The organism is Klebsiella grimontii (assembly GCF_042137965.1).
GTDB classification, from domain to species: Bacteria; Pseudomonadota; Gammaproteobacteria; order Enterobacterales; family Enterobacteriaceae; genus Klebsiella; species Klebsiella grimontii.
The window spans coordinates 1-56,234 of record NZ_CP169722.1 but is presented as its reverse complement, the minus strand read 5'-3'; the positions used below and the strand labels follow the sequence as shown (position 1 = coordinate 56,234).

Genomic DNA, 56,234 nt, shown 5'->3' with positions numbered 1-56,234 from the left:
GACGCTGCCAGTTATCCGGCCAGTGAGCTTTATCCCATTCGCCTGCTACCGGCGCGCCGGAAGCATGAATAGCGCGAATTCCGGCATCAAGCAGGGCTTCAACGGCGGCGTCTGCATGTGCTGCGGTACGGCTGTTGTGCGAGTTATCAATCATGGTAGTGATACCCGCATCAATCGCGCCCAGCGCCGTCAGGAGATTACCGACATAGATATCTGCGGGCCGGTAGTATTTCGCAAACGAGAAATGCGTGGCATTGCTATAGTCGTCCAGACAGGTGGCGTTGGGGTTGATGCGGCGCAGCTGGCCTTCCCATGCGTGACGATGAGAATCGACCATCCCCGGCATGGCAATCATATTTGTGGCATCAATAACGTGAACACCTTCGGCGTTCAGGTCCTTACCGATGGCGGTAATGGTTGAGCCTGTGACAAGGATATCGCCACGCTCAATGTTACCGACATTCTCATCCATGCTCAGTATGGTTGCTCTACGAATCAGTGTTGCTGGCGGATTTTCCGTCTGATTATTAACAATATTTCTGCTGTAATCGGTCATTTGAATTGTCTCTTTCAGGTTCAGAAGGAAAACAATACGCCTCCTGTTTAAGCTGAAAAAGATGACTAACGTGTTTTCATCATTCAGAATTTGCGAATAATGATAATTATCACCGTCACATGCTATTCAGGAGCGCAATCAGTGGATCGAATTCAGGCTATGCAGGTTTTTATAAGGGTGGCTGAGGCCGGAAGCTTTGTCCGGGCAGCGGAAATACTGTCCCTGCCTTCTTCTACTGTTACCAGCACCATCAAAAACCTGGAGAAATATCTGCAGGTGCGTCTGCTGAACCGGACCACAAGACGGGTCAGCCTTACTCCGGAAGGTATGCAGTATCTGGCGCAGTGCCGGGAAATTCTGGCCTTAATTGAACATACGGAAGCCAGTCTGGCCGATTCGAACAGGCGCCCCCGTGGCCGTTTACGCGTTGATATGCCCGGCGGTATAGCGCACTTCCTCGTGATGCCAAACCTGAAAGAGTTCTACAGCCGTTATCCTGATATTTACCTGATGATCGGCGTCAGCGACCGGCAGGTTGACCTGGTTCAGGAGGGCGTGGACTGCGTGATCAGAACCGGAGAGTTACTTAACTCCACGCTTGTAGCCCGTCCGCTCAGAAAATTTCGCTGGATCACCTGCGCCTCTCCCGATTATCTCAGGGAGTACGGTATTCCGCAGTCACCTGAAGATTTATCTCATCACCGGGCTATTCATTATTTTTCCGGACAAAGCCGGCGTACAGACGAATTGCGTTTTGTAAAGGGAAAAGAAACGCTGTCCGTACCCGTCAGGGGGCAGGCAGCCGTCAACGAGACGGGACTCTATATAAAAATGTGCCTAGAAGGGTTCGGACTGGCGCAGCTTGCTGAAAATGTTGTAGCAGAACACCTGCAGAAAGGAACGCTGGTTGAAGTCCTGGCAGACTGGCAGCCGTCGTCTGTTCCGGTCACACTGCTTTATCCCCATCAGCGATTTCTTTCCCCAGCTGTACGTGCATTTGCAGACTGGATAGATGAAATATTCAGTTGATACGTCTGTCACCGCTCCCCGTTGCACATCAAAAGTCGCCCGTATTCAGAGAGCCTGAAAGAACGGCAGACTTTGTTTCTGCGGATCCAGGCATCCCGGAGCAGCTACTTCCCGGAGAAAGGCTGTACCCAGTCCGGTTTATGGGGGACGCCGGCTAAGAGCGCCAGCCGCATCCGGGCCCGCTTTCAACTGAAGTGTCTGAGTAAAATACTTTCAAGGATGTGAAAAACGGTCCTGATGCGCTGCGGTACCAGGGTCTGATAGGGCCGGTAAAGATAAAGCTGCCAGGTTTCCAGTTTCAGTTCCGGCAGGACATTGACCAGCCTGCCGTCTTCAAGGTATTCCCTGCAGGCCAGATTACTCGACTGAATGACAGCTTTACCGGCTAACGCAGCCTGGATCTCAGACTGGGAGTCGGTGGTAAAAAACTCCAGGTGGCGCGGTACAAAAGTATCAACGCCATCGAGCATATATTCGAATACTTTTCCGGTTTCAGGATTCAGCAGGCCACTGAAAGGGTAGCGCTGGCGCAGATCGTCGAAATTTTTCGGCGCGCCCAGCTTCTCAATGAGCCCGGGTGATGTCATCAGCGCGTGATGAACCAGCGTAATGGGCCTGACGATAAAATTCGGGTTTGGCTCCCGCTCTATACGGATCCCCATGTCAATGCGGTTCTGAACAGTATCCAGCTTCATCATGTCTAACCGCCAGTCTATAAACAGCTCAGGATAAGGATCGAGGGAGGTAAGAAGCTCATATAACACCTGCTCGTGGCCGGGAAACCGGAATAGCGTGATCCTCACAACTCCCCTCATCTCATTGTCATCTCTGGCCGTCTGAAAAAGGGCCTCTGAGTCTTCAAGCAGCCGCATGGCTCGGGGCAAGAAAATCTCACCAAAGCTGGTCAGCACAATGGATCGGGTGTTGCGGTTAAAAAGCGGTTCCCCCAACTGATGTTCCAGCTCAGCAATCGTTCGTGTCACCACTGATGGAGAAATGGCCAGCCTGACTGCCGCTTCGCGAAAATTCATTGTTTCTGCAGCAGTAACAAAAAATCTCAGGGCATCGAGTTTATTCATAATAATTGTGTTTTTAGCAATTCTGATTTTCTAAATTAACAATTTTTCAGCAATAAACCCAGCCGTATACTTAGCATCTAAGAATAGTTAATGCCTTAAAGAAGGGTGAAATAATCATGAAAATGAGAAGGTTAGGTAGCCATGGGCTTCATGTCTCGGAAATTGGGCTGGGGTGCATGGGCATGGACCATGGCTATGGCTATTCAGTTGAAATCCGTGAGCGAACAAAGCTGATAGACAAGGCTGTAGAACTGGGCTGCAACCTTTTCGACACTGCCCCCATTTACGGTTTTGAAAACGAAGAACTGCTGGGTGTTGCGCTCAGCAAACACAGGGACAACGTCGTCATCGCGACTAAGTTTGGCGTGACCGGAATGGAAAATAGTGATGGACAGCTGGTGCCGGTATTAGACAGCCGTCCGGCGTCTGTCAGAGAGCAACTGGAAGGTTCTCTCAGGCGCCTGAAGACCGACCATATCGACCTGTTTTATCAGCATCGTGTCGATCCAAAAGTTGAGCCGGAAGTGGTGGCGGGATTAATGAAAGAGCTGATCGCGGAGGGAAAAATAAAGCACTGGGGCTTATCCAATGCGCCCGTCTCTTACATACGACGGGCTCATGCCATCTGCCCGGTCACCGCGGTTGAAGACCAGTATTCAATGATGTGGCGTAAACCTGAGCAGGATTTGTTCAAAGTCTGCGATGAACTTGATATTGGCTTTATGGCCTACAGCCCGCTGGGTAATGGATTCCTGAGTGGTCAGGTGACCGCTGATACAACCTACGGGGAAGGCGATTACCGGGGCATGATGGGGCGCTTTAAACCTGAAGTAATGGAAAATAACCAGGCGCTACTGGATTTGATTGCTCAAATAGCGGAAAAAAGCAACGCAACTTCAGCACAGATTGTTCTTGCCTGGGAGCTGGCTCAGAAGCCTTACATCGTACCGATCCCGGGAACAACAAAACTACACCGGCTGGAAGAGAATTTTCACGCCGCAAATGTTCAGCTCAGTGACGCCGAATTAAATGATATCAACGAAGCCTTATCCCGGCTTGAAATTGACGAAACATTCTTCTGAAAAAAGAGATTTAAATGAAAACAACTGTATTTGTTACCCACCCCAATATTAATCAGTCCCGGGTTAACTCAGCCCTGGCAAAAGGTGCAGCATCACTGACCGGCGTTGAGGTGCGTTATCTGTATGACCTGTATCCGGATGGCAAAATCGACGTGGTCGCTGAACAGGCTGCACTGGAGAAAACGGATCGTATCGTGCTGCAGTTCCCGATGCAGTGGTACAGCACGCCGCCACTTCTCAAACAGTGGCTTGACGATGTACTGACGTATGGCTGGTCACATGGTGGAGAAACACAGGCGCTGCGCGATAAGCAACTCATGCTGGCCGTTTCGCTTGGTGGTGCAGAGTCTGCCTATCAGCCTGATGGCGCTGCCGGACATACGGTAGGCGAGTACCTGCTGTCTTTTGAAACCATCTCCGGGTATCTGGGTATGAACTACATCAAGCCGTTTATTACAGGCGGAAGCGCGACGATAACTGACGAAGAAATCGCAGCTCAGGTCGAACAATATAAAACGGTATTAGCCTGATTACCTTCGTGCGACCATCAGTGTTTTAAAACGCCCTCAAATGTGCCGTTGCCGTTAACGGCACATTTTTTTACCTATGGGAAGGAGAGATTCTGTGTCTTTACAGCCAGTTGAACTGAATAAAGCATACCGATTATTACAGGTCGGCCCAACTACAATGATTTCCGCTAAACACAATGGTAATGCCAATGTAATGGCCGCCGCATGGGTGAGTCTGGTGGGGATCAATAAAGTCATGGCGTATATCAGCCCGCAGGCTTATACCCGAGGGTTAGTGGAAGAAAGTGGTCTGTTTGCCGTACAGATCCCCGTAGTCAGTCAGATGGAAACCGTTTTGTACGCAGGTGAGCACAGCTACCGTGACAGGCCTGACAAGAATCATAAAATACCGACTTTCTACCTGAAAGAGTTCGATATCCCGCTGGTAGAGGGCTGTGCTGGCTGGCTTGTATGTAAGGTAATACCCAACGCGGCGTATGAGCTGGAACATAATCTGTTTATGGGAGAAATTGCCGGTGCGTGGAGTGACGATCGGGTTTTTCGCAATGGACACTGGATATTTGATGAAGCACCTGACGAATTACGAACCATACATTATGTCGCCGGGGGGCAGTTTTATGCCATCGGCAAAGGAACCCGGTTTGACCATGGTCCGGGCAAAGACTAATACGCGAGTACTGCTTGTACTGATACAGTAAAATGCAGGGGCTGGTTGTTAAAATGCCTTCCTGTTCCCTCATGGCCAGCACGCGATGTCGCCTCTGAGTCAGCAGGGGAAGCCGCTTTTAGGCGCCCGCACCCTGCATTCTTATATGCTCCTGCTAGCACATAGCACTCATCAATGAACAATGGCATGTCACAGGGAAGGATCCGTGTCTTTAATCAGAAAGTGACAGTTTTGTTCTACCCACCGGTTGAGTTCATTCGCTGCCTGCCAGAGGGACGTTCCCAGTTCCGTGAGTGCATATTCGACTTTGGGCGGTACTTCACGAAAGACAGTGCGCGTAACAAGATGTCTGCTTTCAAGTTCCTTAAGATTCTGTGACAGCACCTTTTCTGATATACCCTGAATTTTTCTTCGCAAATCACCCGGCCTTGATGCACCGTCAGAAAGGGCATGAATGATGAGGAGTGTCCATTTGCTGATTAGAACCTCGAGAACTTCACGGGCAGGACATGCCTCCCGCAAAACATTACCGGGTTCTTTGTTGTCCAGGGTAAAACAGTCGTTAAATTTTTCCATACTTACCTTGAGGTGAGTACTTGATGATATGTTAGTCTAAATCTACTATAAATCCAGAAGCAAGAGATTTTGCAGATACCAAATGATGCTGGTGACTGGTGATGCAATTTCCAGTGTTGGCTTTATGACACTCTCAAAGGCCAAATTTCTAATCAACTATTATTTTATGATAAAGTCAGGATTCTTATGAAATTACTTACGAATAAATCATTGATAGCGTTTTTCTTAATTACTTCATTCAATGCATTCTCCGCTCAGGAATCATCTCCATGGATTGGAACAAAAGCGGGTGAGAAAGCGCCTCAGCAACTCAACATTCCAAAAGAACTGTCTAAAAATCTAGCCACTTTTGATGAACTGGATTTCAAAGTGTATTCGAAGCAGGATTGGGAAAACTTGCATAAAAGTCATGCTGCGAACATTTTGGTTCATTATCCAGATGGCCATACAACAGTCGGTATTCCTGCACATATTAAAGAACTTGAGTTCATGTGGACCTTCGCACCTGACAACAGGATCGAAGAGCACCCCGTGAGATTCGGAACGAGTGATGCTAAGTGGACAGCTGTAATCGGTGCTATTAAAGGCACATTTACTAAGCCAATGATACTCGCTGACGGTACCAAAATCGATCCTACGGGTAAGTCATACAACTTACCTATGGCAACTATTGGTCACTGGAATAAAGATGGGCAAATGGATGAGGAATACCTATTCTGGGACAATGCTGAGTTTATGAAGCAAATCGGGTTGTCAAAATAAAGATATACTTCCACATCCATCAGGTTATTTAACTCAGGTTTTTATGAAAAATCGTATTATTTCTGTTTCATTGTTATCATCTCTGTTATTTGTTTGTTCTGTACAGGCTAAAACTGTAAACTATAAACTTGATGAGTCGCATACCTCAGTGGTTATCAGCTGGAATCATTTAGGTTTCTCAAATCCGACCGCATCTATCCATCAGGTTGACGGTGTTGTTAAGTTCGATCCGAAAACAAAGGTTGTATCATTAGTTGATATCAACATTCCAACAACCAGTATCGACACCGGAGTTTCAGCACTGAATAAAGAGTTTGGTGAGGCTGATTATTTCGACACGACTCATTATCCTGTTGCACACTTCAAAAGTACGCAGATTACAATGAACGGCAATCAGTATGATGTATATGGTAATTTAACAATTAAATCGATAACTAAACCTATTATCTTGCATGCAATGCTTAATAAATCTGGGTTCCAGGGTATGGAGAAGAAAAATGCGGTAGGTTTCAATGCCACCGGTGTGATTAAGAGATCAGACTTTAAAATCGACAAATATGTACCTTATGTGAGTGATGAAATAAAAATCTCCATTTCATCTGAGGCGTATTCAGAGTAAAAAAGCAGACTGTTTCTTACGAGTGTAGAATCAATCTATTTTGTTGCGGTATGGATATCACTTCCTGAAATGGACAAGTAACGTGCTCGTAGTTATTTCTGATAATGAACAGGTTACCAGTTAGTCACTTTACAGGTTCTGCATGGTTTGCCTTTCATATTAACTGAAAGGCAAACCCGCATATACATTCTACTAACCACAGGGCTATATCATGACCAGCAATTTTCTAAACCTAGCAAATAATCGCCGTACTATTTATGCTTTGGGAAAAGATATTCGTATTCCTGAAGGAGAACTCATCAGTACAATTAAAGAGGCCGTCAAGCAGGCACCTTCGGCTTTCAACTCGCAAAGCTCACGAATCCTGATTTTGCTGGGAGAGCAGCATATACGTTTCTGGGAACTCACGCGCGAACAATTACGTAAAATCGTGCCTGCTGAAAATTTTTCAGGTACCTCCGACAAGATTGATGGTTTTGCAGCAGCTGCGGGTTCAGTCTTGTTTTTCGAAGATCAGGATGTTATTAAATCACTCCAGGAACAGTTTGCTGCTTATGCTGACAATTTCCCGGTGTGGTCTGAGCACAGTACCGGTATTGCACAGTATGCTGTCTGGCTGGCGCTGGCAGAAAAGGGAGTTGGTGCTAACCTGCAACATTACAACCCCCTGGTTGATGACGATGTTCGCAAGGAATGGAACGTTCCTTCGACATGGAAGTTGCGGGCACACATGAATTTCGGTGCCATTCTTTCACCCGCTGCAGAAAAGGCCTTTATGAGTGATGAAAAGCGATACATCGTTGCCAGGTAGGCCTGAAGATTTGCTTGTCATTACATTTAAAGCCAGCGACCGACCCGAGTTCCGGGGCGGTCGCTGAAGGTTACCCTCGCCTTAAGCGTCGCATCAGCGTAAAGCCCGCTTTTTGGGATTAAAGACGGTCCCTATAGCAGTAAAGTTATTCAGAACGACAGTTAAGAGCATTCGTAACACAAAACCGATCGCTCCCCTGCTGTGTCAGCAATTTCAGCCCGGCTGCTGTGCAGGTTCCAGGTGAGCGTTTCGTCCGGCAGCCATTCCGGTGCAGGCACCTGCAACCCCGATTGCTGCGGTCATCAGTAACGGCACCGTCCAGCCTCCGGACAGCTCCTGTACTTTACCCAGCAACAGTGGACCCATTGCCGCCATCAGATAACCGACACTCTGTGCCATGCCTGACAGAGCGGCAGCATCACCGGCGTTTTTCGTACGCAGCCCGATGAAGGTCAGACCCAGCATCATGCTGGCGCCCGAGCCGAAGCCGAGAAGCGCCCCCCACAGCATGGCCAGATTCGGCAAATACAGGATGCCGATAAAGGACACCGCAGTTAACAGACTGACGCCAGCAGCAGCAAATTTCTGATCGTTAAGACGACGCAGCGTGGCGGCCAGAATCAGGCCGGGAATGGCGGTGGTCAGCTGAAGGATGCCATGTACCTCACCAGCCTGAGATGAAGAGAGCCCGCTGTCCGTCAGAATAGCTGGCAGCCAGCCAACCGCAACATAAAACGGCATCGCATTCAGGCCCATAAACAGGGTGACCTGCCAGGCCAGAGGCGAGCGCCAGACCGCGACGGTCGGCGCTTTTTTCTTACCCGCTGCAGGCAGCTGATGCTTTTTCTTCAACTGGGGCAACCATAAAAGCAACGCAAGGAGCGGTGCAATAACCAACATGGCTAACGCGATGTTCCAGCCCCAGGTCTGCGTCAGAGGAATGACAATGGCTGAACCAATAGCACCCGCCGCGCCCATGGTGATGGAATACGCTCCCGTCACGGAAGCCACGTTTCCGGAAAAGTCACGTTTGATCAGGCCAGGCAGCAGGACATTGCCCAAGGCAATCCCGATACCAATTAACACTGTTCCGCCATAAAGCGTCCAGACGCTGTCTGTTGAGCGAAGCAGAATCCCCGCTGAAATCACGACCAGGGCACCAAAAAGGGTGCGTTCGAGGCCGTACTTGCGGGAAATCGATGCGCTCAGTGGAGAAAAGGCGGCAAAGGCCAGTAAAGGCAGCGAGTTAAGCAACCCAACGGCTGTGATACTTAGCCCAAAAGCATGGCGAATGGACTCTAAAACGGGTGCGATAGCGGTAAAAGGAACACGCAGATTAATGGCGATAAAAAGGATGCCGGTCACAAGTATGATTGAAGACCACTTGTTCGTAGTGTGGGACATAAGTTTTGCTTTCTCTGAAAAAAGAAAGACTTTAAAGGACGTATGAGTTACAGAATATAGATAACCTGACAACATATAGCTAAATCATGCCAGTTAATAAAAAATCTGTGACCTCGCCGGAAGAGTTTAATGCCGATGATTTCAGTCAGGCCGCTATCGCCCTGCATGTATCATCGTCAGGTGAGTATGCCGGGCAGAGTCCGCACGCTCATCGCAAGGGGCAACTTATTCTCTCTTTGCGCGGTGCAGTGCGCTGTGAGGTTGAGGATGCGTTGTGGCTTGTTCCACCGGGACATGCCGTCTGGGTTCCGGGAGAAATCCCCCACCGTTGCCGGATCACGAAGAATGCAGACACGTGCTTTTTATTCATCGAGCCCGGCAAGGCAGCGATGCCGAAAATCTGCTGTACCATAGCGATTACATCTCTGGTTCGCGAGCTTATTCTGTATCTTGCAGAGCAGGAACATGCTTATTCTCCTGACAGTAAAACCGCCAGGCTTGCAGCAGTGCTGCTGGAGCATATTCCGGATGTGCCGGTTGAAGCACTCCATCTTCCTGTATCAGATCATCCTAAAATCCGGATTATGGCTGAGGCACTTTTTAATGAGCCAGATGACCGGCGAACGTTAAAGGATTGGGCTGCTCATCTGGCCATCAGCGAACGATCTCTGGCCAGGCTGATAAAAGAGGCGACAGGAATGAGCTTTGGTCGCTGGCGTCAGCAGCTGCATTTAATGATTGCACTAAGCCATCTGTCTGAAGGTCAGCCCGTGCAGCGCGTAGCCGGTACGCTGGGATATGATTCGGTCAGTGCGTTTATTACGATGTTCAGAAAAGCGCTGGGTAAATCACCGACGCAATATTTTTCTTCCCTAGATTAGTACACAAGCACAGAAGGCGGATTTATTCAAAGAACACCAGCGTCAGCTTTTCGCTGTGAGTTCAAGTGATGGACGCAACACACTTATTGAACCGTTCTGCGGGTGATTCATAGTCTAGCGTTTTTCTCGGCCTTTCGTTGAGCTGTCTGGCAACACTGTTAAGTCTTTGCTGGCTGCGAACCGATAAGTCTGTTCCTTTTGGAAAATACTGTCTGAGCAATCTGTTCGTATTTTCATTTGAGCCACGTTGCACGTTATTACGTGAAGTTTCCCCGAACAGGAGCTTATCGATGTGCTTCGGCATCGTACCCGGCAGATAGGTGAGCAAATAGAGACGCTTACTAGGGAAATGACCATGACTAAAGATATCCGTTAAGCCTGAGTTCTTTTCGGCCATCCGGATAGTGCCAGACCTCTATGTATTCGACGCGTGTGAATTGTGCTGAGACGACAATAACGCTTTGTGCTGACATCATTTTGTTATTGCAAGATTAAAAAGTCACCTGTTTTCCCAAGTTTGAAATGTCACCTTAAGTGACAGGTTGCGTCTGAACACTATTCTGAAAACCAGAGTTCGCAACGGTTATCAGTTTTTTGATACGGGATACTCTTTCCGGATACTTCCATCTGATAATATTGAATCTCAACTTAAGAGGGATGCTTATGAATGGCATTGAGAAGTTATTTCTTGAACTTGATGATAAAGAAGCAATGGCGCTGGCACAGTTTATTAAACGTCTGACCTGGACTGAGATGAGGGCCTGTGCCATCAGCGATGATGAGACGTATCTTATGAAAGACGCGATCGATAAATTGCAGAAGGCCTTGAGCGAAGAAGGCTACGCACCGCGTTAAACCCCGGTCGTGATTACGGCCAGAGCTTTAGGCTAATCAGGCAGAGCAGGGGGCTAGCGTTTCAGACTAGCGCTGAACTCCTCCGGGTTAGCCAGAACCGGATTAATTGCTCTGAGCTGCTCCTGAATTCTGGCCTGTGCACGTCGTTTGGGCATCTTTTTACTTCGGTCACGTTTACCATCACGTTCAAGTTCATCCATTTTGCTCTGCGCCAGTTTAAGAACGGCCCCAAGGCGTTTGTTATCAACGATTTGCCCCTGATCGACACATTCCAGTTTGTCGAATACCTGATATTTGAGTGAACGGTAACCGTATTTGAATGCCAGTGTGCCGTCTGGATAATCGTAGACTGTGAGTTTTTCGCCCGCGATACGGGTGTTTTCTTCTGTAGGTTCAACCAGATATATCATCTTGTCATAGCGGAAAGTCAGCGTTTTAGACAGTTTACGCAGCTCCTGCCAGGCAAAGATATCATCCAGCTCTTCGTTGCTTTCAGCCGCGGGTCGGTGCAGATCTTTGGGGTATTTCGCTGATCTTGCGAAGCGACGATTGAAGTCAGTGATGAAGGTATCCAGCCAGGCGTTGGCTGCTTCAATACTGCTGATTCCCTCGAGACGCATCTCTTTGATAAGCCGATCCTGAAGTGTCTGATTTGCGCGCTCTACGCGGCCTTTAGCCTGCGGACTGTTGGCACAAATCAGCTCGATCCCCAGTTCAGAAAGCACACGACCAAACTGGGTGACGCCGGTTGTGGTTGAACCTCCATTATTGACCCTGAAAATGCCGTGCTTATCGCTGTAGAACGCAAGGGGCTTGCCGTGTTGCTCGAGATACTCGCGAGTGGCCATCATGTAATCAAAGGCTGATTCAGTCTCACCAAAGCGGAGGTGCATCAGGCGGCCAGTCGCGTCATCAATAAAGACGAGCAGGCAGCATTTCGGCGCACGGCCTTCAAACCAGTCGTGCGGAGAACCATCTATCTGAACAAGTTCTCCGAGGCAGTCACGCCGGTATCTGGGTTGATGAACGCGAGGCCTGCGACGTGAATAAGGAACCCAGAGTCCATCAGCTATCATCCATTTTCTGAGCGTTTCAACAGATACTGTGATGTTGTGACGTTCGCGTAATTTTTCTGCGGCTAGCGTTGGTCCAAAGTCGCTGTAATGATCGTGAAATAACGAAAGTACTCGCAGCTTCAGTGACTCAGGAAGCCTGTGATTACCTGGGCGTCCACGCTGAAGGTTTGCCAGTCCTGCAGCGCCAGACTCACGAAAGCGGTTCATTAACCGCTGTGTCTGACGTTCGGTCAAAGCAAGCTGATGAGCAGCATCACGACGGCGCATACGTTTTTCAACAACTGATTGAATGACGTTGATCCGGCTGAGTTCTTTATCTGACAAGGTCACAAGCATCCTGATGTCTCCATGGCCTGAGGATTAGATCCTTTATGCCAGAAAAAGTGACATCACTAAATGGGTTAAAAGTGACATTAGAATATGGGAGTTACATCATTAGTGCGCATAACAAAGATTATGTTAAATTAATTAAATAATCCAATAATAATCAAATATTTATACTTGCCACATCCCCACTCCAGTAACCAGTCATGGAAGCCTGAGGAACAGAGTCCGCTCATGAGTTTGCGATGCCTTAAATCCATGGTGAGCATAGAAACCCTTGGCTTCTTCAGTAAGCGCGTGAACCATTATCGCACGAACGCCAATATTCTCAGCTACGCGATAACAGCGTAGAACCGCATCGTGAAGTAAATCGGCGCCAACCCCTTTTCCGTGGAATGAAACATCTACCGCCAGGCGAGCGAGTATAATCACCGGTATAGGATCTGGCATGTTACGCCGAAGACTACCTGTCGCTTCCGTATGATTAACGCTACCAGTGGCCAGAGAGTAAAAACCAGCTACTTGCTTCGTACCCGTCTTGCAAACAACGAACGTTCGTGCAGCGCCAAGTGCTTGATTTTTTAAACTTCTCTGTTTTAGCCATTCATCGAGTACCGTTTCCCCACTGACGAACTCTGCCAGTTGATGGGTGCTGGATAACGGCTCGGGCGCAGTTATACATCCCACTGAGGTTTCCTTGCCAGTAGTTTATTAATGGCGAGCTCATCCTCGACTGGTGCATCGAGCATATCGATGAACTCTGCATACTGTTCGTCGTTAAAATTGAAAACACGACGATCAAGGATCACGTTCTCCGCAGCCTTGCAGGCCATCTCAAGAATGAAGTCGGTTCGCGATTTATGGAGGATTTCTGCAGCGGCATCGATGAGTGCCCTCTGAGACTCTTTAGCTCTTAAGTTGAGTTGAACATCTGATTTCATACACACCTCTCTTGTATAGCAATTGATATACAAGAATAACACAACACGAACGTATAGCAAATGATATACACACCAAAGTGCCGACAATACGATTCATGTTAAATATCAATAAGATGAGAGCAAATCTTTAAAGCGAAAAATAAATTTCTCTAAAAGTCAGTTTTAGCCTCCATAGCTTCTTCGGCCTCAAAAATTGTGAGGTAGTCTGGTTGTGGTGGCCAGCAACGACTGTTGGTCAATGGCAACTGAACAGAATTGAGAACATTGATATGATTGATAATGGAATAAGCAGCTCCACACCTCTGTGGCGTAAAATCCTCCAGGCCTGCCAGGATGAATTGCTCGATTCTCTGGGATATCCTTCGACATTGCGCCGTCGACTAAACAATGGGGCCTTGCCGGTAAAGCTGCCGCTAATTGAGGATACCATCTGGCTACGATCTGTTGTGTGCTGGCACACTTGGCTCAATTATGAAAAAAATTGTATTCGCTATCTTCGACCTGGCCATGATGGTGATTATGACTACCTAAAACTCCACATCCCGCAACTGACCGGGCTGGTCAGCTGCGAGATTACAGAAAATTATCTCTGTGATATTTCTGAAATCGGTGGGATGAGCAGTTCAAAGAATGGTGACAGGCAGTGCCACGGCCTGGAGGATTTTGCACTGCAGTTCTGCCGGGAACTAGCCATACCAGTGAGTAGTGATCATCTGGACAACAATCTGTCACATTTCCAACTACGGTTGAATGAGATGGAATTCAGCAAATTTTCCTGGATGCCGGCACGGATATACTGGAACAACCTGGGTGGTTCACATCATTTTGCTGCTGCCCGGTTCCAGGCTAGCCAGCTGGGTCAGCGGGTTCCTCTGACAGGACGACTAACCTCCTACTGGATTAATCCGCAAAGTGTGAGGCTGCTGACGTCTAAATGGGACCTGTTCCTGATATCGGATAACGTGGTTTATGGTGAATTTAAAGATGCGCTGGCGCGACTCAAATGCCCGTTTGGCGTATCCCATCCCCCTCGATGGGAAGATGGAGAAGAGCAGCGTTTCCGGATTATATGGCTGGAACGTAATCAAACGGTCCCGTCGCGCGTATCGCGAACCCTGGCGCAGGCGGGATTTCCATCAGTAGGCCAGCTGCTGCTCAAACCGGAGCCCTGAGCCTGCGCAAAAGTCACTTTTATCAGGCTCCCTGTAAAAGGGGCTTTCCTGTGCGATTACCCTCATCCACGGGGACGGGGGAATCTGTTTTGCTTTCCGTTGTGTTTATTATAACATGCCAGTCTATTGTACTAGTTGATGGGATCGTTTTTCGTGGAATATACCTCTATTACTGATGTCAGAGATCATATCGATCAGATAGACAGTGAGCTGGTCAAACTCATAGCTCTGCGTGCTCAATGCGTTAAAGCTGCAGCGGCGTTTAAAACAGATCAGGCATCCGTGCGTGCACCTGACAGAGTACAACAGGTCATCGACCGGGTTCGTGAAAGGGCATCGAATGAAGGCCTTCCGGAAGTCATCATTGAAAAAGTGTATCGCAGCATGATTAGTGCATTTATCGAGTACGAGCTGGAGCAACATAGCCGATTAGTTAAATGATCCCCGGTCTTCCCGTACCGCTCAATACAAGTTGACATTCTCCCCACCCTGAAGGACGGGGCTTAACGGCGCATCTGGTAAAGCTACAAACGAAAATGGCATTCAAGCGTTCAGGTCCGTGCCGTTCTGTTTCTGATATTCACTGATACTCAGATCGGACAAACGAATTTTATCCGAAACCTCCCTGAACTGCTCTTTCCAGCCATTTGTCAGATGTCTTTGTGACGCGATTTTGGAGGCAACGCTGAACGGCGTTCTCCCCTGTTTCTCGGAAAGCCAGAAAAGATGCTTACCAATATCATCATTCGGGACGCCATCGAGCGCATCCAGTAATGAAGTTTCCTCTTCAGCCACCCAGGCCTGGCGGGCATTCGGAAAGCGTGGGTCAGGTACAGGTGCCTATTTCTCTTTCTTCGGTTTCGACGATGCCGGTATCGCGGGCTTTTTCATGCCGAGGCGCGCTTTCATGGCGCCGATGGCCGCCACGGCCCGCACCAGGGTTTCACGCTCCTGGCGCGTGAGCAGGCTATCCTCACAAATCAGGGTGTTCAGATTATCGATCAGGGTGTCCAGCCGGGTTTCAGTGACTTTCATGGTTCAGCTCAGGTTCCTTGTGGGGATTATGGTCGGTCCCGGCTCTCATTCACCAGACCGGAGATCGTCAGCCAGGGTTGTGCGGCGCGTACTGGTCACGCTCAGATGAACGTGGCCTGCTGAAGATAACGGGCTCATGCTCTCTCTCCCGCACCGGCGTCATTCCACACCATCACCGTGGCCAGATGCTCCGCCACCTCCCGCCCCGTGTAACCGGCCAGGATTGCCAGCGCCCTGGCGCCCGCTTCACGGGACAGCGGACTGCGGAACCCGAATCCATCCGTCATCAGGAGCCACTGCAGACGTTCCGTCCAGCGCTCGCCGGGTTTGCGTACCGGCGAAAACACAATCTCCGTCAGTTGTTCGCGGTTGCAGTAAAGCTGTTGCAGTTCCAGGTCGTTCAGCAGGGTGTTCAGTTCGCGGCGGTCAGCGTCTTCCTGATTCATCAGCGGCCAGCGGATGCGGTGCCACTGCAGCTCATGCACCTGGTCGCCGGCGAAACCCGCGCGGGCCAGCAGGTCAGCCAGTGCGGCCTCCGTATCTTCCTCATAGCCGGCCGCCGTGAGCGGGAACGCCTCCGCACTGTCGCGCAGAACCTGCAGCAGGCGCGCCGGCGCCGACAGGTCGCGGAGCCCCTCACCAGGCTTGATAACGGCCTGCCTGATCTCCTCATTCAGGCCGCTGATCCCCTCCGCCTGCAGCGCGACGTCCAGCTGGCGGTACCACGTGTCGGTCCGGTCCGCCGGCGCGGTGACGTTCAGTGCGCCCTCCTCCGGCGTGGCGCTCTCATTGATCTGCACCCGAACCGCAATCCCCGCATCGTGGCAGGCCTGAAGCCAGATGGCGACCTGCAGGGGATCGCCCGTCAGGCGCGTCACCTGCCCGGCCGCGCACCACAGCTGCAGGCAGGTGGTGCCGTCGAGACGGATCACGTAGTCGCCCCGGCACGCCAGGTGCCAGCGACCGTCCAGCTCCACCGGCCGGTCGTCAGCCTCATCCGCCTGTCTGCGCGGAACCAGGGGCAGAGACCGGACCGCCGACGCGCGCTGCTGCGCCAGGACGCGCGCCTGTTCGTCAGCCAGAAGCGGGGCGGCCAGCGCGCGGCCGGCGTCCGTCAGCCCGACGGCCAGCTGCAGGTTCGGGGCGCGCAGGGTGCGCAACCAGCCCGCGGCTTCCATGCGGCGGCAGGAGGCGCGCAGGTTCGGCCCGTACACCGGGGCGTCCCCGCCCTGCTCCAGCACCCGCTCAATATCCCGCGTCGCCACCGGCCCCGGACCTTTCGCACCGAGGGCGGCGAGCACAATCAGCACCCGCCGCTGCAGGGGGGACGGGCGGCGGCTATTTTTACCCGTCACGCCATAGTCTCCCTGAGACCACGGATCAGCCCTTCAAGGCGCAGCCTGTCAGCGTCAATGCGCTCCATATCCGGCACGCCCGGGTATCCGCTCATTGCGAGGATAAACCAGAACCGGAGAATGTCTGAGGCCCTGTTCAGTTCCTGGACGTAGTACGTGCCGTCCTGGCGAAGGTCGCATTTCCTGATTTCTTCTTCTGTCTTTTGCGTCAGCAGCTCATAGCTGAGCGAAAACATCATTTCTTCATCCATCCGGCACGCTCTGTATGATAATATCCAGTTAAAAGAAAAATCATATCTCAAATGATTTAAAGCTATATCGTTTAACATTATACCAGATATGATTTTATTATTAATTATAAATATCATATCTAGTATGATTTTATTTTTATTTATTGATAATCATATCATTTGCCGGTTTCCCGCCGCGCAGATCCGATTTCTGGCTAAGTCGGATCTGGACTTGCTAATCATATGGAAGGGAGAAAGAGATACGGCAGGAAGGAGTACAGGGCAAAAGGCAGGTGGGAACTGAAGGTCCGTTTTGAGCGAGGAGCGGAAGTTGATTTCACCGCAAGCCTGGAAGCCTGAAAGTAAAAAGGCTGAACTGCAAGGGCATCAGCATGATGCCCGAGCGAAATGAGCGCTTGTGCGACCAGCCATAATCCATTATCCAGTATGCTCTCTGTCTCAGCAGCTGATCAGCCATCCGTTGAACGTGTTATTTCTTCCCATTGTTCTATTTCCTTACCTAATGCCTCGAGCTTTTGCCGCACTAAACTTAATGCATCACTGCCTAACAATAAATGCGTTGGAGGGTTCTGACTCTCAATCATTGCCAGCATGGCATGTGCGGCCTTAACGGGATCGCCGAGTTGCTTACCGCTTTTTTCTTCACGTGCCTGACGAATCGGATCAAATAAAGCGTCGTAGTCCGGGATGCTGCGAGCGCTGCGTACCATCGATCGTCCGGCCCAGTCGGTGCGAAACGAGCCAGGTGCCACGGCGGTTACGTGTATGTTGAACGGAGCCAGCTCTTTACTTAACGTTTCTGATATTCCTTCCAGCGCAAATTTGCTGCCGCAGTAATAGCTGATGCCGGGCAGGGTAATGAAACTGCCCATCGAGGTGATATTAATAATATGGCCATGACGACGCTGGCGCATGCCCGGTAGCATGGCTTTGATCATTGCCACTGCGCCAAACACATTGACTTCAAACTGGCGGCGCATCTCTGCGAGCGAGGATTCTTCCATTATGCCTTCATGACCGTAACCGGCATTGTTTACCAGCACATCAACCGGACCGACGGTAGACTCAATCTCCGCAACCACCTCATCAATATGCTCAAAGTCCGTGATATCGAGCAGACGGCCGAAAGCCCGCTGCGAATGAAGCGCCTCGAAATCGTGCTGTGCTTCGCGGCTGCGCACGGTACCGATGACCCGATGGCCTGTGGCGAGGGCTTCCTGCGCCAGTGCACGGCCAAAGCCACTGCTGACGCCGGTGATTAAAATCGTTTTTGCAGATGTCATAAAAGAACTCCCATGAACAATGAAGGTTGCATGGTATTCTACGTCCTGCCGCATTTTTAGGCCGTATCTTCTATTTTTCTTGCCTGATTTTATGAGGTGCTGTGATGCCCGGGATGATTACCTTAGTTAAAGCACTTGCGGTGCAGGAGGGATATAACCTTACCGCATTGCCTGATGTGCGAATATTGCGTGCCGATCGTCCACTTGCCAGAACGCCAGTGCTTTACGATCCGGGGATCGTGATTGTCTGCCAGGGGAGCAAACGCGGCTATTTTGGTCAGCAGACCTATTTATATGATGAACAGCACTACCTGGCGGTTTCGGTGCCGGTGCCGTTTGTGATGGAAACCGACGCGTCCGCTGAACATTCGTTGCTGGCGATTTATATGCATCTGGATTTTCATTTGGCCGCTGAACTGATGTTGCAGATTGAACAGCATGACGCCCGATATCCTCTCGCCGCGCCGCAAAGCATGATGTCGAGCCCAATGGACGACGCGGTAAAAACGGCCGTGCGGCACTTGCTCGAAGTCCTTAACAATCCGCTTGAAGCGGCGATCCTCGGTCCTGCACGGGTACGTGAGCTCTATTTCCGCGTATTAACAGGCGCACAGGGAAATGCCATGCGCGCCGCGCTGACCTTGCAAGGGCAATTTGGCAAAATCGGTAAAGTGCTACAGCGCATCCATGCTACCTACGCTGAGCCGTTAACGCTGACGCAACTGGCGATGGAAGCCGGAATGAGTGTGCCGACGTTTCACAGCCATTTTAAAGCGATAACCCGGATGCCGCCGATGCAGTATGTTAAATCGGTACGCCTGCACCAGGCGCGGATGTTGATGGTGCGTCAGCAAATAACTGCTGCTGCAGCGAGTTACGCCGTCGGTTATGAAAGTCCGTCGCAATTTAATCGCGAGTTTAAACGCCTGTTTGGTCTGCCACCCGCAGAGGAGATTAAACGTATGCAGCGATACTTCGCCGTTCCGCCTGTACAGCAAGCGTCGATATTTGTTTCATCGCATTAAGGCTTATTCGCCTGAATATACCAAGAAGTATGAAAGGTCCGCTTTTGGCACGGAGCGGACTTTGAGATAACCGATGTTTAGCCCAATCCCCCATAACCAGATCCGGCCACCGTTCAAACTCACCGGTATTGTTCATCGCCAGCATAGCGCCGACGGCATTTTTTTCATTTCCTGAATTTCAGTCGTGACACAAAAAATCTGTGTGCGGAATAGCCGTATACTGAGAACAGAATCATGAACACATTTAACGAACTGGATCGTGTAACAGCCGCCACCGAGATAGCGCTCATTCGCTGGCTGACGTATGGCTGTGTTATAGACTGGTTAGCTTATCAGGCTTGCTATTGCAGACTGGGTCGAATGGCGGTTGATCTTACTCGCCTGACGGTGGTATCCCAGATTGCGCTCAAGGAGATGGACCGGCTGGCCATTGATGGCCCGGTTGCTGCAGCGCTGAGATAAAAGGCTGAAGGTGTTATCCCCGACTTAGAGCCGGGGATAATAACGGCAACATTACTGCCTGGCAAAGCAGGCTTGGATATTTTGCTCGGATGAAAGGCCCGCTATAGCTGTATCTCAGAACTTCCGCTTTTATCTGACAGGGAAACGTTACTACGGTCAGCCGGAACGGTGATTTTAGTATTGGGATATGGCCCTCCCGGGATCAACAACTCCCGGGTGCTGCGATCGGCATCATTGCTGGATCGTGAGAACGAACCCGGTGAAGGTACATAGTGATTGTAATACGTTGCGCCTTCACATAACGGGCCGAATACCCACATGTGTGCCTTTGGCTTCAGCGCGGAAGGCCGTCCGTCGGCCCGAACGTCGACGTAGGTCCTCCCTGACGTCTTAATCGTTAATAACCCTTTCCTGACCATCTTTTTCACCAGGGGCGGCATATCCAGACCCGGTTTCTCCGATTGGATCAAAGCCTGAATGGCATGGTCGTATCGACGATTTATTACCACATCCGGGTGTAGCGGTTTCACCACGCCAGCGCGAATGAGCGCCAGCAACTCCTGATGACGTTCTTTTTGTGGGCCAGCAACCAGTCGGTTTATCACCGGCGCATAGCGGGTGTAAAAAAATGTCCTGGAGGCGTCTGACAGCCCGCTGTCGTCCATCATGATACGCAACTGATGGCGGCAGTTTCGCCATACTTCATTCGCCGCTTTTACCGGGCTGTGGGTCACGCCGGTAATGCTTTCGTTAAGATCTTCGGCCATTTCATTCACCAACCAGGTTGCATAGCTGTTTGGGTGTACTTCCCGGGGTAAGGATGCGGCCAGGAGGTATTCTTCATTAAATTCACCATACCGGGAAACAGCATTCTGCATAATACCGTTGATTTCAGTCCAGCTCTCCGCCTTCCGAAGCGCCTCCCTGAAACGTACAGCTTTATCCGCTCCGACGTCTTTCATGAGGTGAATGCTGTAGTACGCAGCCTGCATTTCAGCGCGGATAAGAGGAAGCACCTGATGTTCGAAGTCAATGCCGGTTGGCTGTTTGTCCTTCAGCCTCTGTACTCTGTCAGTGCGGAAAATGACAGCATCGCGGGTAATATTTCCCCCGAGAGTCAGCGACTCCGGTCGGCAGCGAAACGGTAAACCGCTTCTGGAGGTCAGGAAGATCTCAGGCTCTTTTCCTGACGGAATATATTCAGGTATGCCGCCAGAACGCGGGCTGAAATGACCACCTCGCCCTGTCGTCCAGTCCGCGATTGTATCGATGGCGGTAAGCCCCATGCCCTGCAGTAACACGGACGCCCCGTCCGCAATGTATTCTGGCCCCTCCCCCTCCTCCGCCCCCTGGCCGTGGCCGGTAGTCAGGTAGACAGCATCAACGTGAAGAATTTCTTCATTACTCAGGGAAATCATGAATTTCTGATCGGTAATCCGATCAATATCGACAGCTGCAGCAGGAATATGGCGGACCGTTACCTCCGGGCCGGCTTGCGACACTATATGATCATACGCCCACTGCAAATATTCGCCTAACCAGCTCCTTGGCAAAAAATCCCAGCTGCATAAGCGGCGATTTTCATGGGTATACCAAAAATCAGGCAAAGACTTATGCTGTCTACACCATTCAATAAACGTACAGACCGGCCGGGACTCTTCGCTTGCCGACAGCATCGTTTCATCCGGAAAGAGCGTGATCTGCCCGGCCACCGTATTTAACATTTTGTATTCAGGCAGTGAAGGGGAATGGACACCAGCACCGGGTTGTTGAGGGTCAATAATTGATATCACCAGAGGAATGTCATACTTAGTCGCGTAGTGTGTCAGGCGTTCCAGCACGACCAGCCCGCGAGGCCCTCCTCCAACAATCCCGATATGCAGAATAGCGTTATGTTGCTTTTTCATGGTTACCACCTTGAGGTCTCGGCAAAAAAACCAGGAGCAGTGAAGGCATTTCCGGAGGCGATTGCCTGCTGGCAAAGGTATTTACCCAGAGCCAGATCGAGCACGCCCAATCCAAACGGGCTGAAGATGGTCGGCTTATCCTGGTGTATCGGGAATCGGCCAGTCATGAGCCCGGCAAGCGTACCGTCGATAAACTTCCGATGCCGGACGCGTTGCTCTGCAAGATGAGGGGAAGTAGAGGCTTTTAGACAATGCTCAACGTCATCGCAGATATTATGTGACGCAAGGATCACATCTGGTGCGATATCCCTGAGTGAAATGTTAAGTACCTTCTGATGTGGTTTAAACGGCGTCTCCACATAAGGCGAACCGGCTGTGGTGGCAAAAACCACAATATCGCACGCCAGGGCGTCCTCCAGAGAGGTCGCGCCGCTATGCTGTCCCCCAGCGCGGAGGTGGTTTACCAGGTTGCGCGCTGAATCAGCATGCTGATCGTATACGGCAACGATGTTAACCATCCATTCCTGCTGGACAAAAAAATCGCTGATGGTTCTCGCGATCACGCCGGCGCCGACAAAACCGATTGAGGGGATTGTGCGTGACTGCCCGTTCATCCAGTACGCTCCAAGTACAGCAGACGCTGCCGTGCGGTAAGCACTGATAAGAGAGCTTTCCAGGCAGGCATAGGGATATCCTGTTGCCAGCGAATTAAGGATCAGAACGGCAGAGGCGCGCTGCAGGTTATGCTCAACATTTCCGGGAAAACTGGCAATCCATTTTATGCCGGCGGTTTCTTCCGGGTAGATAGCCGCAGGAAGGGCGATTATCCGGTTTGATGCGGAATCCTGGAACCGGAGAAAATAACTGTCCGGGTTTTCGGTATTCCCGTTGTCATGATGAAGATAGGTCTTCTTCACGATTTCCGTGACGACGGCGTGATGCTTACTCAGGTGTTCGGCAATAAACTCACCGCCGATGATGTGAAAGTCAGCCATGTTTATTCTCCTTCCAGACGGGTGACGGTTTCATCAAGCAGGCTGAAAACCCTGGAGGGGTCCTCGAGCACGGCTTTCATCCCGTCAAATCGTGCGTTGACCCATTCGTCGTTATAAATGGAATCCAGGTAACGCTCGCCTGTATCCGGTGAGATCACCACGCAGGTCGCATCGTTATTGAGTTGTCGGGCCATCGAGCAGAAACCAGCAAGCACAGTGCCGGTCGAGCCGCCGGCGAGCACACCATTTGTCCTGGCCAGCCAGCGGCACATACCCACCGCAGCGCGCTCATCAACCAGCAAACGATCGTGAAGGTGAGCGCTGTTAAAAATGGGCGGCATCTGGCTGGAGCCAAGGCCAGGGATAAACCGCTTGCCCGGAGGCTGGCCAAACGTCACCGAACCCAGGCTGTCAACGGCGATAATGCGGGTTTCCGGGGAATACTGATGAAAATAACGCGTACAGCCCATCAGGGTGCCGGTGGTTCCGGCGCCCACAAACAGATAATCAAGCCGTGGAAATGCACGGTGGATGGCTTTTGCCGTGGTCGCCGCGTGTGTTTCGGGGTTTGCCGGGCACGAATATTGATTCAACCAGATATACCGGTCATCTTCGTCTAATTTATCCCGAATGTAGTTTATTCTTGTACCGAGGTATCCCCCGTTATTATCTGTTTCAGTGACAGTGATTACTTTGGCGCCAAACGCTTCCATCATTTTGATATTATTGATGTTGGTGTTGGGATCAACGACGCAAACAAAAGGATAGCCTCGCTCCGCACAAATCAGACTTAGCGCAACCCCAAGATTACCCGAAGATGATTCAATTAATATGCTGTGGCTGTTGATTTGCCTTTTCTTTTCATAATAATCAACTAATCCAATCGCAGTTTTAAGTTTAATTGAACCAGCAGGGTTTAGTGATTCAAGTTTCATGTGTACATGATCGAATCCCAGCCCCCGAATATTGATAAAGTTAGCGTCGCCGACGCACTGAGAAATAGTATTCATAAGTCCCCTTACGCGGTTAGTGCGACGTGAGTGAAAGGTTTTTCATTGCGTAGTTCAGTCAATAGTTGTTCAAGTAAAATTTCCGCCCGAACCGCAACCATTGAAAATGATTGTGAATCACTGATGCCATGCGTTTTTTCAGATATGCCGTTCGCCAGTAAACACACTCCTTTTTCTGACTTAATATTTATCTGATATTCCTGGCTGACGACTATTCCTCCCTCTGAATTTCTTTCCAGCCACGGAATAAGCATGGCCAGTGAGGAAGGTAACGTCTCCTGGATGTACCCTGTACCTAAAACAATTCCATCAATATAAATATTATCTCTCTTTTTTGTATTTATATCCTGTATCGTAACGCTGTATCCGACACCCATTTTTTCAATGTCAACAATTTCACTGTATGTATGTAAAACTAGCCGTTGCTGGCCGGAAACTTCTCCTTCGTACAAATGCGAGTACAGCGCCTGGCTTTCATCGGCGTCCACCCCTGCGTAATTGACGGCACGGACATCACTCAAAACCTGCTCCCGGGTCTGTTCATCCAGGTGATAAAAGTAACGCGCCTGTTCAGGCAAAAACGCCAGATTTGGAAACTGACCTAACTGCCCTATCCGGAATCCGACGGATCGGTGAACAGAGTGGACCTGAATGTCCGGGCAGCGGCTCAGCAGATGGGATACGGCTTCGCCGGCACTTTGGCCAGAGCCGATAACAAGCCAGTGATGAGGTACGGGTCCCTCACCTTGTGTCATGTGCTGGAGATAAGAGGATGTATGGAAAACATTGCCGCCCATAACATTTTTAAAAACGTCCGGAATATTAGGTGTATTACCTGATGACAGAACGAGATGCTTTGTCGTGTATTCTTTTTCAGGTGTTTTGATTCGAAAGCCGGTTAAAACGCCGGATGAAACGACAGGCAATATTTCGGTTACCGGAGAATTATATTCAACAAACTCTTCGAGTTGCCCGGCAACCCATTTTATATAGTCAGACCATTCGGCACGACTCGCCGGCCTGCCGAGCAGACCAAATTTAAAAAGGCGATTTTTGTCTTTCAGATACATCGCAAACGAATAGGCGCTTTGTGGGTTGCGGGGTGTCACCAAATCCCGGAATAAGTGATGGTTGATATCTGTCCCCGGTAAAATAAAATTCCCATGCCAGGTGGTGTTGCTGTTTTTTTCGAAAAATCTCACGCGACCGGAAGAACGTATTGCGTTCAGTTCTTCACATTCATCAATAGCGCAAGCCAGTGCAATTCCGGCAGGGCCAAATCCAATGCAGGCAATATCAAGATCCCATTCTGTATGCGGCAGTTCTGATACATGAAGCATATGAATACCTCTCCTGTTTATTCGGAAATATTTACGGAATGACACTTTTGTTTATACAATAATGCTATGTTTCGTATTATTCGAAAGATAATGAGTTATTTGTATGCGTGCGTGTATATTTTCTCCGGAATCGAATGCTACCTTACCTCCTGGCGTGTCGAAACTTTCATTTATCAGTAAGTCAGTAATTCGTTCACGATTTAAACCATTCTGACTGAGTAAAGAGAGGGCTGAGATAGTCTCACTGGTATACAGTAATAATCCATGCTGGAAATGCGTCCTGCAGCTGAGCTGCATTTCCTGGTAGGTGCGCGATTTTTTTTCCCCTCCAGGGGGAAAACTGAATACAACTATTTCTCCGGGGGCCGGGATGTTGTGAAATAAGGCATCGGAATAGGCATCGTCCGTCAGGTATACCGGGATCTTCAGAGATGCAGAGCGAAGCGTTTTCAGAAATTCGTTGCTGGCTTTCAGGCGGCCGCAAAAGATCACCACCTCCGCGTCTTCCGGTAGTGTCACCCGCTCAACGGATTGTGTGACGAGCTGCGTTTCTATTTCTGCAGCCTGCTGACGGCCGTGCAAACTTTCATCGCAGAATAAAGCATAGCGATACACTGAACGATGAATAAGATGTTCAACGAGCTTACCCGCCAGCGTTCTGTCCGATGCACACACACGAAATGCCAGATCAGAGCGTTGAGTTAACGACGCACAGGTGGATGCAGGCAGGATCAACGGTATTGAATGTGCCTTATAAAGCGGAAGCGCTGCCGCCGCCGATTCAGATGCAAAGTGGCCCACCACAACATCGACGTTTTCGCGCACGAACGATTCTGCCGCATTCAGACCGCCGGCAACACTGGCATTATCATCATAAAAGACCCACTCTGCTGCGCGGGTTGCCGGATAAAGCTGCGCGCTCAGGTATATTCCCTGAAGAAATCCGCGGGCATGAATCGTTACTTCGGTGCGAAAAGCGGCCGTAAATCCTATACGCATATCCCCTCCGTTCGGGCAAACCGTCCCGGAGTAAAGAGCGTGGCCAGATCCCGGAATTGGTTCGGCTGGCTGACATCATTCAACCCGTCCAGGATCTGGTTTACGGCAATCATGGCAGCACCCGGGGCGAGCTTGAACCCCACGCCGTTAAACCCGGAAACGGTCATCACCCGCGGTTGCGATTGACTGAAACCGATAACCGGTCGACCATCGCGGGTCCACGAATCCCACGAAACAACCTGCTGCAGAAGCTGAAACCCCCGCGTATCGATCCCGGTATCGTCCAGCTTCTGGCGCAGCAGCGTTTCGCTGTCCTGACCGGTGCGGGGTAACCCATTCAGCGAGGAAGCGCTATGGCGCTCACTTCCGCCAATTTGAATGAGCGTTTTGCTCAGCGGCAAAACATAGGTGCTGGCGGGATACGAGATAACGGGCCTTTCAGGGGCACGATCAAGATACACGCGAGAAAAAGGGACAGTACGTGCGTAAATCCCTTCCAGAGAGCGCTCAAAAGGTCCTCCGGCGCCGCACGCATCCACCACAAACCGTGCCCGAATGACGGAAAGGTCGCCATGCAAATGGATATGGTCTGCAAAGAATTCCACCTTACTGATTTCCGTGCGCTCGAGTACGACGGCATGCTCTCGCACGTAACTGCACAGATCGGTGACGTACTTTCTGACCGCCGAAAAACCCCCCTCACAGTCTTTCAGCCTCAATACATCACCCGTCTCACTAAGCGGGACCAGCCCAGCCAGTATCTGTTTTCGTTCTTCTTCACTGAAAAGTGCTGATCCAGACAGCTGCGATCGAAAATGCTGGTACTGAGCTGAAGTGAGTTGTATTTCCACCCCTGTTTTCAGCCGGGATTCTTGCATGGCTCTTGTCACTACAGCGCTCCCGGGGACAAGCCTGGCCAGCGCCAGCAAAGCCAGATCCGGCTCATACTGACGAAAGATACCCCCGGACCAGGCGCTGGCTCCTGTCGATGCCGGCAACGCTTTTTCCAGCAGGATCACCTTTATCTGTCGCTCAGCCAGCATCGCCGCGATGGTGGCGCCGGTAGAACCGGCACCAATAACAGCAACATCAAATACAGTGTTCATGGTGCCGCTCCCCTGTCAGATTTCATACTCAACGGAGGTCGCTGATACCAGTTGCTGGAAAATTTCTTCCCGACTCAGGCCGGATGCCACCTGCAGCTTATGAGCCAGTACCGGAAAAATACTCTGTCCGGTAAAACTGAGTAACGCCACATACGGACGAATCGTGGCGCCCAGTGCGATACGGTCTCGGATAACATCCAGCACATCCTCGCAGATTTTAGCCAGCGCCTTCATCGAAAAATGGGTCGGAGAAGCCGCATGGTACCAGCGCTGCACGAATCGCCGGATAGCCTGCATATCCTGGGTCTGAAGATTAAGACTGTCGCTTTTCTCTGTCTCTTCCGCCAGACGTTCCTGGAGCTGCTCCGTCGTGGGTATAAAGGTCTGGTTACGCCAGGTCGTAAATTTGTCCAAATCGAATTCGGTTTCATGCTCTTCCGGGGCCAGAAGGGACAAATAAAACCGAACGCTGTCCTGATCGTAGTCTTTGACAATATCACGCGCCCAAATCGCGTAGTTGCGGCTGGTAGAAAGGGTCCCGCCCTTCAACGTCAGGAAATGGTTTGAGTAAAATTCCTGCTCAACACGATAACTTTCTATCGTTGAAAGCAGTACGGGATAGACAATCAGGTGACTGAAAGCACAGTCGTAGCCCAGAAAATGAATCATCTTACTCTGGTCGGACTGACAGAACTGCTCAAAGCGTTTTTCACCGTCCGGTGATCGATCCAGGAACTCCCGGAAAGCGGCAAGATACCCCGCCAGCCCCATAAACCAGGTATGAATACGTCGTGAGCCGTCGGCTTTTAAATCGAGGCCGCCGTCATGCGGGCGAGTGATCCCCCAGTCCTGCGGACCCAGGGCATACTCTTCCAGGAGGAACTGTGGCATAGGGTGTCGAAGGGATTTGGTACTGAACAGCTGTTTAAGAAAATTATGGTAGGCAGACAGCTGCAAAAATTCGCGTTCAACAGGAAGGAACGCCATGTCACCACCGCATAGCTTGCAGTAAAACAATTTCATTTTAGCGGCGTCAGGAGTATGCGCGCATCCTTCGCACTGGCTGGCGTCTGAGTTCACACCACAATGATTACACAGCCCACGACCAAATGCTTCGTAACCCCACTTATCGCAATGACTGCAGTAAGGTTCCTGAGTCGTTTTCGAGTAAATGGCGCCGGCATCACGGGCAGCATCATAAACCTGCGTCACCGCCTCCAGGAAATATCGGTTGTGTCGCGGCTGCATCCAGTTATCAACCTGAATACCAACCAGCGCCAGTGTTTCGCATATCTTTTGGGTATTCTCTTCTGCCAGTGCCTGGTGATTGCGATCCAGCTCGATACCCCGTCGCAACATATATGACTGATAGTCATCTGAGTATGAAACCAGTACACAATCGTGCCCCTGCTGCCGCTGAACGCGCGTAAAGACGTCAGCACCAAGAAAAGGGCCGGCAATGTGGCCAATATGCAAATCGCCGTTGGGTGTCGGTGGTGTAATCGTGACAAGAAAACGACTCATAATGTATCCCCTATTTCGGCGTGCTCTTTAAGAAAACCGTTGGCCGTATTTTCATCCCACCAGACAACGTAAAAATGAAAATCTTCGTCCGTGTCATTAATAACGTAGTGATCGGTGTGCTTCGGGATTGCAGCTATATCTCCCATCGTGAATGGAAATATTTCGTCACCCACTTTCAGTTTCGCATTCCCTTTTATACCAATGAAAAATTCCTGATCGATTTGCGTGTGGGATTGTGACTGAGTATGTGGACGAACCACGCACCACCCGGCGCCGATTGGGGTGGGATATCCTTCCCACGGCAGAAGACGTGAACCATCAAGATCATATTCGTGCACTAACGTATCCCACCGCATCGGGCGAAATATCTGAAAACCGGACATATTAGTTCCTCATGATTACTGAAAATAAATCACTGGGGCTTTTCTGAGTTAGAAAAAGTTAACTCAGGAATAAAATCTAATTAATGGAGGGGGTTTCGCAACTGATATAAATTAAACGATGGTTTAGGTTTACTAAACCATAAAGGAAACGCGAGCCTGTCAGAGGCTACCGACAGGCGGATCAGGCGGGGTATTCATTCTTGTCGGCGGCGGCAGTGGCCGAGATCCAGTCCCGGAACCGTCGGCTTATGCGTTGCAAAATCGCGGACTCGTCGTACACCAGGTAGTACGCGATCGGTGATTCGATGGCCACTCTCAGGGGATTAATGAGGGTTCCGTTTTTGAGTTCGTCCCGGACCAGCGCGCTGCGGATAAGTGCGATCCCCTTGCCTGCCAGCGCCGCTTCCAGAACGCCGTTTGAGTCGACAAAAACAGGGCCTTTATTCGTATCGGCACCCGGCAGACCCACAGCATTAAACCAGACTGCCCAGTCCATGCGATGCTCATCGTGTAGCAAGGTATATCGGGTAATATCAAGAGGTGAGGACAAGGGCTGCGTCTGAGGGATAAGACGCGGGCTACAGACGGGCCGCAGCCTGTCGTTCAGAAGACATTCAGATTCGAGACCAGGATAACGACCCAGGCCATGCCTTACCGCAAAATCTATCCCTTCTGACAATAAGTTTACCCGCCGGTTAGTGGTGCTGATTTGCACCTCCACCCCGGGGTTCTCCTTTTCAAATCCCGGGAGACGTGGCAGTAACCACTGGATCGCAAAACCACTGGTGCAGCTGATGGTTATCTTGTTCGGTTTACCTTCATTCATCAGCCGCTGTGTCGCTTCCTCTATCTGGCTGAACGCCGGTCGGATCGCGCGCAGATAGATGCGGGCTTCATCCGTCAGTTCCAGACTTCTGGGGCTACGGATAAAGAGCCGCATGCTGGTGATATCTTCGAGCTTGGCAATTTGCTGGCTGACCGCACTGGATGTCACGCACAGTTCTTCCGCCGCTTTTTTCATACTTAAATGTCTTGCTGTTGATTCAAAGCACATAAGTGCATGTAAAGGTGGAAGTTTCATAATCCGTCCGACTCTATGCATTAGTTTATCTTAATTATAAAAGAAAAACTTGTTTGTGTGTTTACTGACATACTCTTACAGTTTTTTTATGTTTAAGTTTTGTTAACTTGAGTCATATATACAACATTTTTCCTTTAATAAAAAGAGGTGTTGAAATGCGTATTGTAGACTATATCCGGCTAATACTGCTTGCCGCCATCTGGGGAGCCAGCTTTTTGTTTATGCGTATAGCGTCTCCGGAATTTGGGGCCATTAACACGGCATTCCTTCGTGTATTTTTTGGTTTTTTTGGACTTGCAATCATTCTTTTTGTTCTGAAGACACAATATAACTTTGAAGGGAAATTTAAATCTTCACTGATTCTGGGTGTAATTAATTCAGGATTGCCTTTTTTCATGTATTGCCTCGCTGCACGATGGTTACCTGCGGGATATTCTGCTGTACTCAACGCAACGACACCGCTCATGGGCGCATTAATTGGGTTCGCTTTCTTTAGCGAAACGCTGACGGCACGGAAATGGGGCGGCGTGGTGCTTGGCCTGGTGGGAATTATGGTCATTACCACCATCGGTGAATCACAGTCCACCAGTGAAACCCTCACCGGTGTCATCGCCTGTCTGGTGGCGACCGGGTGTTATGGTGTTACTGGTTTCCTGACGCGCCGGTGGATCTCAAATAAAGGCGGGCTTGATCCGAAAATCGTTGCCTTTGGCAGTCAGATCGGTGCCACGTTGTTTTTATTGCCCTTCTTTATCTGGAGCACTACGACCGGGCCATCGATTAACTGGCTGCAAGGAAACGTGTGGGCAAGCGTGGTAGCCGTCGGTCTCATTTGTACTGCCTTTGCCTATATTCTCTATTTCCGGCTTATCGCTGATATTGGCCCCTTACGTTCACTCACGGTTACTTTTTTAATTCCTCCCTTCGCAGTGTTGTGGGGATATCTGGCCCTGGGGGAAACCATTAACGAAGGATTTATTATCGGAGCGTTAATTGTATGCGTTTCCGTGTGGCTGGTTGTCAGTCCGGAAAAAGCGTCGACGGTCTTAAAGAGTGAAGCAACAAAATAATATTATGACTAATTAGTGGTGCTGCACAGTGCCGGGAGAGGGACTTTATGTCACACAATATTCCGCTATCTTCATTACGGACATTTATCGAAGTCAGCCGTCAGGGAAGCATGAAGCTTGCTGCAGAAAAAATGTGTATCACTACCGGTGCTGTCAGCCAGCAAATTCGCCATCTTGAGGAACAAATGGGGATCAAACTGTTCTCCCGACAGGGAAAACGCCTGATGCTGAGTATTCCCGGACTCAGCTTACGGGATGCGGTTGGACGCGGATTCGAAGAGATAGAAAACGGCTGGGCAAAGATTGTTCCGCCGGTTCAGAACCAGCTGGTCATTTCAGCGTTACCGGTCATTGCCTACCGGTGGCTGCTGCCATACCTGAACTCCTTTCAGCAACAGAACCCGCGGATCAGCCTTTCGCTGAGAGCCTGTCAGTCAGAAGAACAGCTAAAAATAGATAACGCCGACATCTGGTTAGCGTTGTCCATTTTTCCCGATGATAACCTGAGCTCTGTCCCGCTGTGGAAATCTGCGCGCATTCCTGTTTGCCATCCTGCATTGTTGAATGGCGCGACGATCACTCAGCCCGACCAGCTGCTTCAGTACCCTTTGCTGAAAAACATCAGCCTGAACTGCTGGAATGAATGGTTCGCGCTTAATAATGTAAAACGGGTCGCGGATTCGCGTGGCGGATGCTTTGACGATGAGTTTGGCCTCATCAACGCCGCCCTTTTACAACAAGGGGTCGCGTTAGTACATGAACAGTTTGTTCGTGCGGAACTGGAAAACGGAACCCTTGTCAGGCTTTTGCCGGACTTTCCCACCGCTTACAGTACCTGCCAGTTCATGTATCGTGAAGGAACGCGTCGTCACTGGATGGTTCAGCGATTTATGGAGTGGTTGACAGGTATATGTCATCAAACAGGCTGCTCTGAGACGCTTATAGTTCCGCCGCCGCGTACTGACTGTGAAGAGAAATACCGTGAAGCAGGATGAATATCAGTATGTTGCAGCATCCGGGACAGGAATCGGGCGGCCTGTACGCTAGTGTGAAAAAGCACTGAAGTGGCAAGACTGTTTTCTGTCGCAAATTCATGAGTTGGCCGAACATGAAACACCGTATTTTATGAGCATCCCTATGCCTTTAAATTCATCGCGGGAAGCACCAACCGCATATTTCTGTCGGTATCTCTCACCTCTTGGTGAAATTACGCTTGCCGCAGACGAGTATTATCTCACCGGTCTCTGGTTTGTCGGCCAGAAATATTATGCGGCTAATCACGCCCTGCCTTGTGTCACTGAGCACAGACTGCCGGTGTTCACTCAGATCCGGGACTGGCTGGACGCCTATTTTTCCGGTCTTGCCCCTTTGCCGAATGATTTACCACTGCAGCCCCGGGGCTCCGAATTCAGGCTCGCGGTCTGGCGCCGGCTGTGTCAAATCCCCTACGGCGAATGTGTCACGTACGGGACAGTGGCGCGGGATGTGGCGACAGTGATGGGAAAACCCGGCATGTCAGCCCAGGCCACCGGCGGTGCTGTCGGGCACAACCCCATTTCCCTCATTATCCCCTGTCACAGAGTGATCGGAAGCAATAACAGCCTAACCGGGTATGCCGGAGGGATCGCAAGAAAAATCCAGCTACTGAAGCTCGAGGGCGTCGATATCCGCTCACTGACGGTGCCGGCCAGAGGCACGGCTCTGTAACCTGATCCCGCCGCAGCAGTGAAGTCCTCTGAGGGGCTTCACTGGTATGACTACCGGGTAAGCGGTCAGGCATGGCCCGGTTTAAAAAGATAGGCTGACAGTTCTGCTGCGGTGATATCAAACTCAAGTTGCTGTATTAATTCGGCCAGTTTTTTCTCTGCCGTATCGCGGTCAATCTGATTCAATAAAATCTGAAGAGCGGCCTGTTTAAGCTCCGGAGGCAGATGTTCCAGGTCAATAACAATATCTCCGGAAATTTCCTCTTCCTGTGTTTTGAAAAGCCAGCCGTAGTCGGTGTGTTCAGAATTCATGTCTGTCATCTCCGTAACGGAAATTTTTCGGGATTATTTCACCCAGTCTTCCAGTATCAGGTCCGGCACCCGCTCAAATTCCCGCGTGTTATTCGTCACCAGGATGGCGCCGGCCGCAATGGCATGCCCAGCAATCGCGGTGTCGTTCGGGCCGATCGGCGTCCCGGCCAGCCGCAGCGCCACTTTGATGTCCGTCGTGGCGTCCACCGCGGCGCGATCCCAGGGCAGGACGGCATCGAGACGCGCGCAGAACGCCTCGACCAGCTGCACATGGCGCGGCGAGGCCTTCGGGCCGGTGGCGCCGAAACGCAGCTCCGCGTAGGTAATGGCGGAGATCACGATACGCTGGTTGCGCAGTACCGCCTGCGCCAGGCGCTTCAGTACGGCTTCCGGCTGCTCGCGCATGATGAACGAGCAGATACAGGTGTCGAGCATCCAGGTCTTGTTCATAAATCAAAACGTCCTTCGTCGCTGACAACGTCCTCGCGCTCCGCCATAAAATCCGGTTCGGCTTTTTCGAGCTGCGCGAACGAGCCCCAGGTCGGCCGGACGGGACGCAGGATGATACTGTCCCCTTCCCGGACGATCTCCAGCTCGCTGACGCCGTCAAAATCCAGGTCCCGGGGTAAGCGGATGGCGCGGTTATTGCCGTTTTTAAAAATCGAAACTGTGCGCATGGTTTTTCCTCATATGCTGAGTGTGCCAGGGAGTATTCCCACATAGGTGAAGTATATGCCTTCAGAACGGGTTTGTATATGTAACGCATATGCAGATGGTGAGTATATGCGTATGTCGGACCTATGCAGATGCCAGGCATATGGATATTCTTAGCATATCCTGCCTTCTCGTTTTTCACCGCAGATCCGAAAAAGTCCAAAGTCGGCAAAAATAATGCAATCTCTCATCGGACGCTTGCTTTCGTTTCAGCCTGGGGTCAGGATACTTCGACGCTGATGGAGGTTATTTTATGAAACGTTTTATATGTGTGGTCGCAACGTTATTTTTAAGTACCACGGCACTTGCAGCAGATGAACTTGTAATCAATGATTCACCGCTGACATTGGTCTTGAGCGACCATAATCAGGCTCGAGTTTCATCCTGTGCCGATTTTATCTCTTTGCGGAAAGCAGGTGAAACGGTCAAAGAATTACCAGAACTTTCAGACCCTGATTACCATACTGCTGAAGATGCTTTGTTTTCATGCTGGCTAAAGGCATACACGATTGAGCACGGCATGTCGCCAGTCAATGCAAATAAACCAACGCTGGCCGATGTTCTCCAGCACTTTCCCGCCAGTTCGGCTTATATCGTAAGTAATGAGGAGCATCAGGATGTAATGATGCACTACGCGGATAAAACGATTGCCGACTATACACCCGACCTGAAAGCGAGGGACGATCGGTTAGAATCCGTCGCCAGCTCTACCGGTTATGTTCTGGATAATTACTATTCTTTTGCGGATAAAAAAGGAAATCTTCTCAACATCGTCGCTCTGGTAGGTTACTCCATTGGCGGCACGGCCAGTGACAAGGTGTTCTATCGTGTTGATGATATGAACAATCGTGTCTGGAAGATCACCAGGCTTGATGAAAACAGCCCGTTGTGATTATAAAGGCGCTCAGAGAGCGCCTTTATAATTGATTATTTCTTTTTGCCAGCCTGTTGTAATTGTGCTTTGGTATCGTTGTTACGTTTTTCTCCGATACCCGTCCGGTGAGACTCATCCGCCGCACCATTCCAGTCACCACGATTAATTGCGGCGTTAAAATTCGGGAAATCGTTCTTTAGCTTAGCGATGCCCAGATTGAAACCCATATCTACCAGTGCGGTTTTTCCTTCATTCGGGAAATTATCATAACCAGAGTAAAGACCCCGTAAGCCTGTTTCTGTGGTTTGAACGTCTTTAATACACTGTCCGATAACAGCATCATTTGAAAGGTGCAGGCTGGCAGGAATAGATTTAGAGTCCTTTTTAAAGTTATTAAATGCAGAAGTAATATCAGCCTTCGAAACGGCCTCTTCGTGCTCCATATCGTCACCATGCCCATGCGTAATTTTCGTTCGGGTAAATGGCAACCCAGCGGCCATATCAGCTGTGGCCAGCATATGGCCGATACCTACCGTAATATTACCAGCCGTATCTTTATACATGCTGTTTTTAAAGCCTTCATGATCTTTCAGATTATTAACGCACATTGTCATACGCGTACCGTTATAATCTTTCGTGGTAGCAATATTAATCGTTGTTTTATCCGTGATCCCTTCATGACGATTACCGCCATTACCGCCAGAACTTCCGCCATAGCTGGAAGAGCCCGCATTGCCATCATAACTGTGAATTGGACCATAAGGTGTGTCATGGTCATTCCAGCCTGGTCCCTGGTTTGAGTCTTCAATACCCATGTGAAAATCCTCTTTGACGTTAATAAAACCGAATCAATTAACTGTATATGTATACAGTAATCGTAGGTTACGCCTCAAAATGTTCCTGTGTCAACAATATGGTTTTAGTTTTTGATCCGGGTGTTGAACTATCATCAATGAACACTTACTCTGTTACAAAACACATTAATACAAATAAATTAATGCAATTTTCGCAATAATGTAAATTAAACAATTATCTGTAAGTATTTTTGCAATATAAGCATTAATATTTTTCTTCTTCTGCGGAGATCCGAAAAAAGGTTGTTCCGGAATCGGGTAACACAGCCGCTAAAAATTTTCTTCTACTGTGTTACCGACATTCCCCTGATACCCGCAGATAATGGCCGTGACAGCAAAACTGATGAGGAAAAAAGATGAAATTCAACCCTGCCTGTACTGCCACTGATGTGATGGGGATACTGAAATCATACCGTGACGATCTGCTAGAAAAGGAGTTGCGAAAGCCCTTCTGGCCTGTGCTCGAAAGGCTAATTTCACGTGATACAGAGATGAATCAGGTGTGGAATGACATCGCGCGGCATGCGCTTACCGGGGAACAGTGCTGGAATCTGCTGGAACAGATATTCTTTGCCGGGGCCTACGGAACTGGTGAGCACCACACACGCCTGAAGGCTGACCACTCAAGACTAGCTGTCCTGAATGAGGGTATTGCCGAAAAGGCCGCAGAACTCGGCAGAATGCTGACTGAACGGGAAGATATTCTTAACCGCAATGAATTTGACATTGAACATACAGCCCATATCGTCGATCTGATTGATGCAGCCTCCAGCCAGAACGGACATTACCGCTCTTTTTTGCGTGAAAAGCTTCATGGACTTCGCACCCAGTTCGGTTGCAAATACTGGCCTTCGCTACAGCAGCTCCTGCAGGTGACGGCGAAAGAAAATCCCGTGGTAGTTTTCATGGACCGGAGCGATGAAGCTATCGTCCATGCACGAGGAGCGGCGGTGCCGGATTTCCTGCGCCGGCTGTTCAGTAATTTGCATGACATCCGGGTCATGAAAGGGGACTTGCGCACAGCACACATTTATTTGCCGACTAATTTTCGGCTGACTGACGCAAGTCTGGCGACCTTGGCCTCTGTTTCCCTCGATCTCGATGAGCCTGTCACCGTGGACAGTGTCAAGATGCTGCGTACCAGATTATATGATGCGGGTTATCCGGGAGCCTGGGCGACTCCCGTTACGAACAAACCGAGGAAGTCAGGCATCAGTGTGTGAAAACAAACGTGCCTCGGAGCAGGACTAAGGTTTTTTGCGCAAATGGTTCGATGCGAAAAAGGAGCTGTGACGGGCAGGATCAAGGAGTTATTAACTCCGTGAGGAAAACGCAATGAAGAGAACACGTCAGGAAGTCGAGGCCCGCTGGCTGACTAGTCGGGCACCGGAGCAACGCACGGTGAAGAAGCGCTGAAATTCTCGGATGAATGCTGGACAGGAGGACTGCAGCTTGAAGCCAGCCAGTCAAGTCACTATCAGCACACATTATGGATGTGGTTCTCCGGTCACTGACTGACGGGTAAAAAAACCTGTAGAACTGATGTTGTATTGAACAACATAGATTGAATATAGAAGGCGTGGTACGGAGGCCATATTGATGGTTCATTTTTATCCATTATATATCCTTTTCTAGATAATAATTATCATGGTGACCTGCCCCCAGTATTAGATACAACCTTCAGTTAGTAATGTCGGTTGATTTTTCTTCATGCTTCCCGTTTCGCCAGCCTGCTGCAAATTCAGATGGCGTCTGGTAATTCAGCGATGAATGAGGTCGACACTCGTTATAATCCTGCCGCCAGTCATTAATGATTTTCCGGGCATGAAGAACATCGCTGAACCAGTGCTCATTCAGGCATTCATCCCGAAAGCGACCGTTGAAACTCTCAATAAATCCGTTCTGAGTTGGCTTGCCCGGCTGGATTAAGCGCAACTCAACACTATGTTCAAAGGCCCATTGAACCAGCGCGCGGCAGGTAAATTCCGGGCCCTGATCGGTTCTTATCGTCTCAGGATATCCACGAAACAGCGCAATGCTGTCCAGAATACGCGCGACCTGAATACCTGAAATCCCGAAAGCGGCGGTGATCGTCAGACACTCCTTCGTGAAATCATCCACACAGGTCAGGCACTTAATCCGGCGGCCGCTGGCAAGAGCATCCATGACAAAATCCATCGACCATGTCAGGTTCGGCGCATCCGGGCGAAGAAGCGGAAGCCGTTAAGTCGCCAGACCCTTACGGCGGCGCCTGCGTTTTACACCCAGACCGTTAAGGTGATAGATGCGGTAAACGCGCTTGTGGTTGACGTGAAGGCCCTCCCGGCGCAATAACTGCCAGATGCGCCGGTAACCAAACCGGCGGCGTTCAAGTGCCAGCTCTGTGATGCGTAGAGACAGTTGTGCGTCAGCAGCCGGACGCTGAGCCGAATAACGGCAGGTTGAAAGTGACAGACCAGCCAGCCTGCAGGCACGGCGTTGCGACAGACCCGTTGTCTCACACATGACTTCCACGGCTTCCCGCTTCTGGTCTGTCGTCAAAACTTTCGGCCCAGGGCCACCTGAAGCGCCTCCTTATCCAGCATGGCTTCAGCGAGTAGCTTCTTGAGACGAGCGTTCTCCTCTTCAAGTGACTTGAGCCGCTTCACTTCGGGGACTTCCATGCCACCGAACTTCTTACGCCAGGTGTAGAAGGTGGCGTCTGAAATGGCATGCTTGCGGCAGAGTTCCCGGGCCGAAACCCCGGCTTCAGCCTCGCGGAGAATACTGATGATCTGTTCGTCGGAAAATCGCTTCTTCATGGGGATGTCCTCATGTGGCTTATGAAGACATTACTAACATCGCGGTGTATTAATCAACGGGGAGCAGGTCAGTAATTCTGATATACCAAAGCCTAGGCCAAACATTAGTCTAGTTAAAGCAATTATGCAGCTTAGCAACTGGTTCTTTTAACAGGATTCCGGATCCTGGAAAGCGGTAAAACTACAAAGTATCTAGCCGTCCTTAGGGGCGGCTTTTTTTTATTCGCCACCCAAACAAAAAAACCGCCTTAAGGCGGTCTTTTTGTGCTGTTCGGATTCGCGGTCTTCACAGCTAAGCGAGGAAGGCACCTGCAGAGGGGCATTTTTTTAATGCAAAAGCAACCGCCAAAAAACACAAACCCCGCTTGATGGCGGGGTTTCATTTGGTGACAGCTGTTGTACTGTTGTTAGGCTGCTTGGGCCGCACGATGGTAATCACCGGAGCCGATGAAACTGACAGGGCTACATTGCCCGCTGAGCGCATCCAAAGCGTCCAGTACAACATTCTCAGCGTCTGAAGGCAGCTCAAGATCTAACGCATCATTCAGAAGCTCGTAGGCGAGAGAGCCGCCTGAACGACCGTATGCCTCAACCATAGAATTGCACAGAACAAAGATAGCCTGTCGGTTTGCACCGTTCGCAATAATTTCATTGAGCGCTTTCGTGTATTTGTCTTTATAGTTGATCTTCATCATTTAGCACCTCCCAAAGAGGTTTCGTTTCTTCTAGATGTCGCTGGTAATCTTTAATGTGCATATCATGCTTTGGGACAATCATAGCATGTGTTTCAGAATCCTTATAGAACATTAAATGCTCGTTTTCTTCAAGGATCCCTGATGCAATTGTGAAGCATACGAGCTTTCTGGCTGGCTTGAATAAGTGCTCTGGGATGTTTTCTTTTGGCGGCACAGTCAATGACAGCCCTTGAGCCAAATGAATGAAGTGACCATCTTCGTTAAGAACCACATCGACAATCTGGCCTTGTTCTATCTTTCCTTCTAACCCTGTACGAACCGTCAAGCAATCACGTTCGCCAACAATGACAAGAGGACGATTCTCATCATCTGACTTCATCATTCGGAGGTACTTAATTGGCGTTTTCGGATCCATGATTATGACCAGTATAAATTGGGTAATGTATTCTGCCTCAGCTGCTTACACGTAGCAATAGGGGCTATGACCTGCATCCCTTCGGTACCGTGTAGTGCTTCACGGGCTGCTTTTTAAACACAGCATTCAAGGCATCGCTCAACCGCCTCTTAGAAAGCCCGGAAGACCGTCGAAACGCTATAGCCGGTTTCCTCGGCGATCGTGCGGTGCGATTTATGAATGAAGTTCCTTGTGTGGTGGCGATCAGTCCCGGCTCTCATTCACCTGGATAGTGACCGGCAGGCCTGCATCAAAACAGGTCTGATACCAGCTGGCCACCTGCAGGGGATCGCCCTCTTTTATCCGGCGTATGCCGCTTGCCGCTGGCATCCGTCAGCTCCAGGCAGGTGGTACCATCCAGACGGATCACGTAGGCCGCTTCCCGCAGGGAGTAATGGCCATCACCCAGCTGCAGCTCCACAGCGTCGCCGACAGCCGTCTGGCGTAACGGCAGACGCCGAATGTCTGTCAGCCGTTGTCGTGCCATTTCAGCCTCGCGTTCTTCCTGGTAGAGCAGTTCTGCAATGCCGCGACCGGCCTCCGTCAGCTCGACGGCCAGCAGCAGGTTCGGGGCGCGCAGGGTGCGCAGCCAGCCCGCGTTTTGACACCTTACGGATACAGTCTTCCTCCCAGGCCGTCCGGTCATAAACCGGTTTCCCGTGATGCATGAGCTTCTGTCCACGAGTATCGGTTTTGTCGCGCTTATTCTGGCGTATCCAGGTCTTGTCACCGATATAACGAGGTAAATCAAAGATCCAGTTGGTATCGGTTCGCCAGTGTCCGGCAGCTCCGGGCAGTCGGGCATGGCGAATACTGTAATCAATGGCGTTACGCAGCGTCACCTCAAGGCAGTGCATCAGCGGCTGCATGGCGGCGGAAACGGCTTTGTTCCAGTTATATCCGCCCAGTTATTCACCAGGTTTCAGCTTCATCACGTCGGTGTAAATGTTCAGCCGCCCGGCCGAGATATAGTCTGCCAGCTGCATACAGCCCTCCCGGGCTAAACTGAGGGTCAGATTGACGGTCGTACCAGTTACTGGTAGATTTACCCCATCAAGGCGCGGATTTCTTCGGACCCGTGCGTTAAAGTTAGTACCGGAAAAGCCATCCCTCGGGATGGCTTTTCTCGTTTCAGATAAGTGGATCGTTTTCAGCCTGCAGAGGCTCAAACCGCATAACCTTTATCATCGTGTTAATTTCGTCAAAGAACTGCTGTTCACTAAACCGCCAGAAAATGGTGCGGTGCAGTTCCCTCAGCAGCGGTGTCATCCCACGCCGCGCGGCTTCGGTGAAAAGGGCGAATTACAGTGAAATTCCGTGTAGGATCACTTCTGCATTCCGGTAAACCTCGGCCCTCAGCGTCAGCAGCTCATAACACCAATACCCTGTAGCGAAAGACGCCTGGTGCAGAAAACTATCCACAAACCCCGCGACAAAAACCATGCCCGCAGACTGACAGGCACTCGCTCGAACTCTCGCATATTATTCGCCACCAGGATATTACCAGCCGCGACGGCGGGCTCTGCAATCGCTGTGTCTTTCGGTCGATCGGTGTCTCAGCGGCTGCCAGTGCCGCCTTGTTCTCCGTGGTAGCATCCACGGCAGCACGGCATCAAAGCGCGTGCAGAGCGCATCAACTGGCTACCCGTGGTTGGGGGAAGTATTCTCCTCGATGCCCCGTCTTTAAAAGGGATTTGTCAATTTCGTACCATTTTCCCTTAGTCGTTATCAGAAGCGATTTTTCTTTAAGGAATTGTTGACTTCGTTGATAAGCTCGGGATATTTCCCTTCCTTCTCAATGCTTTCAAGCCTTTGCCGCAGAGTTTGCTCTTCTCCAAGAAATTCACTGAACTGCGACAGTTTCAGTGCCTGGTAACGTCCGGTTGCCGAGTTGGTCCCTTTGTAGCGAAGAAGCAGAAGTAACTGCAGAAAGTCCTCATCTCTTCTGCTCCGGGTTTTCATCCATTCCCGTATCACCTCGACACCACTGATATCGCACCATGCCCAGATATAGTCGGTCAGGGAAGACATTGACGGTAACTGGCTGGTAGTCACCGGACTGTTCAGTCGGTGGGCAAGTTCTTCACAAAGCCCCTTAAGTCTGTCAGGCGGCAGCCACTGCTCCAGCTCGCCCGGCGCGAGGTTGCCGCGAAGCCCGTGCTGCCACAACAGATGCCGGCAATACTCTGCAATCCATCTCCAGGCTCGGCCGCAGAGAAGCAGCTTGCGCAATGTCTCAAGCGCGTGTTCCGGTTCTGTTTCGTACATACGCTGTAATAACCGATCGGCCACGCTGTTAGTATCCAGCTCGTACAAAGAAAACCAGCTGTTCAGAGCCAGATACCGGTCGATCATTTCATCGCCGTACTGAAAGAAAAACTGTAACAGGCCCTGACACTCTGAAGCGCTTCTTTGTGAAATCACCGGCGTTGTCAGTTGGCTGAGGATATGCTCAAACCAAGTCCGGGATGAAATCCCCTTACCATTAATCCTTCCAAGCAGTTCATCCGACAACTCCGTCTGTTTTTTGCCAGTGGAAGCCAGGCCGAATATCTTGTCAAAGTACTCAGGGGGCAGGATATTTTGCGGAGATGAAAATGCAAAGTAATAGCGCCAGTAAGCCTGACTTCCCAGCCTCCTCTGCGTCGTCATCAGGCCTTTTTCTATGTCGCTCAGCTCCCTGAAAAGCTTGATGGGATGATCCCCTATACCACCAGAGAGACCCGGAACCCAGTTCCTCAGCAGATAGGCGGAATGAGCCTGTAAAGGAAAATAGTGAGAAAGATGTTCAGCCAGGCTTTTACTCAGGGTTTCTTGTTCTTCCTTACTAACACGCCCGTCACCGGATTCCACGATGGACCGCTCAGTCAGATACTCCTCCACCCAGTCACAGAGACCTGGATTAGTGATACGTAACAAATGCAGAAAACATAAATCCGGCAAATAGACATAGTCCCGGATCCCTGAATAGTGAAAGCGCAGTGCATTGAGAACCAGCTGTACTTCCCGTGGGGTTTTCAGAGTGCTTCCATAGATGTCAGCCACTTGTTCCAGATCACTGAGGAGCCCAGTATCAGGTGAAGCACCGTTAACTGAAGAGTAAAGTTCGATTGCCCCTTCAAGGAGCTCTCGACGTAAAACAAATGACTCAGGGCGTGGCAGACTGAAGGCGATCTGGACAATTTTCTGCAGATACAGCCTGCCATCATCCACCCCTAACCCGCGGGAGATGGCCTGTGCCAGAACAGCTTTGTCATAGCAAAGGATGTAACGGAAACGGGGAAAGTCGGCCACCGATTTAACCAAGCGGATCACCTCGATGGCCTGAGCCGGCTCCAGTCGGTCAAGATCATCCAGCAGAATGATGAAGCTGAGATCAAGTTCGGCTATTTTATCTGCGATTTGACTGCGTAACTCAGAAGAAGACAGTGATTTTTGACTTAACTGTACTGATGCCAGCGCTTTCAGAGCTTTACCTGCATTTGGTGCTCCGACAAGAGCCGCAGCTTCAGCGACAGGAACCAAATGACGAGCCGTTGCTTGGGCATATCGCAAAACTTTATCTGCCGTTGCTGTCAGCTCCTTTCGTCTTTTCAGTTGCCGGAGAGACTCCTCTGACATACGCTTTTCTTCTTCTTCCGCAATAATTCCTGCGACCGGTATCAGAAGCGACTCCACCAGACTGGTCTCGCTGCCATCAAGCCAGGGAGAAATATTCAGCACAAAGGTGTTGTCTTCCATTTGCTCATCCAGAGTCGAGCGCAGCAGGTTCAGAAGGCTGGTTTTCCCCGATCCCCATACACCTTCAATACCAATGACAGCGCTCCCCTCCCGACCAATCGCCTGGATAGATTTGGCAAGTTGTGTTGCGACATGGCGGAATCCATAACGATCCTGCTCATAACGGGTGACGGACTGATCCAGTCGCATCGCTTTATTACTGGTCATATCACAAATCTCCGTACAGGCCACGCAGCCCGGTCAGGGCCTCCGCCAGCGTACCTTCAACACAATGCGTGGTAAGTTCCCGGACCAGCGTCTCAAAGGCCTCCGACGGCAAAAAAATCCGCACCCCGTCAATACCAAAAAATCCCTCCGGCATCACACTGCCCGGCGGAGAGAACATCACCCGCTCCCCCTGATGACCGTGCTGAAGGGCTTCCGGGTGACGGGCGTACAGGGTGAGCAGGCCCAGCAGTTCAGAAAATGCTACCCAGCCGCAGGGGAACACAAACTCCTTCCCGGTCAGAATCATATGCAGTTTCGGTGTCCTGTACAGCGCGCCTGGACGCTGCCCCGCCGGGAGCCCGTCGATCTGAATATCGAGGCGCAGCGTACCGGCTTCAATAGTCTGCGTCACGGCCGGGATGAGCGGGCGCATATCCTGCACCAAGGCCTCCACCTGGCTCTCGGTCCGCTCCAGCCCGTACAGAACCAGCGGAAAAATTTCCCTCAGTCTGGCCTGAGTGAAACTCCCTGTCAGCACGGAATCCGGAAAATCTGTCAGTTCCAGACAGCCACTTTCCAGCGGGCGCAGCAGTTGTTCGGCGGTGGCATGGTCGATGACCGGGCGCAATCCGGCCAGAAACCGGTCATATCCTGCCAGCAGATCCCCGTCGTGCAGCCGGTAGGTACCTCGCAAATAATGCTCGTCCCGCACCCTGTCCTGTTCCACCTGCCAGGTAAGAAGCTCCCGGACGATCTGCAGCAGCGTGCTGAGTGCCGGCCGGGTAACCAGGCGGTGGCGTCCGCGCAAGTAACCCTGTCGGGCGCTAACCAGCATAAACCTCAGTTCGTCCCGGGAGACCGGCTCCCAGGACACGCCGGCGACTATCTTGCGATACAGCTGCCGGGCCGTGGCATCCGGATCGGCGACCAGCTGAAAATAGCCGTCACCAGCAGCGGCCGTTTTCAGGCCGTCATCGAGGAAGCGTTCGGCCAAGGCGTTGACGGAAACATTTTCTGCCCCTGCCCTCGCCTTGAGGGCTCCGATCAGTTTTTTGTGAAAACGCAGGTTGAGCTGGCTCAGCATCATTGCTACTCTCATCTTTGCTTTGATATTTATGCTAGCATAGCACAGGAAAGGATGTGTATTTTTAAGTGAATTGATTATTTTAATGTGTGATTAATCATTAAATAGTAAATGTGATGCTGGAGATGCTATATTTTCATCTTTTCTTTCTCATTTCTGCAGAGATCCGAAAAAAGTAGAAGCGGAAAAGGTGCGCCTGCCGTTTGTTCACTGTCAGCAACTGGTACTACATACTGGGTTCCAAATAAGGCGACTGGAACAACATATTAATCCGTTTATATATGACAGAATGTTTCTGGATTTGCATCTTAATGCTTCTATAGTGGGAAGACTTCTGGAATGGCATGGAAAAGGAAAAATGACGGTAGGATCGCGCTGGTACAAATTTGATTTTCATAATCATACCCCGGCCTCACATGATTACAGAGTTCCGGACATTACGCCCAGGGAATGGCTTCTTGCCTACATGCGACAGCAGGTAGATTGTGTTGTCATTAGCGATCATAACAGTGGGGCCTGGGTTGATTCGCTGAAAGATGAACTGGTGCGGATGTATCAGGACGCAAGTGCCGGTTACATTCCGGACTTTCGACCGCTGGCGCTTTTCCCAGGAGTGGAACTGACGGCAACCGGTAACGTTCATATCCTGGCAGTTTTGCACACGAACAGTACAGGTGCCGATGTAGAAAGGCTTCTGGCCCAGTGTAACAACAACTGCCCTATTCCGCGTGATGTCCCTAACCATGAGATTGTTCTTCAGTTGGGGCCAGCCGGAATCATAAGTAACATCCGTCGTAATCCGGAGGCAATCTGCATCCTCGCGCACATTGATGCGGTTAAAGGCGTTCTGGTAAGCCTGACTAATCAGGGAGAACTGACAGCTGCTTTTCAGGCCAATCCCCATGCAGTGGAGATTCGCCACCGTGCAGAGGACATTACTGATGGTACACATCGACGTCTGATTAAAGATTTACCGTTGCTCAGGGGCTCAGATGCACACCATCCCGAACAAGCCGGTGTCCGTACCTGCTGGCTGAAGATGTCCTCACCTGATTTCGACGGTCTTCGGCATGCACTGCTCGATCCGGAAAACTGTGTGCTGTTCGATCAGCTTCCGCCAGAAGAACCTGCTTCGTATTTACACAGTCTGAAATTCAGAACACGCCTCTGCCATCCTGCGAACCAGGAGGCGGCCACAGTGGAATTCAGTCCGTTTTATAATGCTGTTATCGGCTCCCGGGGCAGCGGTAAATCCACACTCATCGAAAGCATTCGCCTGGCCATGCGTAAGACCGAAGGGTTAACTGCGACGCAAACTAAAAAGCTGACCCAGTTCAGTCAGACGGGGATGGAGGCTGATTCATTCATCGAATGCGTGTTCCGCAAAGAAGGTACCGATTTCAGGCTCAGCTGGCGCCCCGATGGTAATCATGAATTACATATATTCAGCGAAGGCGCGTGGGTACCTGATAGTCACTGGTCAGGCGATCGTTTTCCACTCTCGGTTTACAGCCAGAAAATGCTCTATGAGCTGGCTTCGGATACCGGGGCATTCCTGCGTGTCTGTGATGAGAGTCCTGTGGTTAATAAACGGGCCTGGAAAGAACGCTGGGATCAACTGGAAAGGGAATATCTCAATGAGCAAATCACCTTACGTGGCCTACGCTCTAGGAAGGTGAGTGCTGGCACATTGCAGGGGGAATTATCCGACGCAGAGCGTGCTGTCAGCCAGTTGCAGTCAAGCGCTTATTACCCGGTTTGCAACCGTCTGGCCCGGGCCCGAGCCGAACTGTCTGCTGCATCCTTATCCCTCGAACGCTACGAGCAGCGCATTTCAACTATTCAGGCACTGGCGGATAAGCCGCAGCAGGCAACCGCAGCTCCGTCAGATCCGTCCGGTCCATTCACAATATTTATGGAGCGCCTGTTATCTGTGCAAGAGCAGTATGATCAGCGTCTCAATGCCCTGTTGTCAGAATGCGTTGCAGAGCTCGCTGTCATCAGGGAAGAGCAAAGTTTTGCTTCCCTCGGGGGGACTGTGCGCGACCAGGAAGCGAACGTAGAGCGTGAGGCCGTTGCTCTGCGGACTCAGGGGCTCAATCCCGATATCCTTAACGAGCTTATGGCGCGCTGTGAGTCTCTGAAAAACGATCTTCGAAATTACGACGGCCTTGAAGAGGCAATCACCTCTTCTGTGGCAAGGTCTGAGCAATTGCAGGCTGAAATGCGTACCCACCGGATGACACTGACGGATAACAGAAAGGCATTTCTTTCTTCTTTGTCGCTTCGCGATCTGGAGATCAAAATCCTGCCCCTTTGTGCCCCATATGAAGACATTGTTTCAGGTTATCAGGGTGTTACTGGTATCAGCAATTTTTCCGAACGCATTTACGATAACAATGACGGTAGTGGATTACTGCAGGGCTTTATCAGCGAACGCCCGTTCAGTCCGTTGCCCGCTGCTACAGAGAAAAAATACGCGGTACTGGATACGCTAAAAGCACTGCACCTCGATATCTGCCTCGACAGGCCGGGCGCGGGGACAGAGCTGCATGGTAGTTTCCGAAATCGACTTAAAGGACTTAATGAATCACAGCTGGATGCCCTGCAATGCTGGTATCCTGATGATGGTATCCACATCCGTTACCGGACGCCTGGGGGACAGATGGACGACATTTCGTCTGCCTCACCGGGTCAGAAAGGGGCCAGTATGCTGCAGTTCCTGTTGTCTTATGGTAACGACCCGCTCCTGCTTGATCAACCAGAGGATGACCTTGACTGCCTGATGCTGAGCATGAGCGTGATCCCCGCTATCATGTCGAACAAAAAACGCCGGCAGCTGATTATTGTGTCGCATTCTGCTCCTATCGTAGTCAACGGAGATGCAGAATACGTTATCAGTATGCAGCATGATCGTACAGGCCTCTACCCGGGACTGTGTGGTGCGCTTCAGGAGGCACCGGTGAAGGCTCTTATTTGCCGGCAAATGGAAGGCGGCGAAAAAGCCTTTCGCTCACGTTATGAGCGTATTCTCAGCTGAAGAATTGAATAATTCTCATGATGACCCGGTTACCAACGGCTGGATAAACGACTGGTTACAAAAGCTGCCCGGAGATGAAGGATCTGGATGCCGGGGAGCAATCTTTGTAAAAAAAGAGTAACTCTCAAAATGGAAAACGGAATGAGAACAAAGACAAACTGTGTGATGATCGCTTTATGTCTGGGAGTGTCATTTTCTGTCGCAGCAGAAGGAATGAATTCTTACCTTGTAAAATATGGCCAACAAGTCGGAGTGGCGTCTGAAAATAATAAAATAAGATACCTTAAGGCGTACCAGACAACAGCATCACCACTTAATGCATACCGGGTTGATTTCAATACAACGGCAGAAGAACTGATGTCAGTGCCTGGTGCTGATACAGACGCTGTTGCGAAAATGAAAAATCTGGCCATCACCAAAGCATGGGAAACCAGGTTTTGTACCCCGGATCTGAATAATGCAATGATCAGATCGGGTGTGGACATGGTGAGTGGATTTTTATTATCTGACAACAGAACACAACATGTAGCTGTATGTTTCAAGAAAGTCTCTGATTCACAACAGCAATCCTCCTCAGCCAGGAAAGTAACGGGGATCTGGTATGATGATGTTGGTTCCCCCGATTACCTTAATGCCACCCTGACTATTTACCAGGAGGGCGAACGTTTCTATCTGAAACGTGTTAACGGTGACGGTAGTGGCGGAGAGTATCTGCTGACCAGAAAGGGGCAAAAATTCATTAAAAATAATGATAAGTTCGGTGCATTTTATCTTATCAGAAATAACAAGCTGGAGATCTATAATAATAATGGTTTCATCCGTGATGCAGACATAAAAAGAGAACAATAGCGCCATTGCTGCTATTTTTTAAGCACGGTTATTTTATTATTCCAGGGAAGATTCCTGCCCAGAACTATTGATGGGAAAAATATGAAGAAAAACCCCGGGTTTCAAACCCATTATGACAATCTGAAAGTTTCTCAGGACGCGCCTTATGAAATTATCCAGGCCGCCTACAGGACACTTGCAAAGAAATACCATCCGGATCTGAATAAACAGGATCCTGAATGTGCCCGCATAATGAAAATTATCAATGAATCGTATGTCGTTCTCTCAGACCCTGAGAAACGGAGACTGCATGATTCCTGGATTACTAAAGAGAAATGGCGAGTACGGGCACTGGAAAATCAGGAAGCAAGGGAAATGCAAGAGACAGTTTCTCAGGATACCCCTGTCCGGAATATCCGGCCGGCGCCTCATATTAGGGAGCCTGATTCCTCCTCACTTATTCATTTCTTTAAGCAAATGGGGATATCATTTGCAAAAAGGATATTGATAGTGGTTGTTTTTTTCGGAGGGTTTTACCTTTACGACAGCAGTAATTCTGTCAGCAGTACATCCGGAGAAAAGCAATCAGCGCCACAGTCTTCCGGCGCCTCATGTTCTTCTGGTGTCTATACATATACCAACGGGCAGCCATGGCCACAGAATGCCACCGTTCTCGCCTACAATGATCAGCAGAAGGGATTATCCACTCTTGAACTGGATAATTCAGTAAACAATCAGTATCTGTTTGTCCGCCTGGTTTATGCCAGTAATAAATTCACTCATAACGCGGTCAGAGAAGCATTCTTACCCGCCCATCAGAAACTGCTGTTCACAAGTGTCGAGCCCGGTCGCTATGCAGTAAAAATAAAGGATATAGTTACCGGATGCAGTCAGATATCAGAAGAGATGCTTTTTACTGAGCAGACATCAGGTCGTGAAGTTAGCTACACAGAAGGCTCACTCACTCTGTATCCAGTCAGGAACGGCAATACCCATTTATCAGAAATTACAGATAGCCAGTTCTGAAAGGGCTTTGGAGACAGGTGGTTGCACTGACGGATTGTGAAATCACGCTGAATTGCGACGGGTTTAACTGGCATTTGTCAATATTTATTATGATGTATTCAGAGTGGCCTGAGGCATTTACCGCCTCAGGCGTTTACTTTCAGAAGTACGAAACAGAAACCAGGAAGGGTGGCGGGTGATCTCACTGTGACTGCGGCAGGCTCCCAGGGCTGCCTGAATAAGACTTGCCGCACCGGTGGCTAGTGCTGAAACCGACGGTGCACCCATGAACCCCAGAACGGCTGGTAAGGCGAGCAGGGCGGTATCCTGCAGACTCTGCCGTTTCCAGGCACTCAGTTTCTGTCGCAGCTCCTCCAGCCCCTCATCGGCGATACGCTCCCGGAAACGCTGCTGCAGCAGGCGGATGGCTTCGGCGCCGGAGGCCTGTTCCATATCCAGAGCCGCGTCGCGCAGCGAGCGCCTGAACGCAGTCACACTCGGCTCATAATCTGTGCGGATCCGGAAGATGTCCTCAAGCGACAGGTCATGAAGAAACGGAATGTCAAGCTCTAGCATCCGGCGAGAAAGTCTTCCGGATGCGTCCAGCTTTTGCAGGATTTTGCCCTGAAGTGGACAGCGGGTAACAAGTGAGGCGCCGGTCCGGGCTGACTGACTGATATCGGTAAGCAGCCCGTGATAATGAAAGTAGATACTCCGATTAATGGCTCCGCGCACCCACCGATCATACCCTTTACGGCTTTCGTGTTTACCGCGGGTGATCCTTGCCCTGAATGTACCGTCCTCTTTCACTTCGACTGGCTGCATTTCCTGGTACATATACGCATTAGTAAAAGGGCTAAGGCAGTCCCGTAGCTCCAGCATGATTTCGTCCGGCAGCGTTTTTTCTGACACAAAACGGTAATGCCCCTCGTCGCTCACCCGACTTATACCCCGAACGGTGAGGCTGCGCTCGTAAAGCTGAGCCACTGCAGGGGGCATCACGCCGTTAAGGAAATGTCTGTCGGGATTATCCTGCAGGAGTTGCATTTTACGCACCTGCTCCTGCCGGGCTGATTCACATGGCGTGAAGGCAATAAAGCCGGCCTGAATCAGCACAAAATTATCCTTAACGAAGCGCACAAACTTCGCCACTTCAGTTCGGATGCCCTGTAGCCTGTCGGTCGTACGGCGCTGTACCAGAAGGTCAGTAGCCACAACCATCTCCACATTGTCCATACGTAAAGCCGCCTCTTCGAGGGCATCGGTCAGAATTATGCGTTCGGCAGACAGTAATCCAGGGCGGTAAAGTGCCAGTTGATCGTGGCGGGCAATCCACAGGCTGAGGAGAGATGCTTCCGGGGGATGCCACTCACCGCGACTTGCGTTAACCCCCTGCAGATAATCTTCCAGGGCACTCCGCAGTGCGTCCTCACTTAGTGCAGCATAATCCGCTGAAAGAAGCCTTTCATCCCAGAGGATGCTTTCCGTCAGGGACGGCAGGTTATTGTACATATGTGTCTCCTCACAGCTCCCCTTACAAGGCGCGAAGCTCTGCCGTTACCCGTGTCGCTCCAGGCGTGGCCACCACCAATAGAGCCGTCTCCAGCTACAGATATTCGACCTACGTCATGGCGATGTGGATTCCGTCCAGTTCCACTATCGCCCTGTTCCCTTCGTCAAGGGAATATACAGCGACACCAGGCTGTCATGGCTTCTCTTCTCGTGCTTGACCTCCAGACACCCACGCTCCTGCATCGGCTGTGGAAAACAGGGTATCACTGACCGTCTTCCCTCAGCTGTACCTGAACCTGGAAATCGTCCTTTCCGTCAGGGGTGAAGCTGACAAACGAGCCGTGCTCACTATAATAGACTGCAATGTTTTGTTCCTGCTCTGACAACGATGAATATAACCTGCCGTCCAGGAAGTGCAGAGATTTCCTGTATTCTTTATCTTTTTGATTCCTTTCCTTTTCTTCCCGCTCCTTCTCTTCCTCCGTGAAGGCTTCGGACCAGCCAAAAAGATCATTGAGCAGATTATTCTCCAGATCCCGTTTAAGCACCGAACGGATAGCATCCCTGCAGACGTTGCTGGTAAAAGTCTTCCAGAGCGGAGAGTGACGCTCTGCCATCTCATTAAAATTTTTGGAATGAATACCTGCCGCAGGCCATTCCTTTGTTACCTCCGTCCAGACGTCGCCAGCAAGTCTTTCCCAGACCGTTGCTTTGACTGCCATCGAGGCGAGAATGTCGTTATCGGAGATATTGCCGATCCCGGTCTGGATCGCCAGACGCAGCACTTCCACCTCTTTTACTGGCTGTTGAGTCAGGGTCACGCAGCGGACATAGAGATCATCCAGCTGAGCAGCGGTAGCATCGTCAATGTGTTTCGTAGGCATGATTACCTCTTATCTGAGAATATATATCATTTATATAATGATGCTTATAACAACAACTTATAATCTTATTTTATGAGTTTATTAGTTTTGTGCTTTCAGCATATCATGAACAAATTTATGTGCAAGATACTCACAGTTATAAATGACCTTCCGGCTTTTCTTTTTTAATCAGATCCGAAAAAAGTAAGTTCCGGATCTCCATGCCCTCTCTGGCGCGCCGCGACCCACTGACACAAGATGTGCCACTCCGTCAGCTGCGTTTTCTTCTATATGTTGTGTTCCTCCCCTGCCCCCTGACCGCCCGATCACCCCCATTAAAGGGCGATGTGGTTATTTCGTGTGCGTGGTACACTTCCGGAAATCCGTTAAATTGCAGTAAATCGGATCAGGCCGGAATGGTCATCCGGTAATTTATCAGCGTGACTGTTTCTCTGCTTATTATGTGTGGTTTTCTTTCGTTGTGTACAAAATGAATCATTGCGTATACATTCATTCTGCTCACGGTAAATCAGGCTTCATGTTTACTATCCTGACTATTTACCGAATCTGAATACGTTTTGCACAAGGAAAGAGTCATGGCGAAGATCCAGGCCAGAAATGTTGACGATGCGCTGTTTGCGCGCATTGAGCAGTCAGCAATGAAAAATGAACGTTCCCTCGAGGGGGAGATCCGGATTGCCCTCCGGGAGTATTATCAGCCCGTGGTTCAGGCCGGGCCCGCGATGTCTGACAGGGAGCGCTGGCAGCATGAAACGGGCAAGCGGCTGAAGTGGTTGTTCAACCGGCTCATGGCGGACAATTACTTCCGGGAATTTGCCGGAGCCAGACCGCCGGACACGTTTGACCTGGTCCGCTTCGGCAGGCAACTGGATACCTCGCCGGGTGTGCTGATGGATATCATGGAAGGACGCCAGGAGCTGTCCTTTACGCTGGCAGATACGATCGCCCGGAATTTTGATGCCTCGGCGGACTGGCTTCTGGGTGAAAGCGGGCAACCTTTTCCGTTTGTCCGCCTGGGCTCTGCGGGGTACAGGGAGTTTTTCTTTCCCGTCGGCAGTACAGGCGACCACACGTTTGAGTTTCTCAGAATAGCCGGCGGCAGGCATGACGGCACCCTGATCATCCTGCGTCAGGATATACAGACGAAGCGGGTCACACCCGGCGTTGTCACGGAGAGTTTTTACCTGCGCAGCGGCATGGGAAGCGGCGGATACGGCAACCTCAAAAGGTTTCTCCTCTTTCTCAAAACAGAAGGTGCACGGCTGTCCATCAACACTTATGACTGGACGCCGGAGCACCCGGATTTTGATTTCTGGACGGTCATCGGCCAGCATCATCACGTCTATTTCCAGGACTCGCCCCGCCGTTCATCGGCCCGCTGGCTGCAGCAGGTACTCAACGGTGAAGATCCGGGAGAATGGTTTCAGGGCGGCTGGACACCGATACTGAAGGAAGTGGCTGCGGCCACCGGGCCGGATACGGCTTCCGGACATACTGACCACCAGGATGAATGATCCGGTACAAACGTCACGGGTTGGGATGTTTTGGGCTTACTGGCCAGAATTAAGAACCCGGGGAACTGCTGAGGCCGAAGGTGAAATTCAACAGGCTGACAGGAAACAATATGGACAGAATCAGTGAAGAAAGACAGACAGGCACAGACGTGATGAACGTCGCCTTCCACACCATGCGCAAGTACGGCATGAATATCATCACCGCCACGCAGCATATGGATATTAATGCTTACGTGAAATCCGACCCGCGGATGCCGAGAACGCGGCTGCGCCGCTACCTGGGGCAGTATGGCCTGCGCGGTGAGGCGCTGAGCAGGGAGGTCAGACGTATCGTTGCGGGACCTGAGCGACGCGACAGCACACTGAAGGACGGGATTTACTATACCTGGCCTTATGGCTGGGAGCCCTGTGATTTTACGCCGATGATGCGGCGCATTTTTCGCGGGAAGCGGACCCGCCATGTGATGATGTTTGATGAAATGCCAGCGCTGTTTGGCAAATAAAGCACTGGTGCGACTTAAACAGCAATACGCGGACACGGAGGATAACAATCAATGATGCCGGCATTACCAGGTCAGGGCATTTCGTTTTCAGCTGCGCAGCTGCCGGTGGCCATCGATTACCCTGCTGCCCTGGCCCTGCGCCAGATGGCTCTCGTTCAGGACGAACTGCCGAAATATCTGCTGGCGCCCGAAGTGAGCGCCCTGCTCCATTACGTCCCCGATCTGCACCGCAAGATGCTGCTGGCCACCCTCTGGAATACTGGTGCCCGCATTAACGAAGCGCTGGCGCTGACGCGGGGAGATTTTTCGCTGGCGCCACCGTATCCGTTTGTGCAGCTGGCCACCCTTAAGCAGCGCGCCGAAAAATCCACTCGGACGGCCGGGCGGTTGCCAGCAGGCACGTTGCCTCACCGACTGGTGCCGTTATCGGACACCCAGTACGTCAGCCAGCTGCAGATGATGGTGGCCACGCTGAAAATTCCGCTCGAGCGGCGCAATAAGCGAAGCGGCAGAACTGAAAAAGCGCGTATCTGGGAGATCACCGACCGGACGGTCCGCACGTGGCTGAATGAAGCCGTGGATACCGCTGCGGCCGACGGTGTGACGTTTTCTGTGCCAGTAACACCGCACACGTTCCGCCACTCCTACGCCATGCACATGCTCTATGCCGGTATTCCCCTGAAGGTGCTGCAGTCGCTGATGGGTCACAAGTCAGTGAGTTCAACGGAGATCTACACGAAAGTGTTTGCGCTCGACATCGCGGCACGGCACCGCGTGCAGTTTGCGATGCCGGAAACTGAAGCGGTGGCCCTGATGAAACAGCTCCCCCAACGATAACGCGAGCGCCGTGCTATGGAAAATAACTCAAGTTATGCTGTGGCTTTCGCAATAGTGAACATTTTTATGGCTCCCTGCGCTCATCGGCGGGAGCGATTATGGGGACTTATGAAGCCTAATTCGCAGAAACAAACGGTGAGCCGGTCTGGGCCCGATGGGGTATATTTATCGATTACTGTGACGCCGCATCCGCTATATCACATAAATGCGCTATCACCGGCGGCCTAAAAATTGACTGTGGTGTGCAGGGCATCATCTCTCAGTCAATACATGGAACGCGTTACTCGCCTAAAGTGCATGCCGCAGTCAATATCAGTGTTTTTTCGTATAACATCCCATACAACAGTCAATTTAATGCGTGGAAGCATGAAGGATAAAAGAGTTAAATTGACTGCGCTATGCGTGATGCGTATCACAGTCAATAACGAAGAATAAGAGCATACCGCAGTGAATTTTTGCGTACTACAGTCAATTTTCAGGCTTCATACTGGTGAGCGCTTCGGCCAGCTTCTGAGGATCGATACCCGCGGCTTTCAAAGCCTTAATGACCTCATCATAGTTCTGCTCAGGAGACTGCGCCTCTTCCTCTTTGCGAGGCGACTTCACAGTACTGCTGATCAGTTTCGGGTTGCGATAATGCACGCTGAAATAGGCTGCCCGTCCGCGTTTGAATTCGGTGTAATCCAGATACCCAATATCCCGCAGTTGCTCCATCGCTTTGCGAACGGTATGGTTCTGCGTGTACACGTTTGAGGTAAGATTCAGCCGATCGCGCATACGTTTCATGGAGATTGGCGCCGGGTTCTGAGGCAGGCTTTCGATGTAGGTATACAGGGCTTGAGCAGACTCTTTACGCTGCAGGGCGTCGATCGCCTTCAACCGCAGCAGCACCCGCCGGTCCATGTGGTAGAGCTCGAAGAGTTTGGGCTCGGCCTTGATTTCCACGATATCTTCGTTGATATCATAGTAAGCCGACTGCACCAGGTGTGTGGTCCAGCCCTTGGTGTCATTCTGGAACTTCAACGTGACGGTCGCCAGTTTGAACAGGGAGTTGCTGATACGGTCGCGCATTTTTTTGTTTGAACGCCGCGAATCGAAACCACACATCTTAACGAACTCAACAAAAGACAATTCTAGCGTGTCTTTTTTTACGCCATACTCTGACATGGAGCGAATGATCCCAAGCCAGACTTTAAAGTCCGTGTCCATGTCCAGACGCGATCCTGTGATCCTGACGTCGGTGTACCCTTCACTCTTCGCGATAGACAGCTGTACAAGCTCCTCAGTCGCATCTGTGACGTTTTTACGGTTAGCCTTACTCCTTCCTGTCGATTTCAGCGTAGGAACAAAGAGACCAAGCCTCATGAGCGCAACGGGTTGAACGGTACTGGTGCTGTTGACATCCAGCTTAACAACTTCACCGGTTTTCTTATCAACCTCCTGCAGATTCAGAGGTAAGCTATTATTTTCGCTCGTCAT

At 50.7% G+C, this 56,234-nt stretch carries 55 protein-coding genes and 5 pseudogenes (1 of these 60 running past the window's edge); 25 read left to right on the top strand and 35 right to left on the bottom strand.

Annotated elements, in window-relative coordinates; translation table 11 throughout:
- A protein-coding gene (locus tag ACE3MN_RS27090; protein WP_375364417.1) for an amidohydrolase family protein crosses the window boundary here: on the bottom strand, nt 1-556 show its start. Its footprint begins 842 nt before the window's first position; only the first 556 of its 1,398 coding nucleotides appear in the window; it begins with the start codon at nt 554-556; the stop codon falls past the left edge of the window.
- A 141-nt stretch (nt 557-697) separates the two neighbouring features.
- Here ACE3MN_RS27090 and ACE3MN_RS27085 point away from each other — a divergent pair, with 141 nt between their 5' ends.
- Nucleotides 698-1,585 (top strand): LysR family transcriptional regulator, encoded by an 888-nt coding sequence (locus ACE3MN_RS27085; protein ID WP_004136857.1) that lies wholly within the window; start codon nt 698-700, stop codon nt 1,583-1,585.
- Nucleotides 1,586-1,770: 185 nt separating this feature from the next.
- Here the strand turns inward: ACE3MN_RS27085 and ACE3MN_RS27080 are convergent, their stop codons facing one another.
- Nucleotides 1,771-2,664, bottom strand: a complete 894-nt coding sequence (locus ACE3MN_RS27080) for a LysR family transcriptional regulator (RefSeq protein ID WP_004136858.1) — start codon at nt 2,662-2,664, stop codon at nt 1,771-1,773.
- Between the two features lie 116 nt (nt 2,665-2,780).
- Here ACE3MN_RS27080 and ACE3MN_RS27075 point away from each other — a divergent pair, with 116 nt between their 5' ends.
- The 3 genes from ACE3MN_RS27075 to ACE3MN_RS27065 all read left to right on the top strand — a co-directional run bounded on the left by ACE3MN_RS27075 (nt 2,781) and on the right by ACE3MN_RS27065 (nt 4,943).
- On the top strand, nt 2,781-3,746 hold the full coding sequence (locus ACE3MN_RS27075) for an aldo/keto reductase (protein ID WP_375364416.1): 966 nt from the start codon (nt 2,781-2,783) through the stop codon (nt 3,744-3,746).
- Nucleotides 3,747-3,760: 14 nt separating this feature from the next.
- Nucleotides 3,761-4,276 (top strand): NAD(P)H-dependent oxidoreductase, encoded by a 516-nt coding sequence (locus ACE3MN_RS27070; RefSeq protein WP_004136860.1) that lies wholly within the window; start codon nt 3,761-3,763, stop codon nt 4,274-4,276.
- A gap of 94 nt (nt 4,277-4,370) precedes the next feature.
- A complete protein-coding gene (locus ACE3MN_RS27065; protein ID WP_375364415.1) occupies nt 4,371-4,943 on the top strand; it encodes a flavin reductase family protein in 573 nt (190 codons plus the stop codon).
- Nucleotides 4,944-5,132: 189 nt separating this feature from the next.
- On the opposite strand, the gene ACE3MN_RS27060 is transcribed toward ACE3MN_RS27065, so the two are convergent.
- On the bottom strand, nt 5,133-5,519 hold the full coding sequence (locus ACE3MN_RS27060) for a helix-turn-helix domain-containing protein (RefSeq protein WP_075912781.1): 387 nt from the start codon (nt 5,517-5,519) through the stop codon (nt 5,133-5,135).
- Nucleotides 5,520-5,705: 186 nt separating this feature from the next.
- Between ACE3MN_RS27060 and ACE3MN_RS27055 the strand changes: the two genes are divergently transcribed.
- The 3 genes from ACE3MN_RS27055 (at nt 5,706) to ACE3MN_RS27045 (ending at nt 7,711) form a co-directional block, all read left to right on the top strand.
- Nucleotides 5,706-6,281 (top strand): ester cyclase, encoded by a 576-nt coding sequence (locus ACE3MN_RS27055; protein WP_075912782.1) that lies wholly within the window; start codon nt 5,706-5,708, stop codon nt 6,279-6,281.
- 43 nt (nt 6,282-6,324) lie between these two features.
- Nucleotides 6,325-6,900 carry a YceI family protein gene (locus tag ACE3MN_RS27050; RefSeq protein WP_142446356.1) on the top strand — a complete coding sequence of 192 codons (576 nt, stop codon included), beginning with the start codon at nt 6,325-6,327 and terminating at the stop codon, nt 6,898-6,900.
- Between the two features lie 211 nt (nt 6,901-7,111).
- Nucleotides 7,112-7,711, top strand: coding sequence for a nitroreductase family protein (locus ACE3MN_RS27045; RefSeq protein WP_075912784.1), 600 nt, complete (start codon nt 7,112-7,114; stop codon nt 7,709-7,711).
- A 213-nt stretch (nt 7,712-7,924) separates the two neighbouring features.
- Here the strand turns inward: ACE3MN_RS27045 and ACE3MN_RS27040 are convergent, their stop codons facing one another.
- Nucleotides 7,925-9,115, bottom strand: coding sequence for an MFS transporter (locus ACE3MN_RS27040; protein ID WP_375364427.1), 1,191 nt, complete (start codon nt 9,113-9,115; stop codon nt 7,925-7,927).
- 86 nt (nt 9,116-9,201) lie between these two features.
- Between ACE3MN_RS27040 and ACE3MN_RS27035 the strand changes: the two genes are divergently transcribed.
- A complete protein-coding gene (locus ACE3MN_RS27035) occupies nt 9,202-9,996 on the top strand; it encodes an AraC family transcriptional regulator (RefSeq protein WP_142446358.1) in 795 nt (264 codons plus the stop codon).
- Between the two features lie 61 nt (nt 9,997-10,057).
- Here ACE3MN_RS27035 and ACE3MN_RS27030 read toward each other — a convergent pair.
- A pseudogene (locus tag ACE3MN_RS27030) lies at nt 10,058-10,246 on the bottom strand (transposase); the annotation flags it as partial.
- A 413-nt stretch (nt 10,247-10,659) separates the two neighbouring features.
- Here ACE3MN_RS27030 and ACE3MN_RS27025 point away from each other — a divergent pair.
- Nucleotides 10,660-10,851: a hypothetical protein gene (locus ACE3MN_RS27025; protein ID WP_048293752.1), complete on the top strand. Its 192-nt coding sequence runs from the start codon at nt 10,660-10,662 to the stop codon at nt 10,849-10,851.
- A gap of 53 nt (nt 10,852-10,904) precedes the next feature.
- On the opposite strand, the gene ACE3MN_RS27020 is transcribed toward ACE3MN_RS27025, so the two are convergent.
- The 3 genes from ACE3MN_RS27020 to ACE3MN_RS27010 all read right to left on the bottom strand — a co-directional run bounded on the left by ACE3MN_RS27020 (nt 10,905) and on the right by ACE3MN_RS27010 (nt 13,192).
- Entirely contained in the window at nt 10,905-12,251 is a 1,347-nt protein-coding gene (locus ACE3MN_RS27020) for an ISNCY family transposase (protein WP_375364426.1), read from the bottom strand.
- 204 nt (nt 12,252-12,455) lie between these two features.
- Nucleotides 12,456-12,938 (bottom strand): GNAT family N-acetyltransferase, encoded by a 483-nt coding sequence (locus tag ACE3MN_RS27015; protein ID WP_219717938.1) that lies wholly within the window; start codon nt 12,936-12,938, stop codon nt 12,456-12,458.
- Complete coding sequence (locus ACE3MN_RS27010) at nt 12,926-13,192, bottom strand: DUF1778 domain-containing protein (protein ID WP_049095044.1); 267 nt, start codon at nt 13,190-13,192, stop codon at nt 12,926-12,928. The genes ACE3MN_RS27015 and ACE3MN_RS27010 overlap by 13 nt, the downstream gene beginning before the upstream one ends.
- Before the next feature lie 269 nt (nt 13,193-13,461).
- Between ACE3MN_RS27010 and ACE3MN_RS27005 the strand changes: the two genes are divergently transcribed.
- Together ACE3MN_RS27005 and ACE3MN_RS27000 are read left to right on the top strand one after the other, a co-directional pair.
- Nucleotides 13,462-14,364, top strand: coding sequence for a DUF6685 family protein (locus ACE3MN_RS27005; RefSeq protein ID WP_219719449.1), 903 nt, complete (start codon nt 13,462-13,464; stop codon nt 14,362-14,364).
- Nucleotides 14,365-14,517: 153 nt separating this feature from the next.
- Nucleotides 14,518-14,805, top strand: a complete 288-nt coding sequence (locus tag ACE3MN_RS27000) for a chorismate mutase (RefSeq protein WP_375364414.1) — start codon at nt 14,518-14,520, stop codon at nt 14,803-14,805.
- A gap of 102 nt (nt 14,806-14,907) precedes the next feature.
- On the opposite strand, the pseudogene ACE3MN_RS26995 reads toward ACE3MN_RS27000, so the two are convergent.
- The 4 genes and pseudogenes from ACE3MN_RS26995 to ACE3MN_RS26980 all read right to left on the bottom strand — a co-directional run bounded on the left by ACE3MN_RS26995 (nt 14,908) and on the right by ACE3MN_RS26980 (nt 18,288).
- A pseudogene (locus ACE3MN_RS26995) lies at nt 14,908-15,399 on the bottom strand (DNA-binding protein).
- Nucleotides 15,400-15,533: 134 nt separating this feature from the next.
- Nucleotides 15,534-16,754, bottom strand: coding sequence for a hypothetical protein (locus tag ACE3MN_RS26990; RefSeq protein ID WP_219719448.1), 1,221 nt, complete (start codon nt 16,752-16,754; stop codon nt 15,534-15,536).
- Complete coding sequence (locus tag ACE3MN_RS26985) at nt 16,751-17,005, bottom strand: hypothetical protein (protein WP_219719447.1); 255 nt, start codon at nt 17,003-17,005, stop codon at nt 16,751-16,753. Before ACE3MN_RS26985 ends, ACE3MN_RS26990 begins: the two co-directional genes overlap by 4 nt.
- A 449-nt stretch (nt 17,006-17,454) precedes the next feature.
- Nucleotides 17,455-18,288 carry an oxidoreductase gene (locus ACE3MN_RS26980; protein WP_004136823.1) on the bottom strand — a complete coding sequence of 278 codons (834 nt, stop codon included), beginning with the start codon at nt 18,286-18,288 and terminating at the stop codon, nt 17,455-17,457.
- A 104-nt stretch (nt 18,289-18,392) separates the two neighbouring features.
- Between ACE3MN_RS26980 and ACE3MN_RS26975 the strand changes: the two genes are divergently transcribed.
- Together ACE3MN_RS26975 and ACE3MN_RS26970 are read left to right on the top strand one after the other, a co-directional pair.
- Nucleotides 18,393-19,313, top strand: a complete 921-nt coding sequence (locus ACE3MN_RS26975; protein ID WP_375364413.1) for an AraC family transcriptional regulator N-terminal domain-containing protein — start codon at nt 18,393-18,395, stop codon at nt 19,311-19,313.
- A 234-nt stretch (nt 19,314-19,547) separates the two neighbouring features.
- Nucleotides 19,548-19,775, top strand: a complete 228-nt coding sequence (locus ACE3MN_RS26970) for a hypothetical protein (protein ID WP_155553399.1) — start codon at nt 19,548-19,550, stop codon at nt 19,773-19,775.
- Nucleotides 19,776-19,876: 101 nt separating this feature from the next.
- Here the strand turns inward: ACE3MN_RS26970 and ACE3MN_RS26965 are convergent, their stop codons facing one another.
- The 9 genes from ACE3MN_RS26965 to gcvA all read right to left on the bottom strand — a co-directional run bounded on the left by ACE3MN_RS26965 (nt 19,877) and on the right by gcvA (nt 30,120).
- On the bottom strand, nt 19,877-21,682 hold the full coding sequence (locus ACE3MN_RS26965) for an FAD/NAD(P)-binding protein (protein WP_375364412.1): 1,806 nt from the start codon (nt 21,680-21,682) through the stop codon (nt 19,877-19,879).
- 2 nt (nt 21,683-21,684) lie between these two features.
- Complete coding sequence (gene sbnB / locus ACE3MN_RS26960; protein ID WP_219717941.1) at nt 21,685-22,677, bottom strand: 2,3-diaminopropionate biosynthesis protein SbnB; 993 nt, start codon at nt 22,675-22,677, stop codon at nt 21,685-21,687.
- A 2-nt stretch (nt 22,678-22,679) separates the two neighbouring features.
- A complete protein-coding gene (gene sbnA / locus ACE3MN_RS26955; protein ID WP_052698690.1) occupies nt 22,680-23,687 on the bottom strand; it encodes a 2,3-diaminopropionate biosynthesis protein SbnA in 1,008 nt (335 codons plus the stop codon).
- An 8-nt stretch (nt 23,688-23,695) separates the two neighbouring features.
- Nucleotides 23,696-25,027, bottom strand: a complete 1,332-nt coding sequence (locus ACE3MN_RS26950) for a SidA/IucD/PvdA family monooxygenase (RefSeq protein ID WP_224236452.1) — start codon at nt 25,025-25,027, stop codon at nt 23,696-23,698.
- Between the two features lie 51 nt (nt 25,028-25,078).
- The gene (locus ACE3MN_RS26945) at nt 25,079-26,026 is read right to left on the bottom strand and encodes an ABC transporter substrate-binding protein (protein WP_155553402.1); all 948 of its coding nucleotides are present in this window, start codon (nt 26,024-26,026) and stop codon (nt 25,079-25,081) included.
- Complete coding sequence (locus ACE3MN_RS26940) at nt 26,017-27,132, bottom strand: NAD(P)/FAD-dependent oxidoreductase (protein ID WP_375364411.1); 1,116 nt, start codon at nt 27,130-27,132, stop codon at nt 26,017-26,019. Before ACE3MN_RS26940 ends, ACE3MN_RS26945 begins: the two co-directional genes overlap by 10 nt.
- 15 nt (nt 27,133-27,147) lie before the next feature.
- Nucleotides 27,148-28,656 (bottom strand): methionine--tRNA ligase, encoded by a 1,509-nt coding sequence (locus ACE3MN_RS26935; protein ID WP_155553404.1) that lies wholly within the window; start codon nt 28,654-28,656, stop codon nt 27,148-27,150.
- The gene (locus ACE3MN_RS26930) at nt 28,653-29,039 is read right to left on the bottom strand and encodes a cupin domain-containing protein (RefSeq protein WP_375364410.1); all 387 of its coding nucleotides are present in this window, start codon (nt 29,037-29,039) and stop codon (nt 28,653-28,655) included. The genes ACE3MN_RS26935 and ACE3MN_RS26930 overlap by 4 nt, the downstream gene beginning before the upstream one ends.
- A 181-nt stretch (nt 29,040-29,220) precedes the next feature.
- The gene (gene gcvA / locus ACE3MN_RS26925; RefSeq protein WP_142446364.1) at nt 29,221-30,120 is read right to left on the bottom strand and encodes a transcriptional regulator GcvA; all 900 of its coding nucleotides are present in this window, start codon (nt 30,118-30,120) and stop codon (nt 29,221-29,223) included.
- Nucleotides 30,121-30,275: 155 nt separating this feature from the next.
- On the opposite strand from gcvA, the gene ACE3MN_RS26920 reads away from it, so the two are divergent.
- The 3 genes from ACE3MN_RS26920 to ACE3MN_RS26910 all read left to right on the top strand — a co-directional run bounded on the left by ACE3MN_RS26920 (nt 30,276) and on the right by ACE3MN_RS26910 (nt 32,897).
- Nucleotides 30,276-31,190, top strand: a complete 915-nt coding sequence (locus tag ACE3MN_RS26920; RefSeq protein WP_375364409.1) for a DMT family transporter — start codon at nt 30,276-30,278, stop codon at nt 31,188-31,190.
- A gap of 47 nt (nt 31,191-31,237) precedes the next feature.
- Entirely contained in the window at nt 31,238-32,185 is a 948-nt protein-coding gene (locus ACE3MN_RS26915) for a LysR substrate-binding domain-containing protein (RefSeq protein ID WP_142446365.1), read from the top strand.
- A gap of 130 nt (nt 32,186-32,315) precedes the next feature.
- Nucleotides 32,316-32,897: a methylated-DNA--[protein]-cysteine S-methyltransferase gene (locus ACE3MN_RS26910; protein WP_227550542.1), complete on the top strand. Its 582-nt coding sequence runs from the start codon at nt 32,316-32,318 to the stop codon at nt 32,895-32,897.
- Nucleotides 32,898-32,962: 65 nt separating this feature from the next.
- Here the strand turns inward: ACE3MN_RS26910 and ACE3MN_RS26905 are convergent, their stop codons facing one another.
- From ACE3MN_RS26905 to vapB, 3 genes are read right to left on the bottom strand one after another with little or no spacing between them, the layout of a single operon-like run.
- Nucleotides 32,963-33,208 (bottom strand): hypothetical protein, encoded by a 246-nt coding sequence (locus tag ACE3MN_RS26905; RefSeq protein ID WP_142446366.1) that lies wholly within the window; start codon nt 33,206-33,208, stop codon nt 32,963-32,965.
- Between the two features lie 33 nt (nt 33,209-33,241).
- A complete protein-coding gene (locus ACE3MN_RS26900; protein WP_142446367.1) occupies nt 33,242-33,658 on the bottom strand; it encodes a type II toxin-antitoxin system VapC family toxin in 417 nt (138 codons plus the stop codon).
- On the bottom strand, nt 33,655-33,885 hold the full coding sequence (gene vapB / locus ACE3MN_RS26895) for a type II toxin-antitoxin system VapB family antitoxin (protein ID WP_142446368.1): 231 nt from the start codon (nt 33,883-33,885) through the stop codon (nt 33,655-33,657). Before vapB ends, ACE3MN_RS26900 begins: the two co-directional genes overlap by 4 nt.
- A gap of 290 nt (nt 33,886-34,175) precedes the next feature.
- Here vapB and ACE3MN_RS26890 point away from each other — a divergent pair, with 290 nt between their 5' ends.
- Nucleotides 34,176-34,814 (top strand): hypothetical protein, encoded by a 639-nt coding sequence (locus tag ACE3MN_RS26890; protein ID WP_142446369.1) that lies wholly within the window; start codon nt 34,176-34,178, stop codon nt 34,812-34,814.
- Nucleotides 34,815-34,849: 35 nt separating this feature from the next.
- Here the strand turns inward: ACE3MN_RS26890 and ACE3MN_RS26885 are convergent, their stop codons facing one another.
- Entirely contained in the window at nt 34,850-35,611 is a 762-nt protein-coding gene (locus tag ACE3MN_RS26885; protein ID WP_142446370.1) for a glycoside hydrolase family protein, read from the bottom strand.
- Between the two features lie 395 nt (nt 35,612-36,006).
- On the opposite strand from ACE3MN_RS26885, the gene ACE3MN_RS26880 reads away from it, so the two are divergent.
- Nucleotides 36,007-36,873: a hypothetical protein gene (locus ACE3MN_RS26880; RefSeq protein ID WP_185927444.1), complete on the top strand. Its 867-nt coding sequence runs from the start codon at nt 36,007-36,009 to the stop codon at nt 36,871-36,873.
- Between the two features lie 457 nt (nt 36,874-37,330).
- Here ACE3MN_RS26880 and ACE3MN_RS26875 read toward each other — a convergent pair.
- From ACE3MN_RS26875 to ACE3MN_RS26860, 4 genes and pseudogenes are all read right to left on the bottom strand, one after another.
- Nucleotides 37,331-38,451 (bottom strand): annotated as a pseudogene (locus tag ACE3MN_RS26875) (IS3 family transposase).
- A gap of 407 nt (nt 38,452-38,858) precedes the next feature.
- The gene (locus ACE3MN_RS26870) at nt 38,859-39,146 is read right to left on the bottom strand and encodes a hypothetical protein (RefSeq protein WP_225373448.1); all 288 of its coding nucleotides are present in this window, start codon (nt 39,144-39,146) and stop codon (nt 38,859-38,861) included.
- Nucleotides 39,127-39,561 carry a hypothetical protein gene (locus ACE3MN_RS26865; RefSeq protein ID WP_042015176.1) on the bottom strand — a complete coding sequence of 145 codons (435 nt, stop codon included), beginning with the start codon at nt 39,559-39,561 and terminating at the stop codon, nt 39,127-39,129. Before ACE3MN_RS26865 ends, ACE3MN_RS26870 begins: the two co-directional genes overlap by 20 nt.
- Before the next feature lie 243 nt (nt 39,562-39,804).
- Nucleotides 39,805-40,204: pseudogene (locus tag ACE3MN_RS26860) on the bottom strand (hypothetical protein); the annotation flags it as partial.
- A 512-nt stretch (nt 40,205-40,716) separates the two neighbouring features.
- Between ACE3MN_RS26860 and ACE3MN_RS26855 the strand changes: the two are divergent.
- Complete coding sequence (locus tag ACE3MN_RS26855) at nt 40,717-40,911, top strand: hypothetical protein (protein ID WP_042015175.1); 195 nt, start codon at nt 40,717-40,719, stop codon at nt 40,909-40,911.
- A gap of 146 nt (nt 40,912-41,057) precedes the next feature.
- Here the strand turns inward: ACE3MN_RS26855 and ACE3MN_RS26850 are convergent.
- From ACE3MN_RS26850 to ACE3MN_RS26840, 3 genes and pseudogenes are all read right to left on the bottom strand, one after another.
- Nucleotides 41,058-41,209 (bottom strand): annotated as a pseudogene (locus tag ACE3MN_RS26850) (VapC toxin family PIN domain ribonuclease); the annotation flags it as partial.
- A gap of 119 nt (nt 41,210-41,328) precedes the next feature.
- Nucleotides 41,329-43,548, bottom strand: a complete 2,220-nt coding sequence (locus ACE3MN_RS26845; protein ID WP_375364408.1) for a P-loop NTPase fold protein — start codon at nt 43,546-43,548, stop codon at nt 41,329-41,331.
- A gap of 1 nt (nt 43,549) precedes the next feature.
- Entirely contained in the window at nt 43,550-44,632 is a 1,083-nt protein-coding gene (locus tag ACE3MN_RS26840) for a transcriptional regulator (RefSeq protein ID WP_225373458.1), read from the bottom strand.
- Nucleotides 44,633-44,990: 358 nt separating this feature from the next.
- Here ACE3MN_RS26840 and ppl point away from each other — a divergent pair, with 358 nt between their 5' ends.
- The 3 genes from ppl (at nt 44,991) to ACE3MN_RS26825 (ending at nt 49,526) form a co-directional block, all read left to right on the top strand.
- Nucleotides 44,991-47,672: an anti-phage protein Ppl gene (ppl, locus tag ACE3MN_RS26835; protein WP_375364407.1), complete on the top strand. Its 2,682-nt coding sequence runs from the start codon at nt 44,991-44,993 to the stop codon at nt 47,670-47,672.
- Nucleotides 47,673-47,759: 87 nt separating this feature from the next.
- Nucleotides 47,760-48,521: a hypothetical protein gene (locus ACE3MN_RS26830; protein ID WP_375364406.1), complete on the top strand. Its 762-nt coding sequence runs from the start codon at nt 47,760-47,762 to the stop codon at nt 48,519-48,521.
- Nucleotides 48,522-48,602: 81 nt separating this feature from the next.
- A complete protein-coding gene (locus ACE3MN_RS26825) occupies nt 48,603-49,526 on the top strand; it encodes a J domain-containing protein (protein ID WP_225373452.1) in 924 nt (307 codons plus the stop codon).
- Between the two features lie 117 nt (nt 49,527-49,643).
- Here the strand turns inward: ACE3MN_RS26825 and ACE3MN_RS26820 are convergent, their stop codons facing one another.
- Nucleotides 49,644-51,017 (bottom strand): hypothetical protein, encoded by a 1,374-nt coding sequence (locus ACE3MN_RS26820; RefSeq protein ID WP_042015169.1) that lies wholly within the window; start codon nt 51,015-51,017, stop codon nt 49,644-49,646.
- 263 nt (nt 51,018-51,280) lie between these two features.
- Complete coding sequence (locus ACE3MN_RS26815) at nt 51,281-51,901, bottom strand: hypothetical protein (protein ID WP_042015168.1); 621 nt, start codon at nt 51,899-51,901, stop codon at nt 51,281-51,283.
- A gap of 575 nt (nt 51,902-52,476) precedes the next feature.
- On the opposite strand from ACE3MN_RS26815, the gene ACE3MN_RS26810 reads away from it, so the two are divergent.
- From ACE3MN_RS26810 to ACE3MN_RS26800, 3 genes are all read left to right on the top strand, one after another.
- Entirely contained in the window at nt 52,477-53,415 is a 939-nt protein-coding gene (locus tag ACE3MN_RS26810; RefSeq protein WP_064349895.1) for a FitA-like ribbon-helix-helix domain-containing protein, read from the top strand.
- A 110-nt stretch (nt 53,416-53,525) separates the two neighbouring features.
- A complete protein-coding gene (locus ACE3MN_RS26805) occupies nt 53,526-53,918 on the top strand; it encodes a hypothetical protein (RefSeq protein WP_163556868.1) in 393 nt (130 codons plus the stop codon).
- A gap of 51 nt (nt 53,919-53,969) precedes the next feature.
- The gene (locus ACE3MN_RS26800) at nt 53,970-54,755 is read left to right on the top strand and encodes a site-specific integrase (RefSeq protein ID WP_110277161.1); all 786 of its coding nucleotides are present in this window, start codon (nt 53,970-53,972) and stop codon (nt 54,753-54,755) included.
- Between the two features lie 468 nt (nt 54,756-55,223).
- Here ACE3MN_RS26800 and ACE3MN_RS26795 read toward each other — a convergent pair whose 3' ends face one another.
- Nucleotides 55,224-56,234, bottom strand: a complete 1,011-nt coding sequence (locus ACE3MN_RS26795) for a RepB family plasmid replication initiator protein (RefSeq protein ID WP_064349902.1) — start codon at nt 56,232-56,234, stop codon at nt 55,224-55,226.

Excerpts from the sequence above, each read along its gene's own strand:
- ACE3MN_RS26815 (WP_042015168.1), bottom strand. The coding sequence starts at position 51,901 with ATGCCTACGAAACACATTGACGATGCTACCGCTGCTCAGCTGGATGAT.
- ACE3MN_RS26940 (WP_375364411.1), bottom strand. The coding sequence starts at position 27,132 with ATGAACACTGTATTTGATGTTGCTGTTATTGGTGCCGGTTCTACCGGC.
- ACE3MN_RS27055 (WP_075912782.1), top strand. The coding sequence starts at position 5,706 with ATGAAATTACTTACGAATAAATCATTGATAGCGTTTTTCTTAATTACT.
- ACE3MN_RS27005 (WP_219719449.1), top strand. The coding sequence starts at position 13,462 with ATGATTGATAATGGAATAAGCAGCTCCACACCTCTGTGGCGTAAAATC.
- ACE3MN_RS26800 (WP_110277161.1), top strand. The coding sequence starts at position 53,970 with ATGATGCCGGCATTACCAGGTCAGGGCATTTCGTTTTCAGCTGCGCAG.
- ACE3MN_RS26920 (WP_375364409.1), top strand. The coding sequence starts at position 30,276 with ATGCGTATTGTAGACTATATCCGGCTAATACTGCTTGCCGCCATCTGG.
- ACE3MN_RS26950 (WP_224236452.1), bottom strand. The coding sequence starts at position 25,027 with ATGCTTCATGTATCAGAACTGCCGCATACAGAATGGGATCTTGATATT.
- ACE3MN_RS26905 (WP_142446366.1), bottom strand. The coding sequence starts at position 33,208 with ATGAATTCTGAACACACCGACTACGGCTGGCTTTTCAAAACACAGGAA.
- ACE3MN_RS26930 (WP_375364410.1), bottom strand. The coding sequence starts at position 29,039 with ATGTCCGGTTTTCAGATATTTCGCCCGATGCGGTGGGATACGTTAGTG.
- ACE3MN_RS26845 (WP_375364408.1), bottom strand. The coding sequence starts at position 43,548 with ATGACCAGTAATAAAGCGATGCGACTGGATCAGTCCGTCACCCGTTAT.
- ACE3MN_RS26820 (WP_042015169.1), bottom strand. The coding sequence starts at position 51,017 with ATGTACAATAACCTGCCGTCCCTGACGGAAAGCATCCTCTGGGATGAA.
- ACE3MN_RS26970 (WP_155553399.1), top strand. The coding sequence starts at position 19,548 with ATGAACACATTTAACGAACTGGATCGTGTAACAGCCGCCACCGAGATA.
- ppl (WP_375364407.1), top strand. The coding sequence starts at position 44,991 with ATGACGGTAGGATCGCGCTGGTACAAATTTGATTTTCATAATCATACC.
- ACE3MN_RS26830 (WP_375364406.1), top strand. The coding sequence starts at position 47,760 with ATGCCGGGGAGCAATCTTTGTAAAAAAAGAGTAACTCTCAAAATGGAA.
- ACE3MN_RS27010 (WP_049095044.1), bottom strand. The coding sequence starts at position 13,192 with ATGAAATCAGATGTTCAACTCAACTTAAGAGCTAAAGAGTCTCAGAGG.
- ACE3MN_RS26795 (WP_064349902.1), bottom strand. The coding sequence starts at position 56,234 with ATGACGAGCGAAAATAATAGCTTACCTCTGAATCTGCAGGAGGTTGAT.
- ACE3MN_RS27050 (WP_142446356.1), top strand. The coding sequence starts at position 6,325 with ATGAAAAATCGTATTATTTCTGTTTCATTGTTATCATCTCTGTTATTT.
- ACE3MN_RS26945 (WP_155553402.1), bottom strand. The coding sequence starts at position 26,026 with ATGCGTATAGGATTTACGGCCGCTTTTCGCACCGAAGTAACGATTCAT.
- ACE3MN_RS27035 (WP_142446358.1), top strand. The coding sequence starts at position 9,202 with ATGCCAGTTAATAAAAAATCTGTGACCTCGCCGGAAGAGTTTAATGCC.
- ACE3MN_RS26900 (WP_142446367.1), bottom strand. The coding sequence starts at position 33,658 with ATGAACAAGACCTGGATGCTCGACACCTGTATCTGCTCGTTCATCATG.
- ACE3MN_RS26825 (WP_225373452.1), top strand. The coding sequence starts at position 48,603 with ATGAAGAAAAACCCCGGGTTTCAAACCCATTATGACAATCTGAAAGTT.
- ACE3MN_RS27080 (WP_004136858.1), bottom strand. The coding sequence starts at position 2,664 with ATGAATAAACTCGATGCCCTGAGATTTTTTGTTACTGCTGCAGAAACA.
- ACE3MN_RS26985 (WP_219719447.1), bottom strand. The coding sequence starts at position 17,005 with ATGGATGAAGAAATGATGTTTTCGCTCAGCTATGAGCTGCTGACGCAA.
- ACE3MN_RS27045 (WP_075912784.1), top strand. The coding sequence starts at position 7,112 with ATGACCAGCAATTTTCTAAACCTAGCAAATAATCGCCGTACTATTTAT.
- gcvA (WP_142446364.1), bottom strand. The coding sequence starts at position 30,120 with ATGAAACTTCCACCTTTACATGCACTTATGTGCTTTGAATCAACAGCA.
- ACE3MN_RS27070 (WP_004136860.1), top strand. The coding sequence starts at position 3,761 with ATGAAAACAACTGTATTTGTTACCCACCCCAATATTAATCAGTCCCGG.
- sbnA (WP_052698690.1), bottom strand. The coding sequence starts at position 23,687 with ATGAATACTATTTCTCAGTGCGTCGGCGACGCTAACTTTATCAATATT.
- ACE3MN_RS27025 (WP_048293752.1), top strand. The coding sequence starts at position 10,660 with ATGAATGGCATTGAGAAGTTATTTCTTGAACTTGATGATAAAGAAGCA.
- ACE3MN_RS26890 (WP_142446369.1), top strand. The coding sequence starts at position 34,176 with ATGAAACGTTTTATATGTGTGGTCGCAACGTTATTTTTAAGTACCACG.
- ACE3MN_RS26980 (WP_004136823.1), bottom strand. The coding sequence starts at position 18,288 with ATGACATCTGCAAAAACGATTTTAATCACCGGCGTCAGCAGTGGCTTT.
- ACE3MN_RS26880 (WP_185927444.1), top strand. The coding sequence starts at position 36,007 with ATGAAATTCAACCCTGCCTGTACTGCCACTGATGTGATGGGGATACTG.
- ACE3MN_RS26810 (WP_064349895.1), top strand. The coding sequence starts at position 52,477 with ATGGCGAAGATCCAGGCCAGAAATGTTGACGATGCGCTGTTTGCGCGC.
- vapB (WP_142446368.1), bottom strand. The coding sequence starts at position 33,885 with ATGCGCACAGTTTCGATTTTTAAAAACGGCAATAACCGCGCCATCCGC.
- ACE3MN_RS27075 (WP_375364416.1), top strand. The coding sequence starts at position 2,781 with ATGAAAATGAGAAGGTTAGGTAGCCATGGGCTTCATGTCTCGGAAATT.
- ACE3MN_RS26915 (WP_142446365.1), top strand. The coding sequence starts at position 31,238 with ATGTCACACAATATTCCGCTATCTTCATTACGGACATTTATCGAAGTC.
- sbnB (WP_219717941.1), bottom strand. The coding sequence starts at position 22,677 with ATGGCTGACTTTCACATCATCGGCGGTGAGTTTATTGCCGAACACCTG.
- ACE3MN_RS26885 (WP_142446370.1), bottom strand. The coding sequence starts at position 35,611 with ATGGGTATTGAAGACTCAAACCAGGGACCAGGCTGGAATGACCATGAC.
- ACE3MN_RS27040 (WP_375364427.1), bottom strand. The coding sequence starts at position 9,115 with ATGTCCCACACTACGAACAAGTGGTCTTCAATCATACTTGTGACCGGC.
- ACE3MN_RS27060 (WP_075912781.1), bottom strand. The coding sequence starts at position 5,519 with ATGGAAAAATTTAACGACTGTTTTACCCTGGACAACAAAGAACCCGGT.
- ACE3MN_RS26870 (WP_225373448.1), bottom strand. The coding sequence starts at position 39,146 with ATGATGAAGATCAACTATAAAGACAAATACACGAAAGCGCTCAATGAA.
- ACE3MN_RS26935 (WP_155553404.1), bottom strand. The coding sequence starts at position 28,656 with ATGAGTCGTTTTCTTGTCACGATTACACCACCGACACCCAACGGCGAT.
- ACE3MN_RS26865 (WP_042015176.1), bottom strand. The coding sequence starts at position 39,561 with ATGGATCCGAAAACGCCAATTAAGTACCTCCGAATGATGAAGTCAGAT.
- ACE3MN_RS26975 (WP_375364413.1), top strand. The coding sequence starts at position 18,393 with ATGCCCGGGATGATTACCTTAGTTAAAGCACTTGCGGTGCAGGAGGGA.
- ACE3MN_RS26910 (WP_227550542.1), top strand. The coding sequence starts at position 32,316 with ATGAGCATCCCTATGCCTTTAAATTCATCGCGGGAAGCACCAACCGCA.
- ACE3MN_RS26855 (WP_042015175.1), top strand. The coding sequence starts at position 40,717 with ATGGCTTTTCTCGTTTCAGATAAGTGGATCGTTTTCAGCCTGCAGAGG.
- ACE3MN_RS26840 (WP_225373458.1), bottom strand. The coding sequence starts at position 44,632 with ATGCTGAGCCAGCTCAACCTGCGTTTTCACAAAAAACTGATCGGAGCC.
- ACE3MN_RS26965 (WP_375364412.1), bottom strand. The coding sequence starts at position 21,682 with ATGAAAAAGCAACATAACGCTATTCTGCATATCGGGATTGTTGGAGGA.
- ACE3MN_RS26805 (WP_163556868.1), top strand. The coding sequence starts at position 53,526 with ATGGACAGAATCAGTGAAGAAAGACAGACAGGCACAGACGTGATGAAC.